At 46.7% G+C, this 49,426-nt stretch carries 45 protein-coding genes and 1 pseudogene (1 of these 46 cut by a window edge); 7 read left to right on the forward strand and 39 right to left on the reverse strand.

All coding sequences use genetic code 11. From position 1 onward, the window contains the following. Positions 1-290, reverse strand: the start of a protein-coding gene (locus OCV96_RS03895) for a DUF6020 family protein (RefSeq protein WP_262593584.1). Its footprint begins 1,549 nt before the window's first position; only the first 290 of its 1,839 coding nucleotides appear in the window; its start codon is at positions 288-290; the stop codon falls past the left edge of the window. Continuing rightward, on the reverse strand, positions 274-978 hold the full coding sequence (locus OCV96_RS03900; RefSeq protein WP_262593587.1) for a hypothetical protein: 705 nt from the start codon (positions 976-978) through the stop codon (positions 274-276). Before OCV96_RS03900 ends, OCV96_RS03895 begins: the two co-directional genes overlap by 17 nt. Positions 979-998: 20 nt before the next feature. On the opposite strand from OCV96_RS03900, the gene OCV96_RS03905 reads away from it, so the two are divergent. Continuing rightward, a complete protein-coding gene (locus OCV96_RS03905; RefSeq protein WP_262593588.1) occupies positions 999-2,576 on the forward strand; it encodes an ArnT family glycosyltransferase in 1,578 nt (525 codons plus the stop codon). A gap of 17 nt (positions 2,577-2,593) precedes the next feature. Beyond that, positions 2,594-4,171 (forward strand): ArnT family glycosyltransferase, encoded by a 1,578-nt coding sequence (locus tag OCV96_RS03910; protein WP_262593591.1) that lies wholly within the window; start codon positions 2,594-2,596, stop codon positions 4,169-4,171. Here OCV96_RS03910 and OCV96_RS03915 read toward each other — a convergent pair. The 8 genes from OCV96_RS03915 to OCV96_RS03950 form a co-directional block, all read right to left on the reverse strand. Further along, entirely contained in the window at positions 4,155-4,823 is a 669-nt protein-coding gene (locus OCV96_RS03915; RefSeq protein ID WP_117465962.1) for an O-methyltransferase, read from the reverse strand. The two genes, OCV96_RS03910 and OCV96_RS03915, sit on opposite strands and share 17 nt — an antisense overlap. A gap of 20 nt (positions 4,824-4,843) precedes the next feature. Beyond that, a complete protein-coding gene (locus tag OCV96_RS03920; protein WP_117465963.1) occupies positions 4,844-5,296 on the reverse strand; it encodes an endolytic transglycosylase MltG in 453 nt (150 codons plus the stop codon). An 82-nt stretch (positions 5,297-5,378) separates the two neighbouring features. Continuing rightward, a complete protein-coding gene (locus OCV96_RS03925; RefSeq protein WP_118503139.1) occupies positions 5,379-5,714 on the reverse strand; it encodes a YlbF/YmcA family competence regulator in 336 nt (111 codons plus the stop codon). Between the two features lie 31 nt (positions 5,715-5,745). Next, positions 5,746-7,422, reverse strand: a complete 1,677-nt coding sequence (locus OCV96_RS03930; RefSeq protein ID WP_022312134.1) for a ribonuclease J — start codon at positions 7,420-7,422, stop codon at positions 5,746-5,748. Between the two features lie 422 nt (positions 7,423-7,844). Next, entirely contained in the window at positions 7,845-8,099 is a 255-nt protein-coding gene (locus tag OCV96_RS03935) for a DUF1292 domain-containing protein (RefSeq protein WP_118538206.1), read from the reverse strand. A gap of 5 nt (positions 8,100-8,104) precedes the next feature. Beyond that, entirely contained in the window at positions 8,105-8,548 is a 444-nt protein-coding gene (gene ruvX / locus OCV96_RS03940; RefSeq protein ID WP_118538161.1) for a Holliday junction resolvase RuvX, read from the reverse strand. A 23-nt stretch (positions 8,549-8,571) separates the two neighbouring features. Next, positions 8,572-8,835: an IreB family regulatory phosphoprotein gene (locus OCV96_RS03945; RefSeq protein ID WP_022152845.1), complete on the reverse strand. Its 264-nt coding sequence runs from the start codon at positions 8,833-8,835 to the stop codon at positions 8,572-8,574. A gap of 58 nt (positions 8,836-8,893) precedes the next feature. Further along, positions 8,894-10,354: a MiaB/RimO family radical SAM methylthiotransferase gene (locus OCV96_RS03950; protein WP_262593594.1), complete on the reverse strand. Its 1,461-nt coding sequence runs from the start codon at positions 10,352-10,354 to the stop codon at positions 8,894-8,896. Positions 10,355-10,456: 102 nt separating this feature from the next. Here OCV96_RS03950 and OCV96_RS03955 point away from each other — a divergent pair, with 102 nt between their 5' ends. Beyond that, positions 10,457-10,687 carry an HPr family phosphocarrier protein gene (locus OCV96_RS03955; protein ID WP_022152847.1) on the forward strand — a complete coding sequence of 77 codons (231 nt, stop codon included), beginning with the start codon at positions 10,457-10,459 and terminating at the stop codon, positions 10,685-10,687. A 151-nt stretch (positions 10,688-10,838) separates the two neighbouring features. On the opposite strand, the gene thiI is transcribed toward OCV96_RS03955, so the two are convergent. From thiI to OCV96_RS04095, 28 genes and pseudogenes are all read right to left on the reverse strand, one after another. Next, on the reverse strand, positions 10,839-12,020 hold the full coding sequence (gene thiI, locus OCV96_RS03960; RefSeq protein ID WP_022312140.1) for a tRNA uracil 4-sulfurtransferase ThiI: 1,182 nt from the start codon (positions 12,018-12,020) through the stop codon (positions 10,839-10,841). 33 nt (positions 12,021-12,053) lie between these two features. Further along, a complete protein-coding gene (locus OCV96_RS03965; protein WP_118538165.1) occupies positions 12,054-13,223 on the reverse strand; it encodes a cysteine desulfurase family protein in 1,170 nt (389 codons plus the stop codon). A gap of 155 nt (positions 13,224-13,378) precedes the next feature. Further along, positions 13,379-14,125, reverse strand: coding sequence for a 16S rRNA (uracil(1498)-N(3))-methyltransferase (locus tag OCV96_RS03970; protein WP_118538167.1), 747 nt, complete (start codon positions 14,123-14,125; stop codon positions 13,379-13,381). A 21-nt stretch (positions 14,126-14,146) separates the two neighbouring features. Further along, entirely contained in the window at positions 14,147-15,133 is a 987-nt protein-coding gene (prmA, locus tag OCV96_RS03975; protein WP_022312143.1) for a 50S ribosomal protein L11 methyltransferase, read from the reverse strand. Continuing rightward, complete coding sequence (locus OCV96_RS03980; protein WP_227732152.1) at positions 15,120-15,758, reverse strand: hypothetical protein; 639 nt, start codon at positions 15,756-15,758, stop codon at positions 15,120-15,122. Before OCV96_RS03980 ends, prmA begins: the two co-directional genes overlap by 14 nt. After that, positions 15,751-17,202, reverse strand: a complete 1,452-nt coding sequence (locus tag OCV96_RS03985; protein WP_262593597.1) for a hypothetical protein — start codon at positions 17,200-17,202, stop codon at positions 15,751-15,753. The genes OCV96_RS03980 and OCV96_RS03985 overlap by 8 nt, the downstream gene beginning before the upstream one ends. After that, complete coding sequence (locus tag OCV96_RS03990) at positions 17,202-19,331, reverse strand: YhgE/Pip domain-containing protein (RefSeq protein ID WP_117465971.1); 2,130 nt, start codon at positions 19,329-19,331, stop codon at positions 17,202-17,204. Before OCV96_RS03990 ends, OCV96_RS03985 begins: the two co-directional genes overlap by 1 nt. Position 19,332: 1 nt before the next feature. Further along, on the reverse strand, positions 19,333-19,812 hold the full coding sequence (locus OCV96_RS03995; protein ID WP_255713250.1) for a hypothetical protein: 480 nt from the start codon (positions 19,810-19,812) through the stop codon (positions 19,333-19,335). A gap of 82 nt (positions 19,813-19,894) precedes the next feature. Continuing rightward, positions 19,895-22,105 carry a YhgE/Pip domain-containing protein gene (locus tag OCV96_RS04000; RefSeq protein WP_118503154.1) on the reverse strand — a complete coding sequence of 737 codons (2,211 nt, stop codon included), beginning with the start codon at positions 22,103-22,105 and terminating at the stop codon, positions 19,895-19,897. Continuing rightward, a complete protein-coding gene (locus OCV96_RS04005) occupies positions 22,102-23,688 on the reverse strand; it encodes an O-antigen ligase family protein (protein ID WP_262593600.1) in 1,587 nt (528 codons plus the stop codon). The genes OCV96_RS04000 and OCV96_RS04005 overlap by 4 nt, the downstream gene beginning before the upstream one ends. Positions 23,689-23,961: 273 nt before the next feature. Continuing rightward, positions 23,962-25,143: a molecular chaperone DnaJ gene (dnaJ, locus tag OCV96_RS04010; RefSeq protein ID WP_262593601.1), complete on the reverse strand. Its 1,182-nt coding sequence runs from the start codon at positions 25,141-25,143 to the stop codon at positions 23,962-23,964. Between the two features lie 138 nt (positions 25,144-25,281). After that, complete coding sequence (dnaK, locus tag OCV96_RS04015; RefSeq protein WP_119624137.1) at positions 25,282-27,162, reverse strand: molecular chaperone DnaK; 1,881 nt, start codon at positions 27,160-27,162, stop codon at positions 25,282-25,284. Between the two features lie 73 nt (positions 27,163-27,235). Continuing rightward, the gene (grpE, locus tag OCV96_RS04020) at positions 27,236-27,829 is read right to left on the reverse strand and encodes a nucleotide exchange factor GrpE (RefSeq protein WP_022154983.1); all 594 of its coding nucleotides are present in this window, start codon (positions 27,827-27,829) and stop codon (positions 27,236-27,238) included. Between the two features lie 25 nt (positions 27,830-27,854). Further along, entirely contained in the window at positions 27,855-28,883 is a 1,029-nt protein-coding gene (hrcA, locus tag OCV96_RS04025; RefSeq protein ID WP_118503162.1) for a heat-inducible transcriptional repressor HrcA, read from the reverse strand. Between the two features lie 223 nt (positions 28,884-29,106). Beyond that, the gene (locus tag OCV96_RS04030; RefSeq protein ID WP_262593603.1) at positions 29,107-30,501 is read right to left on the reverse strand and encodes a DUF2142 domain-containing protein; all 1,395 of its coding nucleotides are present in this window, start codon (positions 30,499-30,501) and stop codon (positions 29,107-29,109) included. Positions 30,502-30,636: 135 nt separating this feature from the next. Beyond that, positions 30,637-31,116 (reverse strand): DUF6465 family protein, encoded by a 480-nt coding sequence (locus OCV96_RS04035; protein WP_117465980.1) that lies wholly within the window; start codon positions 31,114-31,116, stop codon positions 30,637-30,639. Positions 31,117-31,233: 117 nt separating this feature from the next. Beyond that, entirely contained in the window at positions 31,234-32,145 is a 912-nt protein-coding gene (locus OCV96_RS04040; protein WP_118503165.1) for an undecaprenyl-diphosphate phosphatase, read from the reverse strand. A gap of 43 nt (positions 32,146-32,188) precedes the next feature. Beyond that, positions 32,189-33,043: a patatin-like phospholipase family protein gene (locus OCV96_RS04045; protein ID WP_118668603.1), complete on the reverse strand. Its 855-nt coding sequence runs from the start codon at positions 33,041-33,043 to the stop codon at positions 32,189-32,191. Positions 33,044-33,224: 181 nt separating this feature from the next. Further along, positions 33,225-34,418, reverse strand: a complete 1,194-nt coding sequence (locus OCV96_RS04050; RefSeq protein ID WP_262593604.1) for a pyridoxal phosphate-dependent aminotransferase — start codon at positions 34,416-34,418, stop codon at positions 33,225-33,227. Between the two features lie 76 nt (positions 34,419-34,494). After that, positions 34,495-36,123 (reverse strand): tetratricopeptide repeat-containing diguanylate cyclase, encoded by a 1,629-nt coding sequence (locus OCV96_RS04055; RefSeq protein ID WP_262593606.1) that lies wholly within the window; start codon positions 36,121-36,123, stop codon positions 34,495-34,497. A 165-nt stretch (positions 36,124-36,288) separates the two neighbouring features. Continuing rightward, positions 36,289-37,812, reverse strand: a complete 1,524-nt coding sequence (gene glpK, locus OCV96_RS04060; RefSeq protein ID WP_227062851.1) for a glycerol kinase GlpK — start codon at positions 37,810-37,812, stop codon at positions 36,289-36,291. 123 nt (positions 37,813-37,935) lie between these two features. Then, positions 37,936-38,313, reverse strand: coding sequence for a DUF1667 domain-containing protein (locus OCV96_RS04065; protein WP_117465986.1), 378 nt, complete (start codon positions 38,311-38,313; stop codon positions 37,936-37,938). Between the two features lie 19 nt (positions 38,314-38,332). Further along, positions 38,333-39,316 (reverse strand): annotated as a pseudogene (locus OCV96_RS04070) (NAD(P)/FAD-dependent oxidoreductase); the annotation flags it as partial. Then, the gene (locus OCV96_RS04075; RefSeq protein ID WP_118668601.1) at positions 39,309-40,868 is read right to left on the reverse strand and encodes an NAD(P)/FAD-dependent oxidoreductase; all 1,560 of its coding nucleotides are present in this window, start codon (positions 40,866-40,868) and stop codon (positions 39,309-39,311) included. The pseudogene OCV96_RS04070 and the gene OCV96_RS04075, both read right to left, overlap by 8 nt. 235 nt (positions 40,869-41,103) lie before the next feature. After that, a complete protein-coding gene (locus OCV96_RS04080; protein WP_118668600.1) occupies positions 41,104-42,831 on the reverse strand; it encodes a glycoside hydrolase family 13 protein in 1,728 nt (575 codons plus the stop codon). Between the two features lie 15 nt (positions 42,832-42,846). Continuing rightward, a complete protein-coding gene (locus OCV96_RS04085; protein WP_117465990.1) occupies positions 42,847-43,692 on the reverse strand; it encodes a sugar ABC transporter permease in 846 nt (281 codons plus the stop codon). Positions 43,693-43,699: 7 nt separating this feature from the next. Next, a complete protein-coding gene (locus OCV96_RS04090; protein ID WP_118503177.1) occupies positions 43,700-44,590 on the reverse strand; it encodes a carbohydrate ABC transporter permease in 891 nt (296 codons plus the stop codon). 37 nt (positions 44,591-44,627) lie between these two features. Further along, a complete protein-coding gene (locus OCV96_RS04095) occupies positions 44,628-45,878 on the reverse strand; it encodes an extracellular solute-binding protein (protein ID WP_262593611.1) in 1,251 nt (416 codons plus the stop codon). A gap of 184 nt (positions 45,879-46,062) precedes the next feature. On the opposite strand from OCV96_RS04095, the gene OCV96_RS04100 reads away from it, so the two are divergent. Continuing rightward, the gene (locus OCV96_RS04100) at positions 46,063-47,091 is read left to right on the forward strand and encodes a LacI family DNA-binding transcriptional regulator (RefSeq protein WP_262593613.1); all 1,029 of its coding nucleotides are present in this window, start codon (positions 46,063-46,065) and stop codon (positions 47,089-47,091) included. A gap of 168 nt (positions 47,092-47,259) precedes the next feature. Here the strand turns inward: OCV96_RS04100 and OCV96_RS04105 are convergent, their stop codons facing one another. Continuing rightward, entirely contained in the window at positions 47,260-47,682 is a 423-nt protein-coding gene (locus OCV96_RS04105; RefSeq protein WP_227062857.1) for a type IV toxin-antitoxin system AbiEi family antitoxin domain-containing protein, read from the reverse strand. A gap of 623 nt (positions 47,683-48,305) precedes the next feature. Between OCV96_RS04105 and OCV96_RS04110 the strand changes: the two genes are divergently transcribed. The 3 genes from OCV96_RS04110 to OCV96_RS04120 all read left to right on the forward strand — a co-directional run bounded on the left by OCV96_RS04110 (position 48,306) and on the right by OCV96_RS04120 (position 49,274). Beyond that, positions 48,306-48,746 (forward strand): hypothetical protein, encoded by a 441-nt coding sequence (locus OCV96_RS04110; protein WP_117465994.1) that lies wholly within the window; start codon positions 48,306-48,308, stop codon positions 48,744-48,746. A gap of 166 nt (positions 48,747-48,912) precedes the next feature. After that, positions 48,913-49,074, forward strand: coding sequence for a hypothetical protein (locus OCV96_RS04115; protein WP_015554547.1), 162 nt, complete (start codon positions 48,913-48,915; stop codon positions 49,072-49,074). Positions 49,075-49,130: 56 nt separating this feature from the next. Further along, the gene (locus OCV96_RS04120; RefSeq protein ID WP_262593616.1) at positions 49,131-49,274 is read left to right on the forward strand and encodes a hypothetical protein; all 144 of its coding nucleotides are present in this window, start codon (positions 49,131-49,133) and stop codon (positions 49,272-49,274) included. Positions 49,275-49,426: the final 152 nt, after the last annotated feature.

A 49,426-nucleotide genomic window follows, 5' to 3' on the forward strand; every position in this document is an offset into this window, starting at 1 on the left:
ACATAGTTCCAGCTGCCCTGCTCATGATAGCTCGTCCCCATTACCGTAGTAACCGCAAAAAAGGCGCACAAAACATGCAGCCATCTGTTTTTTCTCAGAGCTTCATCCTTCGTGATCCAGCATACTGCTCCCACACCCATGGTCAGAAAAACCATTTCCACATGCAGACCGTCCAATCCGTCACTCAATGTTGTCAGACAGCCCGGTGTCAACGCAAATATCATGAATAAGATCCGGAAAAACCATCCAACGTTTTTCCATTTACTGTTTTCCTTAAGCAACTGTTTCATCTGCTGTACCCTTCTTATTTCTCCAATATTTGAACGCTTTATTCATAGTTTCCAAAAGAATGAGATAAATCAAAGCATTTCCCAGCCAGTAACCACCTATTATGATCACTTTATCCGGATGTATCTTATAATAATATCTGGTCGTAGCCTGTGCATCTTCCGCAGCAAACAACCCGACGTTCCTTTCAAGACGTATATTCTCCGGGGCCACACCGTTTCCATGTTCCGCATACATAAACCGGATATTGCATTCTGCGGCTTCCGGTATTGTAAGCGTCCAATGATATGTCTGTTTTCCGGAAAGTGACACCCCCAGGGGAAGTGCGTAGAAATGATCCGCACTCATACTTCCGAGAGGAAAATCCTGTGACATCAGCTCTGTATTCTTTTCATCATATAGTACAAAATGCAATACCTGATCTGTCACCGCTTCCTGCTCAAATCCCAGCGCAAATTCTATCTGATCCAATCTGGAATACAGCGGCTTAAAATACTGTGTGATCTCCGTCCGTTCCGTGATGGGCTCACTATACACACTGTATTCACTGTAAGAGCTGCTCATATAGTTATTATACACCAGGTATCCCGGCCAGATGGCTAATTCCAGTGCAATGAGCAGCACCGTCAGCAGACCTTTTCCTATGACCTCTGCCTTGTTGATTTTCTTTTTCTTTTGACCCGACATCATAATATATAAGGATACACGAGATGAAGAATTTATGCAAACAAAACTGGTATCAGATCACATTACTTTTTCTGTTTTGTGTCACAGTATTTTTAAGATTCTATAAACTGACCGTTTTACCGGATGTTTTACATATAGACGAAGCCGCTCTTGGATATAACTCCTGGTGTCTGGCCAATTACGGTACCGATCGTTATCTCAATGTGCTGCCTTTCTATCCGCAGAATTTTTACGGTGGCCAAAGCCCTCTCTATACTTACCTTGTCGTATTGCTGATCAAGTTTTTCGGGAAGGGGAATCTGTCCGTTTTTCTGGTAAGATTTCCTGCTGCCTTTGCCAGTATTCTTCTGTGGATCACCGGCACCAGGAGCATGTCCCTTATCTTTGATAATAAAAAAATCACCCTCGCTGCTGCTCTTTTTCTGTGTTTCTGCCCGTATTTTGTGATGTCCGGACGTTATGCCCTGGACTGCAATCTGATGTTGTGCTGCATTTCCTGTTCTGTTCTTGTACTGCTTTTGTATCTGAAAACAGGAAAACTGCATACTTTACTTCTGTCCGGAGTCTGCTTCGGTATCAGCTTGTACTCTTATGCATTGAGTTATCTGATCATACCTGTTTTTCTGGTTCTGATCTCTCTTTACATGCTTTACCATAAAAAAATCACGTTTTCCAGAATACTGTTGTGGGCGGTCAGTGTCTGCATTACGGCATTGCCCGTGATCCTTTTTGCCTACACACTTCTCTTCCATGCAGAGCCTATTCATTTTCTCGGCTTTACAATTTCTCCTATTTCCGGCAACCGCATGGATGAAATTTCTTTTTCCTCATTGGGTGCAAATCTGTGGAACAACCTTAAGATCACTCTGACATACAGTATTTATCCTATGGATTCCGTGGATAAATTCTATACCTTATACCCGGTTTCCATCCCTTTTATCCTGTTGGGAATGTTATGTTCCGTTTATGACTTCGGAAATTCCTTCCGGACACGCTGTTTTCATTCCGGCACAGTATATCTGTTCTATTTCATCAGCTGCTCCTTTGTGGTTGCTCTGACACCTACAGATCATCTATATCGTGCCAACAGCATCTATATCTGTTATCTGTTCTTTTTTCTCCGTGGTATCCGGGCATGTTGCGATTTTCTTACCGTTTACCGGAAAGCATTTCTGAGCATTCTGGCTTATGGCTATGTGCTGTGGATTGCTTCGTTTATGCGTTACTATTACACTATATATTCCGTGCTGGATCTGCATACCTATGCAAATTCCTTCTATTTTGCCGATATTTCCGACATTGTCACCTATATTGACGAAAATCTCGGGGATAAAGAAATCTATGCGGACTGCGTTGATGTAGAGGAGTTTTTGTATTTTTATTATCCTATTTCTCCTTATGAGCGCGTTCCCCTGTCCGCCCGGGAAGAAGACGATGAAATCCCCAAGCATTATATACTGAATGCTTCCACTCCGCTCTCTCCTTCCGCAGCCTACATTGTCCGCAAAGAAAATCAGGAATTTATTTCTTATCTGAACGATTCCGGACTTTCCTGCCATACGGTAGAATTTTCACCGTATTACTTATTTTATTTTGATTGATTGCGAGGTATCCACAAATGAAGGATCTGAAATCTCTGGTGAAAAAATACTGGTATTCCGCAGCCATCCTGCTGTTGTTTCTCATTGCGGTCTTCCTGCGCGTTTATCGTCTGGAAAGCCTGCCTGACGTTCTTCATATCGATGAAGCAGGACTGGGTTATAATGCCTGGTGTCTGGCTCATTACGGAACCGACCGGTATCTCAATGTACGCCCTTTTTACCCTCAGAATTTTTATGGTGGTCAGAGTCCTCTTTATACCTACTTACTGGCTCTGCTGATCCGGACAGTCGGACAGGGCAACCTGTCTCTTACGCTTCTCAAAATTCCCGCCGTCCTTGCAAGCCTGTTGCTGTTTTTTGTCGGGACCAAAAGTATCCGTCTGGTGTTCGATGATCAAAAATGGAGTATTGCTGCTGCTTTCCTGTTGGCAGTCTGCCCCTATTATATCATGTCCGCCCGTTTTGCCCTGGACTGTAATCTTATGTTGTGCTGCTCAGCTGTAGCATTGCTGTTTCTCATCCGTTTCACACAGACTAAGACCCTTCGGAACCTTATATTATCCGGAGTCTTTTTTGGTATCACGATGTATTCGTATGCACTGAGTTACTTCCTGATCCCTATTTTTCTGATCTGCATTTCCCTGTATCTGCTATACACGAAAGAAATATCCTTCCGCCGGGTTCTGCTCTGGGCTGCATGTGTATGTATTACAGCTCTGCCCGTAATATTATTTGTGTGCTCCCTGTTATTCCACTGGGAAACCATTCATTTTCTGGGGCTTACCATATCTCCCATCGCCTCCGAGCGCATGTCCGATGTGGGAGTCACTTCTTTCTGGGAAAATATAAAAGATATCATAAAGATTACCTTGACATGTGGTTCCTACCGTTTAGATGCCGTACCTAAATTTTACACGCTTTATCCCTTATCCATTCCTTTTATTGTTCTGGGATTTATCGGTGCAGTTTACAGTTTTCTTGTCTCTCTGTACAAGCGGACTTTTCAGGCCGACAGTATCTATCTGCTGTTCTTTCTCAGCGGTCTCATCACCATTGGTCTGTCCGGATCCGGCTATGTCTACCGGGCTAACAGTTTCTTTATCTGTTATCTCTTCTTCCTGATAAAAGGACTTTTCCTTTGCTGCCGTTTCCTGTCCTCTTATCACACAGGCTTTATGCTCCTTTTGTCCGCCGGTTATCTCTTATGGTGCATCTCTTTCTGCAGCTTTTATTTCCGGGTCTATACCATGACCGACGTCTGCCCGAATTATCTGTATTCCATCTCCTTCCGGGAGTGTGTGGATGATGTGAATCTCAACCTGGATTATGCGGATCTCTATGTGGATCTGGTCAACATGAAGGAGTTTTTCTTCTTTTATTATCCCGCATCTCCTTATGATACTCAGGATGAAGAAACCTTTACCGACGGTATACACACTTATCATTTTCTCACCGACTATTCCACGAAGATCAGTCCTTCTTCCGTCTATGTGGTATACAAAAAGAACAATGAATTCCTGCAGAATCTGTCAGAGTCCGGACTGGCTTACCAGACCTGGGAATACCCGTATTATTATGTTATCTATTTTGAGTAACTGTGCTTTCCTCTTTCTTCGTACTCAGTGTCACTCCATCACCTACCGGCAGGATCACCGTCTCCAGTTCCGGATGATGTTTCAATTCATACAGATATTCCCGCATCCTTGCATGAATGGTCCGGTTCCTTCTGGTTACGGCAAAACGGGATTCTATGATATCACCGTCCTGTAATACGTTGTCGGAAATCAACAGTCCGCCGGGGGCCAACAGGCGTAAGATATCCGGCAGGAAATGAATGTACTGTCCCTTCGCCGCATCCATAAAGATCACATCATAGGTGCCTTCCAGTTCCCGCAGGATCTCCGTAGCATCACCCTCCAGCAGAGTGATCCGGTCTTCCCTGCCTGCCTTACGGAAGTTCTCTTTTGCGATAGGAATTCTTTTCTCATATTTTTCGATCGTCGTGATATGACAATCCCCCGGTGCATATTCACTCATCAGTAACGCAGAAAAGCCGATAGCAGTCCCAACTTCCAGGATGCTCTTCGGCTTTGTAAATTTCAGCAAAAATTTCAGCAGACTTTGCATGGATCTGCGTATGATGGGAACCTGTGTCTCCAGAGCGAATTTTTCAATCTCATTCAGCCACGCCGGATTCCCGCTGTCCAGGGAATCGATAAACGCGGACATTCTCTCGTCTATGATCATACTGTCCCTCATTTCACACTTTACTGTGCAACTGCAGTGGTATCCTGTGTCTCACCGGTAATCGCACTGCCGTTGTCTATAGTCTCCACTGTCTCTTCCGTTGCGCTTTCCGTCTGTCCGGCCATGACTTCCATCATTTCCTCTGCGGTCATGGCAGTACTCAGCTCATAAGTTCCGGGCTGCCAGTCCTTCTTATTCTCAGATAACAGATACTGTAATGCGAACAGTCTGCTGTCACGTGTCAGGCCCTTTTCCTGCATAATTGTGCCAATCTCCGTTGCGGACATGTCCGAGGTCAGGGTTACTGTGATCTTACGTCCCTCTCCGGCAGAGACCGCCGGTTCTGTGAAAATACGATAACCATAGTCGTAGCATGTAGACGCTCCGGTGTACACCAGATATACCACGATCACTGCAAATGCCACTTTTAAGATAGCGCCCAATACGGCACCTGCCAAATTTGCTGCCTTCATGTGTTCTGTCCTTTCTTATCCAAGTAATCCGCATTTCGATCCATACATTCGCAAAATCGTCTCTTCGAGACTTTCCTTTTGCTCACTCAAAATGCATCTGATCGGTAACGTAAAGTCCGATCCCCTGCATCATACGGCAAAATGCCAGCTCCGCCGCCAGAAAATCCGACACCAGTGGATTCTCCCGGAAAGCTTCGTTTTCTCTGGTAAACTGATCCAGCTTATCAAAGTTGGTGTCCTTGCTGGTCTGCAATTCAAAATTTCTGGTCCGGAATTCATCGATCTGTCTCTTAAGTTCCGGTTGCTCCTTCACGCGGGCCAGCTGCTTCTGATATTCCAGATAAGCGTCGGTATTACGAATCGCCTGTACCATCTGCTCTACAGCCTGATTTACATTTTCGTCCGATGTAATCTTCATCTGCTTACGACCTTTCCAGCAATCGCTGCTATTACACTTCCATAATGATCGGAAGGATCATGGGACGTCTCTTGGTCTTCTTCCATACATAATCGCCGAGGACATCCTTGGTGGTGGTCTTCAGTTTACCCCAGTCCGTAATTCCCTTATCCAGACATGCCTGCAGCGCATCATCCACGGTGCGTCTGGCTTCCTCGATAAGTTCATCGGATTCCTTCACATATACAAAACCTCTGGATACAATGTCGGGACCTGCTACCAGTTCTCCACTGGCCTTGTCCAGACTCATGACCACGATCATAATACCATCTTCTGCCAGATGCTGTCTATCTCTCAATACTACATTTCCGACATCACCGACACCCAGACCGTCCACCAGAATAGCTCCTACGGGTACTCTGCCATTGACCTTGGCCTGTTCCTCGCTGACTTCCAATACATCTCCGGAGGACAGGATGAAGATATTGTCCTTACTGATGCCCAGACTCTCTGCAATCTTGGCCTGTGCCTTCAGATGCTTGTATTCACCATGCACGGGTACTGCGTACTTCGGATGGATCAGGGTATAGATCAGCTTGATCTCTTCCTGGCAGGCATGTCCGGATACATGAGCATCCTGGAAAATAACATCTGCGCCTTTGCGGAGCAGCTCGTTGATGATCTTGGTGACGGACTTTTCATTGCCCGGGATGGGGTTGGAGGAGAAGATTACGGTATCCCCCGCACCGATCGTGATCTTACGGTGCATATTGTTGGCCATACGGGACAGGGCTGCCATACTTTCGCCCTGGCTTCCGGTGGTGATAATCACCTGCTGCTCATCGGGATAATTCTTCATCTGATCCAGATCCACCAGTGTATTCTCGGGGATATTGATGCACTCCAGCTTGATGGCGGTATCCAGGATATTCACCATACTGCGGCCTTCCACAGCTACTTTACGGCCGAATTTATAGGCCGTGTTGATGATCTGCTGTACACGATCCACATTGGATGCGAAAGTCGCCACAAAAATTCTGGTATTTTTATGTTCTTCAAATAAGGTATCAAATGTCTTACCTACGGTCTTCTCGGAAGGGGTAAAACCGGGACGCTCGGCATTGGTGGAATCGCACATCAGTGCCAGTACACCCTTTTTACCGATCTCGGCAAAACGCTGTAAATCAATGGCATCTCCATAGACCGGAGTATAGTCTACCTTGAAGTCTCCGGTGTGTACCACGATACCGGCAGGGGAATAAATTGCCAGTGCTGCGGCATCTACGATGCTGTGATTCGTCTTGATGAATTCCACACGGAAATCACCCAGATTGATGGACTGACCGAACTTCACCACTTTGCGTTTGGTCTTCTTCATGAGGTTATGCTCTGTCAGCTTGTTCTCAATGATCCCCATGGTCAGGCGGGTTGCGTAGATGGGCACATTGATATCACGCAGCACATAGGGCAGTGCTCCGATATGATCCTCATGTCCATGAGTGATGACAAATCCCTTTACCTTATCGATATTATCCTTCAGATATGTTACATCGGGAATGACCAGATCGATTCCCAGCATATCATCCGCAGGGAAAGACAGTCCGCAGTCCACCACAATAATACTGTCCTCGTACTGGAAGGCAGTAATGTTCATACCGATCTGCTCCAGGCCTCCCAAAGGAATGATCTTCAGACCTGAAACGTTACTATTCTCTTTTTTCTTTTTCAACGAAATTACCTCCAAATTCTATACGTCTATACAACTGTTCTTAGTGTATGTATCCCGGCGTTAGAACGGATTGTTATGCTCTGCAAACAAAGATCTGTGATTTCACGCCTGCTCCTTCCGGCTCTCTTCTCAAAGACTCCCGTGGAGATCAGACATCCCAGATCTTACGATTCCATCAAAATAACGGCATCTCTCATGCCCTTCGTGTATTCCCTGTCACTTTTAGCACAAAACCATTATATGCTGAAACCGGCAAAGCCTCCAATATCCCTCTCTGCCAATCATACAAATCATATATAAATATAAGACCGTCCTTCTCGCAGAACTGCCTGTATTTATCATATATCAAGGTCATAAGCCTGAAAACACAACGTGCTTGCACGGGAGTGATTTTATGGCTTAATGACCTGCCCCAATATGATCTAAATTAAATCAACGTCCTCTAACATATCCGCAAATACTCCGGATACCGCTTCCAGTTCTTCATCATCGGAGACTACATCATAAATGCTCTCTTCTTCACCATCCTGAGACATATCCTTCAGGATCAGGGCATCTCCGTCTCCCTCTTCCACATCGGTTACCAGGATGTAATTGTGTCCACCGATCCTGGTCTGTTCCAGTACATAAAATTCTACAGGTTCTTCGCCTTCGGGGCGAAATGTAATCTTTTCCAATTTACTCATTCTGTTTCCTTTTTCTTCTCATTGTTCCTGCGATCCAGATAGCCCTGCAGGATCAGAGTAGCTGCGATCATATCCACGTAATCCTTACGGTTCTCACGGCGGATTCCCGCTTCCATCATGGCTTTGTCCGCTGCCACAGTCGTCAGTCTCTCATCCCAGAAATATACCGGGAGACCGGTCCTGCGCTCCAGCTTCTCCTTGAACTCCTTGGTCAGTTCCACGCGGACACCCTCGGTATCGTTCATGTTCTTGGGAAGTCCCAGTACGATCTCTTCCACTTCATTCTCCACGATCAGTTCTTCGATCCGGGCCAGCGTCTGTCGTAATTTATTCTCTTCTTTGCGGCGAATGATCTCCACACCCTGCGCTGTCAACAGCAGACTGTCACTAATCGCCACGCCCACGGTACGTGAGCCGAAATCCAACCCCATAATACGCATGTGGGTCCTCCTGATAACTGTAATTATTTCCAGTGTTTTGTCCTGATATACTCCGTGAGCAGTTCTTCCACCAGTTCGTCACGCTCTACCTTCATGATGAGGCTGCGGGCATTTTTGTGACTGGTAATATAAGTAGGGTCCCCGCTCATGATGTAACCTACGATCTGGTTCACCGGGTTGTATCCCTTTTCCGTCAGTGCCTCATATACGGTAGAAAGCACCAGCTTCACACCGGTCTCAGGTTCTGTCTCTACCTTGAAGTATTGTGTATTTCCTAAGTCCTGCATACGATCCTCTTTTTCTGCCATAGGGCAAATCTTTCCGTTATGCCTTATATTACCGCATTTACTTTGAAAATTCAAGGGGTGATAGTAATAGGATTTCATCCGTCAAAAACCCCTGTACCCTGCCGCATATCACGGTATTTGCAACATTTTTTTTATTTTCCTTCACAGAGACAGCCAGTTTGACATAATCTCTCGTGTGTCCCAGCAGATATTCCATTCCGCCGATCTCCTTGGTCTCCTCCAGAAGCACCTCCGCCTCCCGTCCCACATAGTGGGTCCGGAACTGCTTCGACTGTTCCTTCTCCATAGCCAGAAGTTCCGCACTTCTGGTGGTCTTCACGGGATCCGGCACCTGATGAGACATCACGGCCGCTCTGGTGCCTGCCCGTTTGGAATACTTGAAAATATGCATCTCGAAGAATTGAATCCGGTCTAAAAATTCCTTTGTCTGCGCAAACTCTTCCTCAGTCTCCCCCGGGAAACCCACAATGACATCTGTGGTGATGGCTGGATGGTCAAATACCTTACGAAGCAGCGCAACACTCTCCGCATATTCTTCGGAAGTATATTTACGGTTCATACGGCGTAGCGTGGCATCACAGCCGCTCTGCAAGGACAGATGGAAATGGGGACACAGCTTCGGCAGTGCCGCCATTCTGGCTGCCGTCTCCTCCGTAATAATGCGGGGTTCCAGGGAACCGATACGGATCCGCTCAATACCTTCAATATCATGGATCCGTTCCAGCAGATCGATCAGCTTACTGCTGCCGGAATAATCTCTTCTCTCCTCATCTTCTTTTAATACGGAGACACTTTCTCCCCGCTTCCAGGCTTCCTCGTCGAAATCAATGCCGTAGGAACTGATATGGATACCTGTCAATACGATCTCCCGGTATCCGTTCTGTGCCATGCCGGTGATCTCCCGGATGATATCTTCCGCCCTGCGGCTGCGGACTCTGCCTCTGGCATAGGGGATAACGCAGTAAGAGCAGAACTGATTGCATCCGTCCTGAATTTTAATATAGGCTCGGGTGTGCTCCGCCGTCTGTTTCAGAGTCATTTCTTCGTATTCTGCAGTATGGTTAATGTCTATAACAGTAGTGTCATGCAGAGTCTTGTCCACACCATGTCCGGCATTTTCTGCATTCTCTGCCACCGCATCTTCCTGTTCCAGATCCTGCAAATATTCCTCCAGAATGGATGCCAGGTTCTTCTTGCGGTTGTTGCCGATCGCCAGATCGATGCAGGGATCCTGCTCAACATCTTCCCTTCCGGTCTGCACGTAGCATCCCACAGCCACCACCAGTGCCGCCGGATTTTTCTGCTTCGCACGATGAAGCATCTGTCTGCTTTTCCGGTCTGCAATATTGGTAACTGTGCAGGTATTTACAATATAAATATCTGCGGTTTCATCAAATGGTACAATAGTATAACCTTTTTCTTGTAACATTTGTTGCATTACTTCTATTTCATAGGAATTAACCTTACATCCGAGGTTGTGTAATGCTACACTTTTCATAGGATTCCTCACTTTTTTTGTATTGTTTTCGTCTTGACTTTTGAGCGTTCCCCCATTAATATAAAGTCAGAAGGTATGACACACATTAAGGAGGTAGTCAACATGAAGACAGTTCAGATTTCTTTAAATTCTATTGATAAGGTAAAATCTTTCGTAAACGATATTACTAAGTTCGATTATGATTTCGATCTTGTATCCGGCAGATACGTAATTGATGCAAAGTCCATCATGGGTATCTTCAGCCTGGATCTTTCCAAGCCTATCGACCTGAACATCCATGCAGAGGATGGCGCTGATGAGGTTCTGGAAGTATTAAAGCCTTATCTGGTATAAGTTACCGATTCGGAATTCCGAATACATAGTAAAACAGAGAACACCTTGAGAGACGCAATCCTCTTGAGGTGTTTTTTATATGCCATTTCAAAAAAGTAACTATTCAGTACCTCTGTTTCCCCGGTTCTGAATAGTTACTCTGCATTCGCACTTATGCTTCCGCAATGATCAGTTCTTTGGTCTCCAGTGCGGTCTTCACCAGTTCGTCGATCTTCTCATCCAGATTGTGTTCATGTCTGCGGATCACCTTCACGTTCGGTTTCGTCACGGGATGTTTTGCCACGAAGATGGTACAACAATCTTCATAGGGCAGAATGGAAGTCTCATAAGTCCCGATCTTCTCGGATACTTCTACGATCTCCTGCTTGTCAAATCCGATCAGCGGACGGTAGACCGGCAGCTCACATACTTCATTGGTAGCAATCAGGGAATTCATGGTCTGGGATGCCACCTGTCCGATGCTCTCACCGGTGATCAGGCCCAGGCACTCAGTCTCTTTCGCGATCTGTTCCGCAATCCGCATCATATAACGGCGCATGATAATGGTCAGTTCCTCATGAGGACATTTCTCATAAATATATAACTGAATATCGGTAAAATTGATCACATGCAGATAGATCGGTCCGGTGTAACGGGCAACGATCTTCGCCAGATCCACTACTTTCTGCTTCGCACGCTCACTGGTGTAAGGCGGTGCATGGAAATATACCGCATCGATCTTGACGCCTCTCTTGGCGATCATATAACCTGCCACGGGAGAATCAATACCACCGGAGAGAAGCAGCATTCCCTTGCCACCGGTACCTACGGGCATTCCTCCGGGACCGGGCAGGATCACGGAGTAGATATAGATTTCTTCACGGATCTCAATGTTCAGCATAATATCGGGATGATGTACATCCACCTTCATATTGGGATAAGCCTTCAGGATAGCTTCTCCCATATCCATGTTGATGGTCATGGAATCCTTGGGGTAATTTTTCCGGGCACGTCTCGCTGCCACCTTGAACGTCTGATTGCAATCGGGATATACTTTTGCAATGTAGTCAATCACGGTTTCACACAGCTTCTCAAAGCCCTCATCCTGTACGTGCACTACCGGGCAGATTCCGGAGATTCCGAAGACTCTTTGTAAGTGTGCCACAACTTCATCGTAGTCAAATTCTGACTCTGCATCTACGAAGATACGGCCCTGTGTCTTGTGCACCAGGAATTCTCCCTCACACTTTTTCAGTGCATACTTAATCTGGCGTACCAGAGCATCTTCGAACAGGTAACGGTTCTTTCCCTTAATGCCAATCTCGGCATATTTTATCAAAAATGATGTAAACACGTTCGTTTCCTTTCTGAGTGTTTCTCAAATCGCTTATCTGCGACTGTATCTGCGTAACATAGGTACTATATTGTACAATGCCTGGAGACATACGTCAATCTCTTCTTCCGTGGTAAATACGGAAAAACTGAAACGTATGGTGGAATCCAGCAGGGATTTATCGATGCCGATGGCTTTCAGTGTAGCAGAAGGCTGCGGCTTGTGTGCAGAGCAGGCGCTTCCTGCAGAAACATAGATTCCCTTGTCCTCCAGTGCATGCAGGAGCACTTCACTTCTGACGCCGGCAAAAGATACGCTGACAATGTGTGCCGCCGTTCCCTCACCGTACGGTGCATCCGGCAAAAGTCCGTTGACCTTCACCTGATCCAGTCTTTCCACACCTTCAATGAATCGTCTCTTGCAGGCGCAGAGTCTGGCATGATCCTCATCAAAATGACTATAGAGCATTTCCGCTGCTTTTGCAAGTCCCGCAATACCGGGCACATTCTCGGTACCGGAGCGGAGGTTCTGCTGCTGTCCGCCACCGAATACGATGGGCTGGATCTTCACCCGTTCCCCTACATACAGCAGTCCGACGCCCTTCGGTCCGTGGATCTTGTGTCCACTGACGGACAGCAGATCAATGTGCATCTTCTTGGGATAGATCCGGGATTTTCCGAATCCCTGTACCGCATCCACATGGAACAGCGTATCCGGGTTCATCTGTTTGATCAGAGCTCCGGCTTCCTCAATGGGCTGCAGGGCTCCGATCTCGTTATTCGTGTGCATGATAGATACCAGAATGGTCTCCGGTGTCATGGCTCTGCGTAAGTCTTCCAGCCGGATACGTCCGCAGGGATCCACCGGCAGATAAGTGACACGATACCCCTGGGTCTCCAGATAACGCATGGTCTGCAGGATAGCGGGATGTTCGATCTGCGTCGTGATCAGATGATTGCCTCTGCGGCAATTCGCCAGGGCGCAGCCGATCAGTGCCATATTATCGGATTCCGTTCCCCCGGAAGTAAATAAAAGCTCTCTCTCCTCCACCTTCAGAATCCTTGCCAGAGTCTCCTTGGCATAGCGGAGGTATTTCTCTGCCTCCACTCCCTTCATATGCAGGCTGGAGGGATTACCGTAATCTTCACACATGATCTTCGTCATCAACTCTGCCACTTCCGGGAATGTCCTTGTGGTAGCGGAATTGTCCATATAGACTTCCATTCTCTTCTTCTCCTTGCTATCTATCTCTTCAGTAACTATTCAGCGCCCTATTCGCCAAATCGACTCTTCCGGGCTTTCCTTTTGCTCTGAATAATTACTATATTCTTCTTATGATTAAAATATGCCGCAGGCAGGCGATCCGTGCCGTCCGCTGTCTAATTTTCCAACTGATACATCAGCCATGCGATAGTCGTAAATCCGGCCGTCTCCGTCCGCAGGATCCGTTTCCCCAAAGTGATCGGTTGAATTCCCGCCTCCGTGGCAAGTCTTATCTCCTCCGGATCAAATCCGCCCTCCGGGCCGATGAAAATAGCGATCTGCTGTCCGGGTCTTGCGCTTTCGATGAGCTGTTTCGTCTGTGGCATTCCTTCCGCCAGCTCGTAAGGTACCAGTTTCAGATCCATTTCAGAAGCCGTTTTCACCGCCTGCACATAACTCATAACCGGTGCCACCGTCGGGATCACGCCTCGTTTGCTCTGCTTGGCGGCTGCTTCCGCAATTCCCTGCCAGCGCTTTATTTTGCTGTCCGCTTTTTTCTCATCCAATTTCACCACGCAGCGTTTCATAGCCACCGGAATGATCTGAAAGGCTCCCAGTTCCACAGCCTTCTGGATGATGAGCTCCATCTTGTCCGCCTTGGGCAGTCCCTGGAACAGATAGATCTTCGCCGGAAGCTCTACTCCGTCTTCCTTGATAAAACGAAGCTCCAGACGGACACAGTCCTCTTCCAGTGCAAGGATCCCACAGCGATATTCCTTCCCGTCGATTCCATTGCTGACAGCCACTTCTTCGCCGGGGCGCATCCGCAGTACATTTTTGATATGATTCACATCGGTTCCCCGGATGATAACGCTCTTCGCTGCCACGTCGATCTGTTCCGGTTCTACAAAAAACTGATACATAGAAACTCCTATTTTAAGCGCTTAATTCTTTCTTGCGGTAACGCTGACCCATTCTCCCTGGTAGGTCACTTCCAGTACTTCCAATCCAGCGGCCTTCACAGCCTCCACCACGGTCTGCTCCTTGTCATCAATGATGCCAGAGGTGATGTAGATACCGCCCTTCTTCAGCTGATGTACGATGACAGGAGTCAACGGTACCAGTACATCTGCCAGAATATTGGCCACCACGATATCATAACACTCATAGCCTACCTTGTCCTGCACTTCTTTGTCTGTAATGATATTGCCGATCATCATGTCAAACTGTGCCGGATCGATTCCATTCACTTCGCAGTTCTGGGCCACAGCTTCCACAGCACAGATATCCAGATCGGTTCCCACGGCATGTTTTGCCCCGAACATGAGGGATAAAATTGCCAGAATACCGCTGCCGGTGCCGACATCCAAAAGCTCTGTCTCAGGAGTGATGAACTTACGCAGCTGACGGATACACAGCTGTGTGGTCTCATGCATACCGGTGCCAAATGCCGTACCGGGATCGATATGAAGCACCATCTTGTCAGTATCTTCCGGTTTGATATTTTCCCAGGAAGGGATCACCAGAATATCATCGATATAGAACTGGTGGAAATACTGTTTCCAGTTGTTGATCCAGTCAATGTCCTCCGTCTCATCTACCACAACAGAAGCCTCGCCGATATCCATAAACTGGCGTAAGTCTTCCAGTTCCCGCTTTACATCCGCAAGTACAGCTTCGGTCGTGGTCTTCTCCCCGGCCACTTCCAGACTGCCGTCCTCTTTTTCCTCTACAAAAAAACTTAAATAGGCAATGCCGTCATCCTCCGGTCCGTCCGGCAGGATATCTACAAACATCTGCTCCTTCTCCATGGCGGTCAGGGGCACCTTGTCTTCGATCTGTGCCCCTTCCAGTCCGAGATCGTACAGGGTGCTGATAATAATATCTTCCGCTTCCGTTACCGTCTTTATTCTGAATTTAACCCACTTCATTGTTCTTTTTTTCCTTTCTTTTCCATTGTTCCAACACAGCATATATCATTGCAGCCACGATTGCAATAAAACTGTCGATTTCCAATACGCTGACCGCATCCAGCTTCTCTCTCCAGGTGTACCGGTTCAATGCCTGTCCGTCCACAGTTGCTTCATGTACCACCAGTTGCTGATTTTCCGGTACATGCGCCTTTTCCGTAGTAGTATATACTACCTGCGGCAGATTCTCGGAAATACTTTGATTCACGATCCGGTATTCATATACAGCGCCCCTTTTCAGCCGGGTCTCGATGACGGCAGGGAAAAATGTTGTCGATTCCATGGCATCATAAGGAATCACACCTTCATATATCTTCTGATCCTCTTTCCATATCTCCAGACCCAGAAGTCCGTTCCGTTCTTCCTCCTGATTATAGTTCACCGCGATTTCCAGTGTTTTCAGAAAATCTGTCTCCGCAACAAAATACTGCGAAGCATATTCTCCCACCTGCAGGGGCTCTGTATATCCATAATCCTCACTTAAGGAACTGTCCTTTTTATCTTCACGGATTCCTCCATACGGCCATACAAACAACATGGAAAGTATCGCTGCCAGCAGGACTCCTCTTTCCACCCATTTAATCATTTCCCGTTTCCTCCGTTATGTTCACCTTTAAAATATCAAAATCCGTATTCCCATCCATATACTGAAATCCATAATGTCCCATATTTTCATAGGTTACGGTATATTTATCCGATTCCTCCAGCAGATGTCCGAAACACTGGAAATACCAGACTCTTTTCCCCACCAGTTCTTCCAGATCCGGCACCTCTTCCATGGTATAAAAGATCTGGTCCGGCATATAGCATCCGAATAGCTGTCCGAAGCGGGAATCCGTATCGTAGACGACCACATCTCCCGGCTCCATATTCTCCGCTATAAATGCCTTCGTCTCTTCCAGATATGAGATTGTACCATATTCTTCATGATAAGAGATTCCGTAGGCCGACACTCCCATCCACACAGTGAAGGACAGACAGGCGATCCATTCCTGTAAATTGATCCTGGATAAAATGATAGCCATTCCCAGCCAGAACAATCCCATGCTATGCATAACATGGCGGTAGGTAAAAAAGTGGGACGCGTGTAATGCCAGCAGCGCCGCCATCAAATAGCTTACTGGGAAAATACAGGTACACAGAACCGCAAAAACACCGTTTCTTCTCCCCAGCCGCTTCCAAAAGAGGATCGCGCAGACCAGTGTCAGTACAAAAAGAAGTTCTCCCATTTTGGTCGCATACTTCACTCTGGTTCCGAAAATGAAATCAAAAAATTCGTAAATACCGAATTTGGATCGGTTCGTCGGGTTTCCATCAGAAACCAGCAGATGAAAGAAATCGGATTTTATCAGCCATGCCACAAAAAGCAATACAACGGAACCACCACAGACAAACGGCTTCCAGATCTGTTTTCTGTCCTGCTGCCAAATCACCGCCACCAGATACAGGTAGATAAACAGGTAACTGAACGCGGTAAAGTAATGACTGAAAATACCGCAGAAGGTCGTCAGAAACAATATCGTCCACAGGGCCTTACTGTTCAGCCGCTCCCGCAGGAAATAAGCGGTCAGTCCGCAGACGGTAACTCCAAACACCGTCCAGGAATACATTCTGTTGTTCACACTGATCTTCATCATTGCAGGTGTCAGGCTTACCATGATCATATAAAGGGCTGCTGTCTTCGCTCCCCACTGCCTGCGGATCACAACAGGCCCCAGCAGCATGGACAATACCGTTCCCAGCAATGCAAACATTTTGTAGGCAATAATGCCGTCTCCTGCCAGAAACGACCACAGCCGCAATCCCATATACCATACCGGCACATCCGTATCATGGGCCGCCAGTACCACGCGAATGATTCCCATCATCGTATTGTCATGGGCTGTGCGATAACTGTATGCTTCATCATAGTCGATCCCCTCACTGAGACACAGGGAGAACAATACCGCCGTGCACAGAATGAGGATCAGCCATAAGCCAATGGTTGCAATTTTATGTTTCTTTTCCGAAGTCATTTTTTTCATCTTCATCAGATCATTAATCCTGTCTTCTCTTTACTCTTCTCTATCATATGATTCAGCTTGCGGAACGGCGGCTCCAGTGCCAGTCCCAGCAGCAATGCTACGATCAGGAACAGTGTCATTTTTCCTACATTGATCCAATAATCCACGCCGTACATTCCTGCAATACATTCTTTAAACGCTTTCATGCCAAACTGGAACGGCAGGAAAGGATAGATCCACTGGAATACCTGCGGAAGAGCCTCGATAGGGAACGTTCCGCCGCTTCCCGCCACCTGGATGACCATGACTACAATAGCCAGTGCCTCACCCACGTTTCCAAAAGCGAAAGTCACAGAATACATAAAGCAGCTGAATGCCGCACTGGCCACGGCTGCCGCCAGCCAGTATAAAAACCTGTGCTGACACTGTATCTCAATATAATAAAGGTTCCCAAGAACAATAAGCAGTGTCTGTGCCTGTCCGATCAGGAAAAACAGCAGATATCTGCCAAAATATCTCTCATGCGCCTTATAATGATCCCCCGGTTCAATGGGTTTCACACCCACGTGAATAATAGCCACCAGGAACAGCGCTCCCACCCAGATTGCCAGGATCGTATAGAACGGCGATGCCGCAGAGCCGTAATGATCCACCGGATAAACAGGTACCGTCTCCAGTCTGACCGGAGAAGATACGAAGTCTGCCACCGCCGTCGGATCGGCAGCCATAGCGCTTAAAATATCCTCATAGGTCTCCGCACCGGTGATCCGTTTTATATTATCTGCTATTTTGCTGACCTTGTCCAGCAGTTCCTGTGCGATCACCAGGGAATCCTGCAGGCTGACATTACCTTCCTGCAAAGTCTGCTGATACTCTTTCAGAATATCGGAAATTTCATCCATATTCACATCCGTACCGTTCATCATCGCTGCGGCATTCAGGAAAGCCTGCTGCATGGATTTGCCGGTAGCCCGGAAAGAAGGTCTGACATTGTTATTGTAATCACTCATCAGATTATTCAGCTGTTTGTTGCAGATCTGGATCTGTTCCCGGATCTGTGCCCGCAGAGTATTGATATCATGATCCACATCTCCCTTGCTGTCTTGCAGCTGTTTCAGATCCGCTTCGATCGTTTTCAGAGACTGGTTGATCTCCTGAATCTGAGCATCCTGTCCGGTGATCAGGCTTCCCAGCACATCCATATTGGCCTGCATGCCCTGTACCAGTCCGATGGCCGTGCCCAATCCGGTGTCCGTGGTGCTTCCCACATTGTTGCTGCCCATCTGCTCCAGCAATCCATCAGAAAAGACCGACAGATACTGCAACGCTTCCGTGACCATATCCATACTGCTGCTCACCATATCTCCCATAACGTCAACCGCATCGACGCTGGAATTGATCATGGTCTGCATACCGATCATGGTATTTCGTCCATTCTCCAGCATATTATCCATATCCGGGAGCATATTCTGGCTGGTCTCCATGATCATCTCCGCGGAGGTCATAATACTCTGGAAGGACTGTAACATAACCACATAATCCTGCAACTGTGCCTGCATGGTATCCAGAGATTCTTCCACACTGGTCTGCCCGCCGGCATTCACCACCGAAAGGGCATTTCCCGCTTTCATCACCGCTTCTGCCACAGTACTGATAAAGGTGGCATTTACCTGTTCCTGCACGGCATTTTTCGCTTTGCCCGTGATTTTGGGGGCAATACCATTCTTTTTCTCATTTTCATAGTAGTAAATGGTGGGATGATCCACTTCACCGTCGATAAATCCCAGCATTTCCTGAGTAAAAGTCTCCGGAATAATCAATGCCGCATAGTAATCACTGTTCTTCACACCTTCCAGTGCTTCCTCCGTGGTCTCCGGGAACACCCAGCCGATAGTGGTATTGGCTCCCAGAGCCTCCAGCACACTGTCTCCCACGTTCAGAGACAGCCCCATGATCTCCGCCCCGGCATCATCGGAAGCCACGGCTACTTTCAGCTGACTGGTAGCTGCGGGCTCGTAAGGATCCCAGTTGGAGAAAATGTTGAACCAGGCATACAGTGCCGGGAGGATGCTGAGTCCCATGATAATAACGACCGCCACCACATTATTGCTGATCCGACGGATGTCGGTGGTAAATATTTTCCAGATATTATGCATACTATTCACCATCCTCCCAGTCTTCGGTCTCGTCTTCGTTTTCCTCTTCGGTTTCGTCTTCCGGATTCTCTTCGGTTTCATCTTCCGGATCCTCTTCGGTCCCGGTCTCGGCCGGGGAATTCAGGCCTTCACCAATCAGTTTCCGGGTCTCCCGGATGATCTGCGCCGCCCGGTCAAAGTCTGTCGGAGTCACCGCTTTGAGATCGCCTTCTTCTCCTTTGAGCTCCATGATCTTCTCCTGCAGATTATAATCCATATATTCCACAACGATCAGATAGATTGACAGGGCAAACAGCGACACGATCCACAGGATCAGGAAGATGACCTTGTTGCTGCCAGTCAGGAACAACAGTGCCAGAAAAAACAAGGGGACGATCCAGATACATTTCAGACCGATCTTTATTCTTTTTCTATTCTTCTCATGAAGGGCCTGCTCGTAATCCAGAACCTTCTGAAAAATTTCTTCGTAATTTCTCTCCATGATTTTACCTTTCTGCCTGTTCGGAACTTCATTCACAAACCCACTCCTGCGGAGTTTTCGTTTTCATGGTTCTGAACAGGTGTCACATTAACTCAGTGTCTTCCATACGCTCTTCCACAAAATGGTTCAGTTTTACGAACGGGATCCGGATCACCAGGCCGATCAACAGTCCCTCGATCATAAACAGGCTCAATTTTGCCAGTGCTTCCATATAGGCAGTACCGTACATACCCGCCAGTGCCTCACGCATGGCCCGGATGGCATAGGGGAAGGGAAAGAAAATATAAATCTTCTGGTAGGTGTCCGGTAGCAGTTCGATCGGGAAGGTACCGCTGGAACCAGCGATCTGCAATACCATAACAATAACGCAGACGGCCTTGCCCACATCTCCGAATGCCAGTGTCAGAGAATAGATCAACAGGGAAAATGCCGTAGCCGTAAAGCTTGCCGCCAGGAAAAACAGCCCCGGTTCCACAATGTTTACTTTTAACAGCCACAGATCTCCGGCCACAATGATGGCTGCCTGAATCTGTGCCAATAAGAAGAACAGCAAATATCTGCCGAAATACAATTGATAGCTCTGCACATTTTCAAGCCCTTTCGGAGAGGCTTTTACTTTCACCAGTGCCACCAGGATCGTAGAACCTACCCAGATCGCCAGTGTGGAATAGAACGGTGTCATGGCAGAACCATACGTAGCCACCGGATACATGGCTATGGTCTCCATGGTTACGGGAGATGCAAAATATGCCCCCAGACTATCCGGATCTCCTCCAAGGAAACGCACCAGAATATCCATCATTTCCTCTTCGGATGCACCGTCCAGCTTCTCTGTCAGATCTGTAAGTTTGGCGCTGATATTATCTACCACATCTTTGATCTGTCCCAGACTCTCACTGGTTCCGGACACAGTGTCACCGACACCTTCCATGACAACTCCGACATTTTTCACCGTATTGCTCAGGGTATTTACCAGATTGGTCACCTGATTCAGAGAATCTGACATATTTGTCAGAACCTTCTGCATCTGGGGCACCAGATTATTCTTATAGATTCCCTGCATATTACTTACAGAAGTCTCGCAGCTGTCAATGGCGCTCCTTAAATTATTCATGGCATTGTTGACATTGACCTTTGCATTCTCCGCAGCCTTGTCGTCCGTGGATTCCAGAACGCTGCCCACTACGGTATTCATCAGATCCAGTTCCTTCTGCATGGCTTTCAATGCTTCCATAGCCGCATCAGTTGCCGCTGCGTTGATATTGCTGCCGGTGCCGCCGTTCGCAGCATTACCGTCAGAGACGCTTTCCAGCTTTTGTTGGATCAGTGCCGCCAGCAGTGTATTTACTTGTCCGTTCAGCGTATTGGTATCTCTTGCCACCCGGTTCAGATCTCTCGTCATCTGGGCGGTATCCTCCGCCAGTTTGCTTTCATCCAGAGCCTTTTTGATACTTTCCAGAGAGTTATTGATATTGCTCATGGAAGTATCGATGTTGTTGCTGAAATTGCCCAGGGTGTCTCTGGTAGAAGACAGATCCTGACTGCTCTGGTTCAGACTGGCTGTGGTGCTGTCCAGTTTCTTCTGCATCGCGGGAATCTCATAGTTGACATGGGTGATGGCAGACTCCAGCCGCGCATTGCCTGCCTGAAAGGAGTCGATCATGGCACTGTATTCCTTCAGATTGTCATTCAGTTCCTCCAGTTTGGAACAGAATTCCTCTACATAACTGTCCCCCTGTACCTGATCCGACACCGTATTGCCCTCTTCAAATACCGTGGTAGCCGCCACCTTGATAAAGGTCTCATTGATGGTATTCTGCAGAGTTCCTGCCACCGTATCCGTGATTTTGGTGGCAATGGCATTGCTCTTCTGATTCTGATAATAGATCAGCGCCGGATTCTCAAAATCATCCGAAAATACATTGTACATACTATAAGTAAATTTATCGGTAATGACGATGGCTGCATAATATTTTCCGGCTTCCACGCCCTCTTTTGCCTCTTCCTCGGTATCCAGAAAGATCCATTTTACACTGGTGTTGGAATGCAGGCTTTCCAGTACGGATTCTCCCATATTTACCACCGATCCGTCTTTCAGCGTATAGTCCTGATCCAGGGATACTACCGCCACAGGAATTCCTCCGGTATTGGCATAGGGATCCCAGTTGGCAAATATATTAAACCACGCATACAGCGACGGTATCACGCATAACCCGATAATAATAACCAGCGCAAAAGGATGCTTCACCAGTTTTTTTAGATCTCCGGTAAAAATCTTCCAAATATTTTTCATATAGCTTCTAACAACTCCTCATCCGTATCCATTTGATTGGTTTTGGTCTTTTCTCCCCGGGCCGCCGCTTCACACAATCCAAGTATCAGGAAGAAAAGCGGCGCATTCAGCACCTGCTGAAAGCTGATCAGGGAATGTATCCCGTAGGTAAGCAGTAACAATACTGCGAGAAAATTCTTCCTGTATGTCTGCAGCGCCGTGATAAAAACAGCTGCATAGGCAGCCACACCCAGCAGTCCCATATTGACCAGTGTGGTGAGCCACTCATTATGTGCATTGGTAAAAACAGAGCCTTCAAAATATCCTTTATCAAAAAGCACCGTGCCTCCCGGCAACAGTTCTCCCAGATACGATGCAAAACAATCCGGGCCTGCTCCCAACAGCTTCTGATGCAGATTTCCTTTCCGGAAACCCATCCATGCCATCTGCCACAATCTTCCCCGGCGATTGCCCCATTCCGCAAAATCGATTACCAACAACCGATGCAGATACCATGCCAGCACTACCGCTATTCCTGCCAGTGCACAACACAATACTCCCTCTTGCAATATTTTTTTCTTATTCTCCGGAATCCTGCGACAGGCTCCCCAAAGCAGCAGACACCCTGCTGCAACCGAAATCCATCCCTGCCAGGCTGCCAGTTTTTTGGCGATGCCATCCTGCAGGAGAATGTCAAACGTTCCCAGATATAACATCCATTTACCCCAACGGCACATTCCCAGCGCCACCGCTGCAAGAAAAAGGAAATATACTTTCCAATGTCCGGTTTGCTTCCGGTCGAGCCAAAAGCACAACCCCATGACTGTGCATGCCACGATCACACCGCTGTCACTTCCCTGTAAAAGCAGAAGCATCATGGCCAACATATTACACGTTCCTGCCAGCAGTGTGGGACCTTTTTTCCCCGCTTCCACTGCCCGGTGAAACAGCGTCATGGAAAAGGGAAACATCACACTGTAATACCCGCTGAGCCAGTTGCTGTTCCCCAGCGTGGTCAACATATGGGTAAATTCCCAGTCCCCCACAACGTAACCCTTGAGAAGTCCCAGAGGATCATAGCCCAGCTTCTGCAACAGACCGATCAGGGTGACCGCCACAAAAGCCGCCTCTCCTAACCATATCGCCGTTTTACAACTACCTCCGTACTTCGCCGTCAGTAAAAAACCTCCGATCATCAAACAGATCGTGACAGCTCCCATGTACCATTCCCGCTCTCCGTTCCACGCGATACTGCCATAGGGGCTGCAGATTGCAGAGAGTAACGCACAGATTCCGTACAGGCAGACCGCCGTCGTTACCGCATGTGTTCTGCATTTATCGACCGATTTTTTCACTACTTCAGCCAGAGATCTGGCAAAAATCCGATGTTCCCCTGTCCACCGGCTGCTTACAGCAAAGACACACATTGCCAGCAATGCGATCCCCTGGCAAAGCAGTGAAACATTGCGATACAGGTAATATTTGGTATCACCCAGTTTATAATATCCATTCCAGGGAATATAATAAAGAGGCAGCACTGCCAGAATAACGATCAGATAACTCTGACATACAATTTTCAGAAATTCCTCTTTCCGGTTCTCCATCCTGCAGGCTCCTTCGTGTCACAGACAGCATAACTACTTGAATTGTAAGCGTTTCTGCCCATTCTGTCAAACCGTTCACCCTGCCTTTTGACAAAAAAACCAAACTGTATTCTATATCATTGGCCTTCAAAGATACCTTTAACTTTTTCCCAACAAACCAGTAGCCCCGGCTGGGTGTAAGAATAAGCAGTGCCGCTACGCTCTGCGATAGAGCACGAGCGTGCCGCGTTTCTTACCCCAGCCGAGGCTACGGGGAATTTTATTTATTAACTTTTACTTCCAAAACTTTTTCTTCTTGCCGTCCCTGGAGTCATTCTCCCTGGTCTCTCCCTCTCCGCTTTCCGTTTCTTTCTTCACTGCATTCAGGGAATCTCCGGTCAGTGCATCGAACTGCTTCAGCAGTTCCTTTGCCTCCGGTTTTAATTTATCGGGTGTCTGTACCACCAATGTTACATAGTGGTCACCGCGGACATCCTTATTTCTCCAGGAAGGAACACCCTTGCCGCGCAGACGGATCTTGGTGTCGGTCTGGGTTCCGGCCTTTACATCATATACCACCTTGCCGTCTACCGTATCGATCAGCACTTCGCCGCCCAATGCCGCTACTGCAAAAGAAATAGGTACGGTAGAGAAAATATCGAAATCCTGTCTCTGGAAGATAGGATGACGACCTACGATCACTTCTACCAGCACATCGCCTCTGGGGCCACCGTTGACACCTGGCTCACCCAGTCCCGGCATACGGGTAGACTGTCCGTTGTCGATACCTGCGGGAATATCCACCGCATAACGTTTCTTCATAGGAATATATCCGGTACCACGGCAATCCGGGCATTTGTCCTTGATCACCTTACCGGTTCCCTGACAGTCGGGACAGGTCTGTACATTACGCACAGTACCGAAGAAAGACTGCTGGGTAAATACCACCTGACCCTTACCACCACACTTGCTACAGGTCTCAGGGCTGGTTCCGGGCTTCGCACCGGAGCCGTTACAGGTCTTACAGGTTTCCTTTACCGTAAGATCGATCTCTTTCTTGCAGCCGAAAACTGCCTCTTCAAAAGTGATATGAACACTGGTACGGATGTTGGCACCTTTCATGGGGCCGTTATTTCTGGCACCTCTGCTTCTGCCGCCTCCAAAAATGTCTCCGAAAATATCTCCGAAGATGTCTCCGAAGTCTGCACCGTTAAAGTCAAATCCACCGGCGCCGCCTGCACCACCGTCAAATGCCGCATGGCCATACTGATCATACTGACGTCTCTTCTCGGGATCACTCAGCACGGCATAAGCCTCGGAAGCTTCTTTAAATTTCTGTTCTGCCTCCTTGTCTCCGGGGTTCATGTCGGGATGGTATTTTTTCGCCAGTACCCGGTATGCTTTTTTAATTGCAGCATCATCTGCATTCTTATCTACACCGAGGACCTCGTAATAGTCTCTCTTCTGCTCTGCCATTTTTGCACCTCTGTCATTTAAATCTAAAAACGGTTATGCACAGGGCACGCTTTCGCATACCCTGTGCCGCCTGTTATCACAATCACTGTTACACAGCATTTACTGTTATACCACGGATTGCTCTGTTTGTGAAGTTATTTATACTTCTCTAAAATCTCCGTCGATGACATCATCATCTGCGGAAGAACCTGCATTGCTGCTACCGGCCTGTGCATTCATGTCAGGACCTGCGCCCTGAGCACCCTGCTGTGCCTGTGCAGCCTGCTCATACATCTTGGTGAATACGGACTGTGCGCTCTGGGTCAGTTTCTCTTTTGCAGCTTTCAGTTCATCTACATCGCTGTCGCTCATTTCCTGATCCTTGGTTCTCTCCAGAATAGCCTTCACAGCTTCCAGATCAGCCTGTACCTGAGTCTTGTCACTCTCGGGAACCTTGTCACCTACTTCATTCAGAGCCTTCTCCGTCTGGAATACGAAGGAATCTGCTTCGTTTCTTGCCTCGATAGCTTCCTTACGCTTCTTGTCCTGTGCCTCGAACTCAGCTGCTTCCTTGACAGCCTTCTCGATATCGGAATCGGACATGTTGGAACCGGCGGTGATGGTAATGTGCTGTTCCTTACCGGTACCCAGATCCTTAGCGGATACATTTACGATACCGTTGGCATCAATATCGAAAGTAACCTCGATCTGAGGGATTCCTCTGGGTGCGGGAGCGATGCCGTCCAGACGGAACTGTCCGAGGGACTTGTTATCCTTAGCGAACTGACGCTCACCCTGTACTACGTTGATATCTACTGCGGTCTGATTATCAGCAGCGGTAGAGAAGATCTGGCTCTTCTTGGTAGGAATGGTTGTATTTCTCTCAATCAGTCTGGTAGCAACACCACCCATGGTCTCGATAGACAGAGACAGAGGAGTTACATCCAGTAACAGAATATCACCGGCACCTGCATCACCGGCAAGCTTACCACCCTGGATAGAAGCACCGATTGCTACGCACTCATCAGGATTCAGAGATTTGCTGGGCTCTTTACCGGTCAGGGCTCTTACCTTATCCTGTACCGCAGGAATACGTGTAGAACCACCTACCAGCAGTACCTGACCCAGATCAGAATAGTTCAGGCCAGCATCCTTCATAGCGTTCTGTACGGGGATAGCAGTCTTATCAACCAGGTCTCTGGTCAGTTCATCGAACTTTGCACGAGTCAGGTTCATATCAAAGTGCTTAGGTCCCTCTGCAGTTGCGGTAATGAAAGGAAGGTTGATATTGGTGGTCATTGCGCTGGACAGCTCTTTCTTAGCCTTCTCAGCTGCTTCCTTCAGTCTCTGCATAGCCATCTTATCACCGGACAGATCTACGCCTTCTGCCTTCTTGAATTCATCCAGCATCCACTGAATGATCTTGTTATCGAAATCATCACCGCCAAGGTGTGTATCACCGTTGGTAGCCAGTACTTCGATGACACCGTCACCGATCTCGATGATAGATACATCAAAGGTACCGCCACCAAGGTCGTATACCATGATCTTCTGTTCTTTTTCATTGTCCAGACCGTAAGCAAGTGCTGCTGCGGTAGGCTCGTTGATGATACGCTTTACATCCAGACCTGCGATCTTACCGGCATCCTTGGTAGCCTGACGTTGGGCATCGTTGAAGTATGCGGGAACAGTGATAACTGCCTCGGTAACCTTCTCACCCAGATAGCTCTCTGCATCTGCTTTCAGCTTCTGCAGGATCATTGCGGAAATCTGCTGAGGAGAATACTTTTTGCCATCAATAGTACGGCCACGGTCAGTACCCATGTCTCTCTTAATGGAAGCAATGGTCTTCTCTGCGTTAGTAACTGCCTGACGCTTTGCAGGCTCACCGACCAGTCTCTCACCGGTCTTGGTAAATGCTACAACAGAGGGTGTAGTTCTTGCGCCTTCTGTATTAGCGATAACGGTGGGCTTACCACCTTCCATAACAGCTACACAGCTGTTGGTTGTACCTAAGTCAATACCAATAATCTTACTCATAATATTTTCCTCCTGTTTTTATTCTCTGTTTTCATTTTATAGTTTCTATTTTCAAAAATATGTGATAATCAAATTATTGAACAACGCCTACCATGCTATGTCTTACGACCATGTCATGGTATGTGTAACCCTTCTGGAGTTCCTGGGCTACGACACCGGATTCATACTCATCGCTCTCCACCTGCATCACTGCGTTGTGAAGATTCGGGTCGAATTCCTGTCCGACCGCCTCGATGGGTTTTACACCGATGTTCTCAAGTTCTGTCATCAGCTGTTTGTAGATGCGGTTCATACCGTCTACAAAAGGATCTTCTTTGGATTCCTCGGGAACCGTTGCCAGACCTCTTTCAAAATTATCCACTACCGGAAGGATCTTCTCGATCACACTCTTGGCACCGGTATCGAACATTGCCTGTTTTTCTTTGTCAGTTCTCTTACGGAAGTTCTCGAACTCCGCCATCTGACGTTTTACTCTGTCTTCCAGCTGATCGATCTTCTCCTTGTAGGAATCTTCCTTTTTGTTCAGCTTTGCCTGCTTCTTTGCTGCCTTTTTGTCTTCCTTGCTCACGGGTTCCTCATCTTCTGTCTCTTCTTCCTTCAGTTCTTCGGCATCTGAAAGATCCTGTTCCATTTCTTCCTCTAATATTTCTTTTTCCTGATCTGCCATTCTTACTTTCCTTTCTGGAATCTGTCTATTCTTTGCGGTAAAGGTCATCCAACTGGTTCTGCACCGTCCGCAGCGTTCCTATGACCTTGTCATAATCCATTCTCTTGGGACCTATGATTCCTATGGTTCCCTTCATGCCTTCTCCCAATTCATAAGTAGCTGTGACAACACTGCAATCCTTCATGCCCTGTACCGGTGTCTCGTCTCCGATGTACACCTGAATACCTGTGCTGCCTTCATCTGCCAGGGACTCCTGGATCAGACCGCCCAGCTGCTGCTTCTCCTCGAAAGCATTGATCAGTTCACTTGCCTTGGACTGATCTGCCAGTTCCGGATACCGGAAAATATTGTTGGCACCGCTGGTGTAGATCTCCAGGTCCTCGTCTGCCTTGATGGCATCCGCCACAGCATCGATCACCTCACTGACGATCTCACTGTGGATTCCGGCCTGCTGCTTCATTGCTGCGATCATTCCCAGATTGATCTCCTCCATGGACAATCCATTGAGGTGGGTATTCAACAGAATGTTCAGCTTCAGCAGTGTCTCATCATCCAGTTCCTGATTCACCGCCAGGATATTGTTCTTGATCACATTACCTTCGGCAACGATGACCGCCAGAATCTGTCCGGCATCTACCCGGGACAGCTGGATGAACTTTACCTTGTTGTGATGTACCTGCGGAGCACTGATCATGGTGGCGTATTGTGTGTTCTGAGCCAGGGTCTTCACCACCTGTTTTAACAGGTTCTCCAGCTTATCCTGCCTCTCTAAGAGCATATCCTTCATCTCATTGACTTCCTGCTCTCTGGTGGCCATCATGGTATCCACATAGAAGCGATATCCCTTATCGGAAGGAATTCTTCCTGCGGAAGTGTGCGGCTGTATGATATAACCCATCTCTTCCAGATCCGCCATCTCATTGCGAATGGTCGCCGAGCTTAAATTCAGATCTGTGTATTTTGAAATGGTCCTGCTGCCTACCGGCTCTCCCGTTTCCAAGTAGTTCCGGATAATGGCTTGCAATATAATTGTTTTTCTGTCATCCAATTGCATTCCATCACTCCCTTTGGGATTATTAGCACTCATCTAAAATGAGTGCTAACATCTTCTTACCCTAAAATAGCACTACAGGGTATTATTGTCAACTGATTTTCCGGAAAATAATTCTAAACAAACTATTAAAAAAAACTATTCAGAGCCTCATTCGCCAAATACAGATTCTTGTGCAAGCACAAATCTGTACTTGGCTCATCGTATACACAAAAAAGGACCGGCACTATTTCAGTACCAGTCCTGTCTCCAGATATACGGGAAGTGCCCGTACATATACCATATCTATTGTGCCTCCGACAAGGATCAGAAAACATATCGCAACCCCTGTATTCACCAGCCACCGGGGAAAGGTTCTGCCTTTGATCTTCAGTTCCGAAAGTTTTTGAATTCCTTTTATCATATAATACATCAGGGGGAGCAGCGCTGGGAGCAGGTACCGTCCCTGATTCTGATAATCCGTGGTGTATGCATAATAAATCGTCAGAAATGCCGGCATACAAATGCAATAAAGCATATTAATATGGAAGAACCATTCTCTTCCGGATATTTTGCGGTGCTTCTTATAGCAGATCACATACAGAAGGCTTCCCGCGGTGCCAAGCACAAAAAATGCTTTATACGCCCGATACAGCCAGATGCTTCCGTAGATGGACATGGAGCCGAAAGCTGCCACGAAGCTGTGGAACAGACCGGACAGCGTGTAGCGTTCCCGGAACATTTCCAGCACCGTATAACCCATGGACTGATAAGTCTGCATGGTCAGCGGATTGACACTCTCCACCGCATATTGGATCGCCATCTTTTCCCGGGTGGCCAGTCCCAGCAGATCTCCGTCCAGAACGATATAACTTCGGATGAACCACCAGCCGATCCCCGCCAGAACTACTCCGGCGATCAGACAGCCGTATTTCAGCATATTCTTCCAGTCATAGAAATAGCCGCCGTTTTCCTTCTTCTGCAAAAAGGACAACAGAAAGAGTAAAATGCAGCTTACGATATATCCGTAGGCATTATAATAAGAAAGAGCACACAGAATAATACCACCGCTCATCCACAGACTGTTGCGGAGATTTATACCATCCTGATATACGCATACCAGAGCATATACCATCATGGCCGTGGATAACATACAGCAGGAATCCGTATTCACATAAGTGTGCAGGAACAATCCCTCCGGCAGGTACGTTACTGCAAAGCAGAACAGCCAACGGAATCGGTCATCCCGGAACACTCTTTTTCCAATCAAATATACCACTACTGCCATCAGCAGGCCAAAGGTTACGTTCACCAGTCTTGCGGTATAGAGCAGTACCACTTCCGATTCCGTAAACAGGCTCACAAAGCGCATGAGATATCCCTGCACGATATAGGGAAATACGTTATACAGAGCATAGGAAAATCCGTAGGCCGGAATCCGCACCTCTTCCTCCCATCCCGTAGGGATCTTCCCATACTTGCAGATAAACTGCGGGATCAGATATCTCGCATGTTCATCCGGCGGATTACCATACAGCGGCGGTGTGTTGGCCAGCGGCTGCAACAGTGCAAGTGTAAGTGCCAGTGCCAGGAATCCCAACAGATATAATGTAAAAATAATCTTTTCTGATTTTTTCTGCATTCTGTCATCCTTTAACATTTTTATAGATACGAAGACCCCAAAGTGGTAAATTCAACTTTGGGGCCTGCTCACAAGTATTCTTACGAATGCAAGCATTCGACGTATACTTTGCTCATTTTATCTGACTCTGGACAATTATATGTAGAAGCTTCCGGTGATCTCTTTGTTCATTACATAGTAAACCATGTTCTCTTCGGGCTTTACATACAGCTCTACGCTGGTCAGGTCAGCTGCCTTCTGCTTCAGATCGTATTTCCATACGTCCTTGGCGATCTTCAGCAGTTCTTCCTGAGAGTAGGACTTTCCACCGAACTGAACGCTGATCTCACTCTTTAACTCTGTCTTCTTGGCTACGGGCTTCTTAGCCTCTGCCTTTGCAGGTGCTGCCTTCTTGGTCTCTTTCTTAACTGTTTCCTTCTTGGCTGCAGGCTTCTTAACCTCTGCCTTTACAGGTGCTTTTTCTTCTGCCTTTGCTACAGGGGCCTTCTCAGCTTCCTTCACAGCGGTCTTGGTTTCTGTCTTAACTGGAGTTGTCGGTGCTGCTTTCTTAACTTCTGCCTTAGGCGCTTCCACTTTAGCTGCTACAGGTGCTACAGTTTTCTTAACTACTGCCATGTTACCGTCTCCCTTCTGTACGAATCATGTACAAAAACATTTTCATTCTCCTCACAAGTACCGTATTTCGGTGCTCGATAAGGGTAGTGTATTCCTTTTCCCTATAATTGTCAACTGTTATGCGAATACCAGAAAGTACAGCAATACGATAATACCCAGCACAATACGATACCATCCAAAGACTTTAAAGTCATGCTTTTTGATATATCCCATCAGGAAACGAAGTACGAACAGGGATACAATGAAGGATATCACTGTACCGACCAGCAGGCAGGCAAGCTCCATTCCCGTGAATGCAAATCCGAACTTCAATACCTTCAGAAGACTCGCTCCAAACATAACGGGAATCGCCAGAAAGAAGGTAAATTCCGCTGCCACCGTTCTCGATATACCAATCATAATAGCACCCAGGATCGTAGCTCCGGAGCGGGATGTTCCGGGCAGTGCCGCAGCCACCAGTTGGCAGAAACCGATGATCAATGCATCTCTGTAGGTCAACTGTGACAGTGTTGTGGTGGTAGGTACACGATTCTTGTTCCAGTTCTCGATCACGATAAACAATACACCGACCAGTACCAACATAACTGCTACCACGATGACCTGGATCGTTACTCCACTGGTTCCGATCTCTTTTTTGAAGGCTTCGCTCACCGCATCATCAAACAGCAGGCCGTAAACGACCGCAGGGATACATGCTACAACGATCTTCACCCACATCCAGAAAGCATCCATGCTCAGTGCCACATTTCCTACCGTAAAATCTTTTTTAGATCTTACAATACCACCTTTTTTTGTCTGCTGATTTTTCTTCATATAAAAAGGCCAGATCTTGTTCCAGAACAGAACGACTACCGCCAGGATAGCTCCCAACTGAATGACAACATCAAACATATCGAAGAAGCCTTCACTGGTCTCCTGAAAAGGAATCAGACGCTCCACCAGGATCAGATGTCCTGTGCTGCTGATGGGCAGCCACTCGGTGATGCCCTCCACGATACCGTAGATAATTGCCTTGATAATTTCTAACATTTTGTTTCTCCTATCTTTTTTATTTTCTGACGAATCAGAGCTTTTATTTTTCGAGATATGCCAGCAGATCTTCATAGCAGTTCTCTGCTTCCTGATAGCCCTCTTCATATAATGCGATCAGTTTGTCCTTGTCTTTCTCTATCCGTCCCACATCACTCTTCTTATGAGGTCTGATCACGAAAGCCTGACCGTTTTTCTCCTGTCTGTCAATATAGTCCAGGCACTCGTTATAACGGATATGTCGGTCTGCCATGAGTTCATATACTTTAGGATATTTCAGGTATCTGAGTTTTATGAGTCCCAGCTGTGACGCAGATGCGGGCTTTCTCACGAATCCCACCTCTTTGGTCATGACCAGGATGTTCTTCCGGTTGCCGTCCAGAATAGATTTCTCCAGAGGAATGGCATCGCTGATGCCACCATCCAGATACAGCTTCCCATCGATCTTCACATTCCGTGCCACCAGCGGCAGGGATGCGGATGCCCGGATCTTGTCGATATCCTTGCGGATATCACGGACACGCAGATACTCCGGCTGTCCCGTCTCGATGTTGGTCACCACGCTGTAGGCCTTGCCAGGATATTTTTCAAAGGTATCGTAATCATACGGATACAGGTAATCCGGAATCAGGTGATAACAGAAATCCACATTGAACAAATCTCCGCTGGTCAATAAGCTTTCCAGGCTGCAATACCGTCTCGTATCCAGATAATCCACACTGACACTCAGCGCCCGTCCCTTTTGTCTGGACAGATAGCTGCACATATGGCATGCACCGGCGGATACTCCGTAGATGTGGGAAAAATCAATTCCCTTTTCCGTAAAAAAGTCCAGTACGCCGGCGGTGTATACACCCTTCATTCCGCCGCCTTCCAATACCAGTCCTGCCTGATACATTCTCATTACTCTCCTTTCTGCTTCTGCAACTATCCAGAACCCCATTCGCAAAATCGCATCTGCGATGCTTTCCTGAATAACAAGTTCTCTTGTTATTTGCTCATGTGGTTATTTCGTCACATCAGCATATCGAAAGGCTCATTCGTGCAAGCACGATTCGCTTTCGATATGCTGCGTGACTCTAGATAGTTGCATACTCCGTCTTCACAAACTTCCGCAACGCTTCCAGGGATCTCTCCACTTTTTCGGTGTCCACACAGTAGGCCATGCGGAAATATCCCGGTGCACCAAAGCTATCACCCGGTACCAGAACGAGATCATATTTCAATGCTTTCTGGCTGAATACCTTGGCATCCTCTTCCAACGCTTTCGGGAAAATGTAGAAGGTTCCGCCGGGCTTCACGCAGGTGAATCCCAGCTCGGTCAGTTCTTTATACAGGATATTCATATTCGTCTCATACACCGATAGATCCGCTGTCTTATCCAGTACCTGTGCCACTGCCAGCTGGATAATGGAAGGCGGACAGTTATGTCCGATACCTCGGGAGATCTGTCCGCACATATTGATCATGGTCTCCGCATCCTCACATGCCGGGTTCACTGCCACATAACCGATACGTTCTCCCGGCAGAGACAGAGATTTGGAGAAAGAATAGCACATGATAGTATTGTCATAAAAATAGGATACGCAGGGACTGTCTACACCTTCAAACACGATCTCACGATAAGGTTCATCAGAGATCAGATAAATAATATGACCGTATTCCTTGGACTTTTCGCTCAGGATATCTGCCAGTCTCTGCAATGTCGGGGTGGAATATACCACACCGGAGGGGTTGTTGGGAGTGTTGATCAGTACTGCCTTGACCTTCTCCGTCAGCATCTCCTCAAACGCCTCGAAGTTGATCTGGAAGTTCTCCAGATTGGGGGGAACCACCTTCAGTACCGCTCCGGTGAGATCCACATAAGGATGATATTCCGGAAAAAACGGTGCAAAAGTCAGGATCTCATCTCCCGGCTCCGTCACCAGACGAAAAGCATGTGCCAGCGCTCCTGCCGCCCCGGATGCCATGAAAATGTGCTCCTTACGATAAGGCAGCCCAAACCTCTTCTCCAGGTTCTCCGCAATTGCCTCCCTGACACTTGTAATACCGAGGCTGGGACTGTAGCCGTGCAGTTCCAGCGGTTCCTTCGTTGCCAGCATATGGATCATGCGGTCAGTAAATTCTCTGGGAACCGGAACGGAAGGATTCCCCAGGCTGTAATCAAATACATTCTCGTATCCGATTTCCTGTCCCCTTGCCGTAGCAAATTCCGAAAGCTGCCGGATCACTGATTTTCCGGACAGCATGTCTTTATATTTCTGAACTAACATACTAATCTCCTTTCCGCAGACGATTCCTTTCGTCGGAGGAATCGCAAATCAAATTTCAAATTTGATTCTGCGCTGTTTATTTGATCTCTATAAACTTATCTCCGAACCTTTCCGTGGACAGACAGATACTGTTTCTTCCACAGCTTTTGGCCTTATAGAGAAGATCATCCGCTCTTGATGTGAAATCCCATTCCTTGTTATTGCCCACCGGAATCCGCACAAATACTCCCTGGCTTACCGATACATAGTTGCTGCAATTACTGCATTCATGGGGAAGTTTCAATTTGCGGACCTTCCTCAAAATATCTTCCGCCACTCTTCGTATCTTCTCCACCGTCATTCCTGTATAGAGGATCATAAATTCATCCCCACCGTATCTGGCACAGAAAATCTTACCCGGAACCTGCTGTTTCCGCAGAACTCCGGCAATCGCTTTCAGGCACTGATCTCCGGCCAGATGTCCGTAATGATCGTTGTATTCCTTGAAGAAATCAATATCCATGAGTTCTACTCCCATGAGCTCATGTTCCTCATAGGCATGTTCAAAACTGCTCGTAAAGTGTTCATGTAAAAAGGTCCGGTTTGCCAGTCCCGTCAGCTCATCATGCATAGCCAGACTTTCCAGCTCCCGGTTGGAAGCTTTCATGTTCGTCCAGTCCAACGTAACGTTTTTCAGCCGGTTCTGCAATTCTATGACATTGATCAGCGCTTCTCTGTTTTCCTGTTGGTATTTCTCATAAATATCAAAATACTGGCGGGTATAATCTATGTATTCCCAGGTGAGACCCTTCTTCTGCAGAAGTTCACTCTTGAAAGGATACAGATCCAGGAAAATATTATAATGCTCTTCGATATGCTTTTCATCAATGATCCGGATCAATTCTTGCAGATATTTTCCATCAGGCAGGATTGCCAGGATTCCCGCCAGGATCACCAGTTCATCCATGATCTCTTCAAAAACATCCCGGTCTGACAATTGCTCCAGAAGATCTGCTGCAAGCTTTAAAGCCTCTTCCTCATGCCCTTGTAATAATTCGCAGGAAATACGATACATTTCTAATGTTATTTTCGAATAATAGCTTTCCGGTGCCTCTCTGATGATCTGTTCTATTTGATTCCAAAGCCGTAAAGCCTCTTCCATTTCTCCCATATACATGTGACAGCAGCCACATTCGATCATACAGTTGATCCTGTTATAATTCAGCTGATATGTTTTCTCTGACTTACTATAGGAGTCGATTGCTGTACGGTAATGCTGTATCGCCTCCTGCCGCAGGCGCATCCTGACCAGGGTATAGGCAATATTACTCTCCGCCATGCCCTGGATATAATAAAAATGGTATTTTTCTGCATATTGAAGGCAGTTATAATAGGAACTTAAGGCCACCATCCGGTTATTCTTCCGATCGGACACCGCTCCCATCATATTATAGGTTCTGGCCAGCAGTTCATACATCTGCTCATTTTTCAGATAACCGATACTCTCTGTCAGACATTGCAAGGTGTTTTCATACTGGTCGTTCTGCCAATAATATTCTGCAAGATAATAAAGCCCCAGGCCGGCCAGCTTCTGTGAGCCGGTGTCTGCTGCATATTCCATCACTTTCTGACAGGTCTCGTTGTCCGGAAATTTACCGTTTTCCCGGTTTTGGATGGTTTCCTCTATGAAATTTTGAACGGTCTGTGGTAAACCCTTTAAATCCATGCCGATTCCTTTCCGGAATCCCCAAGCTGTCATTGATCATCCCCTGTCAGATGCCATCATAAACAGCCATGGTATTCTAAATAGTTATCATACCACAGTACTTTGTCACTTTACAAGATTGCTCCGCCAAAAATACACGTCACCCGTAAAAAATTAAGGTTTTATTTAGATTTCATCCTCTGCCCATGCAAGAGCACATTTCACCGCACGATGCCAGCCCTTTAACAGTTTCTTGCAGTCTTCTTCATCCATTTCCGGTGCAAAGGATGCTCCGATCTGCCAGTTCTCACGGATCTCATCACGATTCTTCCAATAGCCTACCGCAAGTCCTGCCAGATAAGCCGCTCCCAGAGCAGTCGTCTCGATACATGCCGGACGGCGTACCTGGGTGTTGACGATATCTGCCTGAAACTGCATGAGGAAATCATTGGCACTGGCGCCGCCGTCTACTTTCAGGCTCTTTAAATCAATGCCGCTGTCCTTCTCCATGGCTTCCAGCACATCTGCCGTCTGGTATGCGATGGATTCCAGCGTGGCCCGGATGAAATGTTCCTTGGTACAGCCTCTGGTAATGCCGACGATGGTTCCTCTGGCATACTGATCCCAGTAGGGGGCTCCCATGCCCGCAAATGCCGGAACAATATAGACCCCTGCGGTATCCGGCACATGCTCTGCATACTCCTGGGACTGTGCAGAGGTCTTGAGCATACGCATACTGTCACGAAGCCACTGGATCCCGGCACCGGCTACGAACACACTGCCCTCCAGGGCATATTCTACGTTCTTGCTTGTGCTGGCAGCAATAGTAGTCAACAGCCCCGACTGGGAGGTAATGGCTTCGTGTCCGGTGTTCATTAATAAGAAGCAGCCGGTCCCGTAAGTATTTTTCACTTCTCCCTGTTCAAAACAGCATTGTCCGAACAACGCTGCCTGCTGGTCTCCCGCCGCACCGGCAATGGGAATCTCACCGCCCAGTACAGAAGCATCGGTCCTGCCGTAGATTTCGCTGGAACAACATACCCTGGGCAGCAGACTCTCCGGGATATTGAAGCGCTTCAGGATCTCCTGATCCCAGCAGAGATTATGAATATCGAAAAGCATGGTCCGGGAAGCATTGGTATAATCCGTTACATGTACGGCACCCTTGGTCAGATTCCAGATCAGCCAGGTATCTACCGTACCGAAAAGCAATTCTCCCCGCTCTGCCCGTTCTCTGACACCGGGTACATTATTCAGGATCCAGGCAATCTTGGAAGCACTGAAATAAGCATCCGGGATCAAGCCGGTCTTCTTCCGGATGATTTTGTCAAAACCGTCTTTTTTCAATTCCTCGATCATATCGGAGGTCCGGCGGCACTGCCATACAATGGCATTGTATACCGGTTCCCCGGTATTTTTATCCCAGAGAATCGTAGTCTCACGCTGATTCGTGATGCCGATGGCCTCGATCTGGTCATCGGTGATACCCAGCACCGCCATACTTTCAATGGCCACTCCCAGCTGGGAGGACCAGATTTCCATAGGGTTATGCTCTACCCAGCCTGGCTGGGGATAGATCTGTGTGAATTCTTTTTGTGCCATGGAACAGATATTTCCCTGTTTATCAAACAGGATACAGCGGGAACTCGTGGTTCCCTGATCCAGTGCCATGATGTATGTCTTTTTCTGTGTGTTATGTGTATCTCCCATTGTGTTATGTAACCTCCCGTTGTTCGTTCCAGGCTCTGCCCATAGCATATCCCAATCGTGTCATTGGAATATATTGTGTCCATTGCCCCAAATATGCTCTATTCTCAATAGTTCTGTCCTCTGTCACCCACGAAACGACCGGGTTGCCACTATATTGACACCCGTGTCAGCTACGTTTTCCACAATGACATCTCCTACATGAATGGGTGCAGCCACAGTGACATCTGCCAGGGCTTTCATGCAGTCATCGATCCTGCCTTTGGGAATATCGGAAGCCGTCTTCACGGATACTACTGTGTCCGGATACCCTTCCACACGCACGGTGGAGGTGACGATCCGGGTAGGATTCGTGACTTCTTTTTCTCCGTAAGCCGCCCCTCTGGGGCACCGGTTGCCGGTCACTGTGACACTATTGTCACCTTCTATGGTCACAGTCAGAGCACACCCCACCGGGCAGCAGATACAGGTCAGTTCTCTTTGTGTTGTGTTCTTCTCTGCCATCGTCTCACCCTCTTTTCTGCCGAATATATTCTACAGCGTAGTTTCCCGCCTTTTCCGCTTCTGCGGATACATGGTCTACCAGTTCATGGACGTGGAGCACATTGCCGCAGGCGAAGACTCCGGGGATACTGCACTCCAGATTCTCTCCCACTACCGGTCCTCCGGTCTTGCCGTCCATATCTGCTCCTAAGCCTCTGGTCAGTTCGTTCTCCGGGATCAGCCCGCAGGATAACAACAGAGTATCACAGGGAACATCCCATTCGGAACCGGGAATCGGTTTTCCATTATCATCCACTTTCGTAAAGGTCACACCCTCTACACGGTCTTTGCCGTGGATCTTTGCTACCGTAGTATTCAGATACAGTGGAATATTAAAATCATCCAGGCACTGGACAATGTTACGCTTCAGTCCGCCGCTTTGGGGGCGAAGCTCTGCCACGCACTGTACTTTGGCACCTTCCAGCACCATACGTCTCGCCATGATAAGTCCGATGTCTCCGGAACCAAGGATCACCACACATTTACCGGGCATCCGCCCTCTGATATTTACATAATACTGTGCCGTTCCGGCGCTGTAGATGCCTGCCGGTCTGCTGCCGGGGATATTTAACGCACCACGGGAACGCTCTCTGCAGCCCATCGCCAGGATCACGGTCTCTGTCTCGATCTCCAACAGACCGTCCTCTTTGTTCATGGCGGTGACTTTCTTGCGTCCATCGGAGCGCAGGGAAATATTTGTTACCATGGTATTCAGCAGATAAGGGATTTTTGCTTCTTCTGCCATGTCAATATAACGTTCCGCATATTCCGGTCCGGTCAGCTCCTCTTTAAAAGTATGCAGTCCGAAACCGTTGTGGATACACTGGTTCAGAATGCCTCCCAGTTCTCTGTCACGCTCTAAGATCAGCACTTTTTCACAGCCGGCCTTTCTCGCAGACAGCGCTGCCGCCAGTCCCGCAGGACCTCCTCCGATGATGACGATATCTTCTGTGCGTTTACTCATGGAGTGCCTCCTTTCCGACAGGCGCCTGTGTCCTCTTCCATGTTCCGCCCTCTCCGGGTGCGGTGTCTTTATTTTTACCGGTCAGAATCTCTGAGCCGGTTCCTTCCTTAGTGATCTGTGCCAGATCGAGATGCAGTTCTCTCGACAGGATTTCCAACGTCTTCGGGGAACAGAAGCCTGCCTGGCATCTGCCCATTCCGGCTCTGGTGCGGCGTTTGACACCATCTAATGTCGTCGCTCCCACCGGACGGTGAATGGCTTCCAAGATCTCTCCCTCCGTCACCAGTTCACAACGGCAGATCACATTGGCAAACGCGGGATTTTCCCGGATCAGTGCTTCTCTCTCCTCTTCCGTGGCAAGTGCCATGCTGGGGATTCCTTTTCTGCTGTCAATAAAATCCGTCTTACGTTCTGCGGGATAAATATTTTTAACAATCCGTGCCACATACTCGCCAATAGCCGGTGCACTGGTGAGTCCCGGAGATTCAATACCTGCCACATCAATAAAGCCAGGATGTCCTTCTGCCTCGCCAATGAGAAAATCCGATTTTTCCGCAGGTTCTTCATGTACCAGATGAGCTCGCAGTCCGGCAAAAGAGGTGATGGTCTGTCTGCCGTCCAGCGCATCCACACTGTTACTTCCCAGATTCAGAACCTTCGTCAGTCCTTCTGCCGTGGTGTCCACATCCTGCTTATCCGGAATATCCTCCGCTGTCGGACCTACCAGCAGATTGCCATGGACAGTAGGAGTTACAAGGATACCTTTACCCATTTTAGAGGGCTGTTGGAAAATAGTGGAATTTACCAGATCGCCACAATTTTTGTCCATCAGACGATACTCGCCTCTGCGAGGCACGATGCGGATCTTCTCCTCACAGATCATATTGTGAATTTCATCCGCATAGACACCTGCCGCATTGATGACGATGGGTGCCACGAATATCTCACCATCCACCTGCACCTGATACATCCGTCCTTCCTTCGCAGGTGGGTTCTCGGTCCATACCGGTCTCTGTTCCACGATAGCTGTCACCTTGTGGTCACGATAGAACTCTACGCCGTTTTCCGCCGCATTTTCTGCCAGCGCAATATTCAGTCCGAAGGGACAGACGATACCACCGGTGGGGGCATACAGGGCTCCTACGATGTCACGGGACACCGCCGGCTCCATTGCCCAGACTTCCTCCGGGGACAAAAGCTTCAATTCTTTTACCCCGTTCTCCATGCCTCGCTGATACAGTTCTTCCAGACCGGACATGGCATCTTCTTCAAAGCATAACACCAGGGATCCGTTCCTGCGGAACGGGAAGTCCAGCTTCTTCGACAGTTCCTCCATCATTTCATTGCCCCGGACGTTTAACTGTGCCTTGAGAGTTCCCGGTACTGCATCATACCCCGCATGCACGATACCGCTGTTGGCTTTGGAAGTACCTTCGCAGACATCACTTTTCGCCTCCAGTACAGCGATCCTTAGCTTTCCCTTCGCCAGTTCCCTGGCAATGGCGCAGCCACTGACTCCGGCGCCGATAATGATCACATCATAATCCTTCATAACCTCGCCCTGCCTTTCCTATGTTTACATTTATATTTGAATGTCCACCTTTACCTTCTGAATATCCGTTTTCTCTTTATGAATGTCCATTTTTTATTTGTCGCAAATGTCTCTTTGCTATTTATTTTACCATATTCTGCGGGAAAACACGACCGAAAACCAGCAACACTCTGTGTAAAATGTAGTCGAAAAAACCGGACAGCAATCGCTCACCATCCGGTCTCTTATTATTGTTCTATTTTTCTTCTATAATCGCATATCCCATACTTCCAAGCTTTCCGGCTTCATAGGATTCACTCAAAAGCACGCTGCCCTTTCCCAAATACTCCCGCAGATCAATCGTTGTACTGCCATTATTGAGACAGACTGTAATCTTGTGATCTCCCCAGGTTCTCTGATAGATATATCCTCCGTCATGATCCATATATCGCAGAGTGTAATCTCCATAGGTCAGCTCCTCATGTTCTTTACGAATAGCAATCAGCCGGGAAAAGAAATCATCCTCTTCATCCTGCACCTTTTCCCAGGGCATGGGCCCCCGCAGTGTTGTCTCGCTACTTCCGTCCATTCCCAGTTCATCCCCATAGAATACGCAGGGGATTCCGGGAGAGGTAAACAGGAACACCTCTGCTAGCCGGAATCTTCGCAGGTCCCCCTCGCAGTACGACAGGAACCGGTTGACATCATGGCTGTCTAATAGGTTTAACTGCCCACGCAGCGTTCCGGTACGATATCGCAGTAGCATCTTCACGATACGATCATGAAATTCCTCTGCGGAAATTTTCCGAAGGGCAAAGAAATCACGACAGTTCTTCCGGAAATCATAATTCATGGTGGAATCAAACATGTCTCCGTTCAGCCAGGTCTCCGAGCTCTCCCATATCTCCCCTATCATAACACTCTCCGGATTTTCCTCATGAGCAGCCCTATGGAAATCTCTCCAAAATCCCCGATCCACTTCATTTGCCACATCCAGACGCCAGCCATCCACCTTAAATTCCCGAATCCAATAACGGCATACTTCCATAAAATAAGCTCTTTCCTCCGGATTAGAAGAATTCAGCTTCGGCATCTTCCGCTCATAAGCGAAACAACTGTATGTCGGCTTTTCTTCTTCCGTTGCCGGGCGTATAACCGGAAACTGCAGCCGATAAAACCAGTTGGCATATTCGGAGCTTTCTCCTTTTTCCACCACATCGCTAAACTGCGGGAAATACCAGCTGCAATGGTTGAACACACCGTCAATGACAATGTGCATTCCTCTGTTGTGAATATCCTGCACCAATTCCCGGAACTCTTCGTCCGTTCCCATATTGGGGGACACATGAAAATAGTCTAGCAGGTCGTATTTATGATACTCTCCCGCCGTGAATACCGGGTTCAGGTAGATACAGTTGAATCCCAGCTTCTGAATATAATCCAGATTCTCCCGGATCCCCTGTATGGTTCCGCCCAGACGGCTTTTCAACCGGATGCCGTTCTGCCATTCCATCTCTTTTCCCTGTCCTACGATCTCGCGGTGTCCGCTGGCAAAGCTGTCCGGGAAAATATTGTAAACGATTGCCTCCCGGAACCACTTCGGTTCCTCACAAATCTCTTCTCTGCGGATAAACGGATACTGGTAAAATTCGCTTCTCTCTACCGGAAGATATTTTGCGCAGATATCTGCATAATAGAACCTCGTCTCTTCCGGGTCTTTCAATTCAAAATAGTAGCATACCCTGTCATACGGAGTCTCAAAAGTTGCATCATAATAGTCAAAATGCATATCCGACAGTATCTTCTTCATGTACACTGCCGTAAACACAATAGGATCACCGGGTTGTACGCGGTCTCCGTACCACAGAACACAATCTGTCAAATTATCCTTCGCCACCCGGATACGAATTGTAAGATTCCTCTCACTGTTCGCAAATGCATACTGCGACAGCGGTATATGTAAAATTGCTTCTTGTAAAATCATAAGTTCCTCCTGCTTTTAACCTTTGACACCTCCCGAAGACAGTCCCGATACCATGTATTTCTGCACCAGGAAAAACAAAATCAATACAGGAAGTGTTGTCAGAATTGCCGCTGCCGAAAAAAGCGGCCAGTTACGCGTATAGTCCGTAGCCTGCAGAGAATACAGCGCTACCGCCAGTGTATTTTTCTCCGCGCCTGACAAAAAGACTGTGCTGAAAATATATTCATTCCACACATAGATCACCACCAGAACAGAAGAGATGATGATGCTTGGCCTTGCCAGCGGCATGACGATCTTCGTGATCAATTGTCTGTCATTCACACCATCAATTCTCGCTGCATCCTCGATAGCCTCAGGAATACTGTCAAAATATCCCTTCATATTCCAGAAAACAAAAATCGCCATACTTCCCGCATAGATAAATACCAATCCCATATAAGAATTCAACAGATTCAGAGTCTTGATAATCCGATAAATTGCAAACATGGAGAGAATTGCCGGGAACGCATTTAACACCAGTAAAATATATAAAGTCCTCTTTCGTCCGGCAAACCGCATTCTGGAAAATACATACGCAGCCGGCACAGCCACCAGCATAGTTAGCAGAACGGTCAGTGCGCTTAGCAGAAGACTGTTCACAAACCATCTCCCAAAAGGTCTCTCCGTCAGGATCGTAATATAGTTATCCATAGTGATTGTCTTCGGCAAAATATGAAATTCTGTGGAAATAATACTGTTACTCCCACTGATAGATATACTGAATGCATACAGGATAGGAATCAGTGTCAGGAAAGAAAGTAAAATGAATCCTATATTCAGCAATATCAGCTTTACTTTTTCTTTAATTTTTTTCCCTGTCATATTCCCCTCACTGTTCCGAGATTGAAAACTCTCTTCGGTTCATGGTCTTGTAAAGCACCAGTATAATCACAAATACAATAAACGCCACAGCGGATGAATATCCATAGTTGCTGGTAATAAACGCTTTTTCATATACATAGGTGATTACCGTATTAATATCTGCACCAGTCTTCGAACCGGTCTGCATCGTCATCAGATACACAATGTCAAACTGCTTAAACGCCGTGAATGTAGCCATAATGATCACCGGCATCAGAATGGGAAGAATCTGTGGAATGGTCACATAGAAATGTTTTTTCCAAAATCCCGCACCATCTAATTCCGCACTTTCATAGATATTCCGGTCAATACTCTGCATGGCACCGTCCATCATCGTGAACATATACGGAACTCCCAGCCACAGGTTCACCACCAGACAACTGATAAATGCCATACCGTTTGTGGACAGAAAATTTACCGTTTTGCCTCCAATCTGTTTCAGTATCTGATTAAACAGTCCGAATTCCGTATTAAAAATTCCCATGCGCCATAACAGAATTGATACATATGCCGGCATCGCCCAGGGCACGATCAGCAGAGTCTTGTAGACCCTTCTCAGTTTTAATCCCTTCGCATTCAGCCCAACGGCAACGAAAAAGCCAAAGATCAACTGTAATGCCATACTGGATACAGTCCATAATAGAGTCCGTAAAAAAGCAGGAAGAAATCCAGAATCAAAAGCCAGCAATGCCTTTTTATAATTGTCCAGTCCAACACAATGATAATCCTTCCAATGATAAATACTCATATTGGTAAAGGATATTTCTACGGTATACAATAAGGGCACGACAATCATCAACCCTACAATGATCAGAAACGGCATACTGTAGAACCATGCTTTCTTCTTTCCTCGTTTCATCCTGCTTTCACTCCTTACCTGTCATTACATCTGCAAATTACTGCATTGCAGAAATCTGTTCCAAAGCTTCCTTCTGATGTGCATCGCATGCCGTCTGCACATCCTCTCCACGCTTATTCACTGCTGCCAGCAGGTCATCTGTCACTGACCACATCACATCCATTTCCGGAATGTTGGGCATAGGTACTACATTGTTTGCCATAGTCTTCAGTGCCATGATCATTTGGTCCTCTGACACAGATGCATCTTCATAAGCTTTACTGTTGGCAGGTGCACAGCTTGCGGCATTTGCCAGTGCCACACCGGTCTCCTTGGATCCAAGTACCTTCAACACTTCTGCCAACGCCTCCTTTTTCGTCTCTGCTGCATGCTTCAGTACATGAACGCCCTGTACTCCGGAAAAAGGTGTCAGAGATGTGCCGTTCGGCAGGACCGGCATCGGCGCAATTCCCAAGTCAATACCGGCTTCTTTGATACCCGGTACCAGCCAGGGACCTCCGATAGTACTTGCTGCTTTTCCTTCCGTAAACAGAGTTGTCACGGTATTGTACTCACCATCTGCCGGCATATATGACACAAACTGCTTATGATATTCCATAGCTTCTACCGTCTGGGGCAGATTCAATCCCGGCTCTCTGTTCTCATTGATCAGATAACCGCCAAAGCCCTGGATCCAGGCTGCTGCATTATAGGAAGTGGAATGCTGCTCGACAAATACATACTGATCTGCCGTGGTCTCATTCTTCATAAGTTCCAACAATTCATCCGTGGTCGCCGGTGCAGTCTCCATCAGATCCTTATTGTACAGAAACAGCAATGCTTCATAGTACAACGGTAATTGATATTTGTCTCCCTGATACTCCCCGGCGCTTAACGTCATAGGAAGGAAATCCGCCAGATCATCCTCCGTCAACACATCGGTAATCGGAGACAGGATTCCCATCTGTGCAAAGGTACCTACTTTATCATGTGCCCACATAAACATATCCGGCGCACTTTCCTGATCGTCACCCACTAATTTTAAGGCATCCGACATATTTTCTTTTCTTTCAAAAGTGACTACAATCTCCGGTGCCAGTGCATCGACCTGCTTCTGTAACGTATCGGCAATAGTGGCATCCGCACAATGCCATACGGTAATATTCACCGGCTCTGTCGTCTGCGTATTCTGATTTTCCGTTGTCGTGGTTACATTACTTTCTGTATTTACGGTTGCCTCTGATCCGCATCCGCTTAACATGGATACTACTAAAAGTGAACTTAGCAACATTGCAATTTTTTTCTTCATAGCTTCCTCCTTTTGATAAAACGTTTTTCTACTTTTATAAAACACAGCGCTATGTTTAAAAAATATTGAATCTTCTTTGCGAATTCGATATACTAAAAATAGCAGACCGCCTGCGAAATAGCAACGAAACAGCCCATAAAAAATGCACAATTTACGCAAACGTTTTACCAATGGAGGATCTCAGATGGCAGCAACAATCAAGGATGTAGCCAAAAAAGCCAATGTATCTATTTCCACAGTCAGCCGAGTACTGAGCAATCAGATGCATGTCTCTTCTTCCACTTATAAGCGAATCCAGGATGCCGTAGCCGAATTGAATTACATTCCCAATTCTTCCGCAGTATCCCTGGTTAAAAAAAGCAGCACAACTGTCCTCTATGCTGACAGTTTTTACAAGGGACGCCCCTACGAGAATCCCCATATGTTCGACATTATCTCCGGTTCGTCCCATGAATTACGCAAAAAAGGATATTTTCTCGGCTTATTGGATCTGGATCGTTCCAAAGAAAAATCTGAAGAGCAGATCATCAACGCCATACAATCTAAAAAAGCAGATGGCATTCTGATCAACGGTTATTACGTAACTCCTGCAATTGAGAAAGTACTATTAGCCACCGATTTCCCGCATATCTGTATCGGAAAACCCTCTTTCGACTCCATGCTGTCCTGGATTGACACCAATCATTCTCTGTCTTCTAATCTGGCAATCACTCACCTGGTCTCTCTCGGGCATAAAAAAATTGCCTTCGTCGGCGGTTCTGACAAAGACAATATTTACAGAGATCGTTTCCTGGGATATCGGCTGTCTCTCGAGCGCAACAATCTCTCACCCCGAGATGCTTATGTCATCCCTACTTCTTCCAATCTGGAAGAGATCATCCAACATACCACGGAGCTTCTGCGACTACCGGAACCTCCCGACAGCATTCTGTGCTTTAACAGCCTTATCGCCGTCGGCGTCATCCAGGCAATCCGTCAGTTCCGCCTGCGCATTCCGGAGGACATTTCTATTGTCTCCTTCGACAATTACCCTTATGCACCTCTGATCACACCATCTCTGACTGTCGTGGATATTGATATGTACAGTCTTGGCACCCGTGCCGGAGCATCTCTGCTGAAAAAGATACAGAACCCGGAGATGCTGATCCAGACCTATACCGCCTTGCCACATTTGATTCAACGAGACAGCACGGTGTTACACAGTGAAACATAATTCGTATATATCCTTAAATCTTGCGGAAAATGTTCCGAATTTTAATAAAGACCATAGCTTTTCACTTAACATTTGCTCATTAGAATTAATCAGCAGACTGGCTCCTTCATCATATGCGATATCAAAACAATATTCTTCCTGCTCAATCTGCTTTCGTATAGAAATCATTTATAAAATCTCCAATCTGATGGTTTCCATCACCATGTTTGTCTTTGGCAGTTCATATGCATATTCCATAATTTGTGTCATGTCCATTTTATGGATCAGCTTTCTATAGTTACTTATTATTTCTTTGTATAGATCAAAAGAAAATTTGCGCTTATTACGTATTAATTCAATCAGCAGTCTCTCTTCATTATAAATTGTTATATCCACTCCATCATACTCTATCGTTGTCTTCCCCATTTCAAAAGCATTACTGTTCTCATAAATCTGCTTCACCCGTACATCTTCAATTTTTCTATTACTTTTGGGCGTTGCGACATAATAATGATCCGGTATGGTGTCGGTCAGTCCATAATAATAAAATGCGCTGTTAAGTGTCAGTATTGCATTCGGATATTTTTTCATGATGATCTCTAATTCCGGCACATACCTATCCTCTGAATAGAGACCCTTTTCTGTTATAAATAGATGACCTTCCTGTATGTTTTTTTAATTTGATAATCTGTACCATATTTTTCCAGACATTCATGATATGATAATAACATATTCCCCTCCTGGTTTTAGCTATTGTAGGTAAAATATATTTTTTACCTGTTTCTATTTCAATATCATCATAACTTATTATATTTGTCCCTATTTACCTTTGTGTGTCTAATATCAAGACAGTATAATTATGCATTTCACGAATTGCGTATGCAGTTAGAAAATCAAGTAGTCCAAATTCAAATACAATCCTAAGAGGCTTTTCAGATAATCTGGAGAGCCTTTTTATATTTTTAGAAACGTTAAGTTATTATTTTGTTCTTGTGTCTATAAATATTATAATGTCTATACTTCATGTAGTTGTACATTTAAGGCAATGAATACACATCTTAGGTAATGTCTATGAACCATTTTTTCAACACCTCAATATAGAAAATATAATTTATTTTTGAAAGGAACATTTTATGGAAAGCAAATCACAGACATTAGTTTGGCTGTAGTGCTTTTTATCAACATGTGTTAGACTACTGTTATACAAAATCGATATTTGTGGAGGTAAAGAGTGTATGAAAAAGGAACTGCGTATTCTGGTTATTTTAATTGCTGTGTTATTGGTAGGAACAGTAGGTTACTATTTCATGCCAAAGAAATTCGGTAAGAATGTAAATCCTTCTGAGGTAGACCATATAAATGTGTTCGATGGAAATACAGGAACTGGTTTTACTATCACCGATTCAGAAGATATCGAATATATAGTGGCGAATATTCAAGGTATTTCAATGAAAAGAGATGGCATTTCACTTGGAAGAACAGGATACAGTTTTAAAATTAGTTATATAAACAGCAACGATAAAGATATCATACCTGTATTTATTCTCAATAGTGATAATACAATTTGTAAAGATCCATTTTTCTATAGATGTGATGGTGGATTATGCTTTGATTACTTAAAAGCATGTGAAGAGAAATATAAAACTAATGCAACAGAATCTATAGAAGAAAAATAACTTATTGCTGATAAATGTTTTGATGGGGCGATGGTTTTTACATTGATAATAATGGTAATTATTTTATTGGTTTTGATACCTGTAGGAATTGTTGTAGATAAAAAGATTGAAGCTTATTTTGAAAATAAGAGAGAACCTTAAATTCTTATTTATGGAGGTATATATTATGAGAGTAATCATTTCAATCATTCTTATGGTAATTGCAGCGTTGGTCGGTTTTTTCTTTGGTGCTGGAATGAACGAAGCAATGGGTGGAGCAATACTACTTTCAATGATTACAGGTTTTGCTTGCACTATTAATGCTATTGAAAAGAACAAGAAGGACTGACAACTTCCTGTTTTGAGAATTGAGAAAATCGATACTTGTAGATGGAGGTAATCAAAATGAAAGAATATCAATATTTGATTGGAAAAATTATTGTCGCAGTGGCAATTATAGTTGCCGCAATCATTATAGCGCAGGCTATTGGTGGAGCTGGAGAAAGTATCCGTAGTAGCTTGTTGCAATTAATGGATGCTCTTCGATAACTTCCAGTTTGCCGAAATATATTTCTAACTTTCCCTATTTTACAGGCTTTCCAGCCTGTGCATTAGCGAAACGATATGTATTTTCCCTTATTTTTGCCCTTATGAGATAATCGTAAGGGAAATAAGGGAAAGTTTTATTTAGTCATTGCCTG

The sequence above is a fragment of the Waltera acetigignens genome (assembly GCF_025567015.1).
In the GTDB taxonomy this organism is placed as follows: domain Bacteria; phylum Bacillota; class Clostridia; order Lachnospirales; family Lachnospiraceae; genus Acetatifactor; species Acetatifactor acetigignens.

Bases quoted from the DNA above. Each gene is read 5' to 3' on its own strand.
- OCV96_RS03950 (WP_262593594.1), bottom strand. From the start codon at position 10,354: ATGAAAAGTGTAGCATTACACAACCTCGGATGTAAGGTTAATTCCTAT.
- OCV96_RS03965 (WP_118538165.1), bottom strand. From the start codon at position 13,223: ATGGAAGTCTATATGGACAATTCCGCTACCACAAGGACATTCCCGGAA.
- hrcA (WP_118503162.1), bottom strand. From the start codon at position 28,883: ATGCAATTGGATGACAGAAAAACAATTATATTGCAAGCCATTATCCGG.
- OCV96_RS04045 (WP_118668603.1), bottom strand. From the start codon at position 33,043: ATGTATCAGGCAGGACTGGTATTGGAAGGCGGCGGAATGAAGGGTGTA.
- OCV96_RS04065 (WP_117465986.1), bottom strand. From the start codon at position 38,313: ATGGCAGAGAAGAACACAACACAAAGAGAACTGACCTGTATCTGCTGC.
- OCV96_RS03955 (WP_022152847.1), top strand. From the start codon at position 10,457: ATGAAGACAGTTCAGATTTCTTTAAATTCTATTGATAAGGTAAAATCT.
- OCV96_RS03945 (WP_022152845.1), bottom strand. From the start codon at position 8,835: ATGCAGGACTTAGGAAATACACAATACTTCAAGGTAGAGACAGAACCT.
- OCV96_RS04055 (WP_262593606.1), bottom strand. From the start codon at position 36,123: ATGGATTTAAAGGGTTTACCACAGACCGTTCAAAATTTCATAGAGGAA.
- prmA (WP_022312143.1), bottom strand. From the start codon at position 15,133: ATGAAGTGGGTTAAATTCAGAATAAAGACGGTAACGGAAGCGGAAGAT.
- OCV96_RS03905 (WP_262593588.1), top strand. From the start codon at position 999: ATGAAGAATTTATGCAAACAAAACTGGTATCAGATCACATTACTTTTT.
- OCV96_RS03970 (WP_118538167.1), bottom strand. From the start codon at position 14,125: ATGTATCAGTTTTTTGTAGAACCGGAACAGATCGACGTGGCAGCGAAG.
- OCV96_RS04040 (WP_118503165.1), bottom strand. From the start codon at position 32,145: ATGTTAGAAATTATCAAGGCAATTATCTACGGTATCGTGGAGGGCATC.
- OCV96_RS04030 (WP_262593603.1), bottom strand. From the start codon at position 30,501: ATGCAGAAAAAATCAGAAAAGATTATTTTTACATTATATCTGTTGGGA.
- OCV96_RS04115 (WP_015554547.1), top strand. From the start codon at position 48,913: ATGAGAGTAATCATTTCAATCATTCTTATGGTAATTGCAGCGTTGGTC.
- OCV96_RS04005 (WP_262593600.1), bottom strand. From the start codon at position 23,688: ATGGAGAACCGGAAAGAGGAATTTCTGAAAATTGTATGTCAGAGTTAT.
- OCV96_RS04035 (WP_117465980.1), bottom strand. From the start codon at position 31,116: ATGGCAGTAGTTAAGAAAACTGTAGCACCTGTAGCAGCTAAAGTGGAA.
- OCV96_RS04120 (WP_262593616.1), top strand. From the start codon at position 49,131: ATGAAAGAATATCAATATTTGATTGGAAAAATTATTGTCGCAGTGGCA.
- dnaJ (WP_262593601.1), bottom strand. From the start codon at position 25,143: ATGGCAGAGCAGAAGAGAGACTATTACGAGGTCCTCGGTGTAGATAAG.
- OCV96_RS04085 (WP_117465990.1), bottom strand. From the start codon at position 43,692: ATGACAGGGAAAAAAATTAAAGAAAAAGTAAAGCTGATATTGCTGAAT.
- OCV96_RS03925 (WP_118503139.1), bottom strand. From the start codon at position 5,714: ATGAAGATTACATCGGACGAAAATGTAAATCAGGCTGTAGAGCAGATG.
- OCV96_RS03910 (WP_262593591.1), top strand. From the start codon at position 2,594: ATGAAGGATCTGAAATCTCTGGTGAAAAAATACTGGTATTCCGCAGCC.
- glpK (WP_227062851.1), bottom strand. From the start codon at position 37,812: ATGGGAGATACACATAACACACAGAAAAAGACATACATCATGGCACTG.
- OCV96_RS03985 (WP_262593597.1), bottom strand. From the start codon at position 17,202: ATGAAGATGAAAAAAATGACTTCGGAAAAGAAACATAAAATTGCAACC.
- OCV96_RS04095 (WP_262593611.1), bottom strand. From the start codon at position 45,878: ATGAAGAAAAAAATTGCAATGTTGCTAAGTTCACTTTTAGTAGTATCC.
- OCV96_RS04050 (WP_262593604.1), bottom strand. From the start codon at position 34,418: ATGTTAGTTCAGAAATATAAAGACATGCTGTCCGGAAAATCAGTGATC.
- grpE (WP_022154983.1), bottom strand. From the start codon at position 27,829: ATGGCAGATCAGGAAAAAGAAATATTAGAGGAAGAAATGGAACAGGAT.
- OCV96_RS04090 (WP_118503177.1), bottom strand. From the start codon at position 44,590: ATGAAACGAGGAAAGAAGAAAGCATGGTTCTACAGTATGCCGTTTCTG.
- OCV96_RS03920 (WP_117465963.1), bottom strand. From the start codon at position 5,296: ATGAAGGCAGCAAATTTGGCAGGTGCCGTATTGGGCGCTATCTTAAAA.
- ruvX (WP_118538161.1), bottom strand. From the start codon at position 8,548: ATGCGTATTATGGGGTTGGATTTCGGCTCACGTACCGTGGGCGTGGCG.
- dnaK (WP_119624137.1), bottom strand. From the start codon at position 27,162: ATGAGTAAGATTATTGGTATTGACTTAGGTACAACCAACAGCTGTGTA.
- OCV96_RS03900 (WP_262593587.1), bottom strand. From the start codon at position 978: ATGATGTCGGGTCAAAAGAAAAAGAAAATCAACAAGGCAGAGGTCATA.
- OCV96_RS03980 (WP_227732152.1), bottom strand. From the start codon at position 15,758: ATGATTAAATGGGTGGAAAGAGGAGTCCTGCTGGCAGCGATACTTTCC.
- OCV96_RS03995 (WP_255713250.1), bottom strand. From the start codon at position 19,812: ATGGAGAGAAATTACGAAGAAATTTTTCAGAAGGTTCTGGATTACGAG.
- OCV96_RS03990 (WP_117465971.1), bottom strand. From the start codon at position 19,331: ATGCATAATATCTGGAAAATATTTACCACCGACATCCGTCGGATCAGC.
- OCV96_RS04080 (WP_118668600.1), bottom strand. From the start codon at position 42,831: ATGATTTTACAAGAAGCAATTTTACATATACCGCTGTCGCAGTATGCA.
- OCV96_RS04100 (WP_262593613.1), top strand. From the start codon at position 46,063: ATGGCAGCAACAATCAAGGATGTAGCCAAAAAAGCCAATGTATCTATT.
- OCV96_RS04110 (WP_117465994.1), top strand. From the start codon at position 48,306: ATGAAAAAGGAACTGCGTATTCTGGTTATTTTAATTGCTGTGTTATTG.
- OCV96_RS04000 (WP_118503154.1), bottom strand. From the start codon at position 22,105: ATGAAAAATATTTGGAAGATTTTTACCGGAGATCTAAAAAAACTGGTG.
- OCV96_RS04075 (WP_118668601.1), bottom strand. From the start codon at position 40,868: ATGAAGGATTATGATGTGATCATTATCGGCGCCGGAGTCAGTGGCTGC.
- OCV96_RS03915 (WP_117465962.1), bottom strand. From the start codon at position 4,823: ATGATCATAGACGAGAGAATGTCCGCGTTTATCGATTCCCTGGACAGC.